Annotated in this window: 47 protein-coding genes; 29 read left to right on the top strand and 18 right to left on the bottom strand. The window is 71.7% G+C overall.

What is annotated here, in order from left to right; translation table 11 throughout:
* From HTV45_RS30155 to glgB, 3 genes are all read left to right on the top strand, one after another.
* On the top strand, window positions 1-296 hold a 296-nt coding region (locus HTV45_RS30155), incomplete at its 5' end, for an alpha-glucosidase C-terminal domain-containing protein (protein WP_215209080.1).
* Between the two features lie 112 nt (window positions 297-408).
* A complete protein-coding gene (locus tag HTV45_RS30150) occupies window positions 409-1,827 on the top strand; it encodes a maltokinase (RefSeq protein WP_215209079.1) in 1,419 nt (472 codons plus the stop codon).
* 52 nt (window positions 1,828-1,879) lie between these two features.
* Complete coding sequence (gene glgB / locus HTV45_RS30145) at window positions 1,880-4,453, top strand: 1,4-alpha-glucan branching enzyme (protein WP_215209078.1); 2,574 nt, start codon at window positions 1,880-1,882, stop codon at window positions 4,451-4,453.
* A 121-nt stretch (window positions 4,454-4,574) separates the two neighbouring features.
* Here glgB and HTV45_RS30140 read toward each other — a convergent pair whose 3' ends face one another.
* The 4 genes from HTV45_RS30140 to HTV45_RS30125 form a co-directional block, all read right to left on the bottom strand.
* Entirely contained in the window at window positions 4,575-6,806 is a 2,232-nt protein-coding gene (locus HTV45_RS30140) for an AAA family ATPase (protein ID WP_215209077.1), read from the bottom strand.
* Window positions 6,807-6,976: 170 nt separating this feature from the next.
* A complete protein-coding gene (locus HTV45_RS30135; protein WP_308309785.1) occupies window positions 6,977-7,300 on the bottom strand; it encodes a thioredoxin domain-containing protein in 324 nt (107 codons plus the stop codon).
* Entirely contained in the window at window positions 7,297-7,725 is a 429-nt protein-coding gene (locus HTV45_RS30130) for a MerR family transcriptional regulator (RefSeq protein WP_215209076.1), read from the bottom strand. The genes HTV45_RS30135 and HTV45_RS30130 overlap by 4 nt, the downstream gene beginning before the upstream one ends.
* Before the next feature lie 193 nt (window positions 7,726-7,918).
* Window positions 7,919-9,298: a cation:dicarboxylase symporter family transporter gene (locus tag HTV45_RS30125; RefSeq protein WP_215209075.1), complete on the bottom strand. Its 1,380-nt coding sequence runs from the start codon at window positions 9,296-9,298 to the stop codon at window positions 7,919-7,921.
* Window positions 9,299-9,470: 172 nt separating this feature from the next.
* Between HTV45_RS30125 and HTV45_RS30120 the strand changes: the two genes are divergently transcribed.
* From HTV45_RS30120 to HTV45_RS30100, 5 genes are all read left to right on the top strand, one after another.
* Entirely contained in the window at window positions 9,471-11,135 is a 1,665-nt protein-coding gene (locus HTV45_RS30120; RefSeq protein WP_215209074.1) for a sensor histidine kinase, read from the top strand.
* Entirely contained in the window at window positions 11,132-11,818 is a 687-nt protein-coding gene (locus tag HTV45_RS30115; protein ID WP_215209073.1) for a response regulator, read from the top strand. Before HTV45_RS30120 ends, HTV45_RS30115 begins: the two co-directional genes overlap by 4 nt.
* Before the next feature lie 305 nt (window positions 11,819-12,123).
* Window positions 12,124-12,840 carry a helix-turn-helix transcriptional regulator gene (locus tag HTV45_RS30110; RefSeq protein ID WP_215209072.1) on the top strand — a complete coding sequence of 239 codons (717 nt, stop codon included), beginning with the start codon at window positions 12,124-12,126 and terminating at the stop codon, window positions 12,838-12,840.
* A 180-nt stretch (window positions 12,841-13,020) separates the two neighbouring features.
* Window positions 13,021-13,518 (top strand): ABC transporter ATP-binding protein, encoded by a 498-nt coding sequence (locus HTV45_RS30105; RefSeq protein ID WP_215209071.1) that lies wholly within the window; start codon window positions 13,021-13,023, stop codon window positions 13,516-13,518.
* Between the two features lie 55 nt (window positions 13,519-13,573).
* Window positions 13,574-14,431, top strand: a complete 858-nt coding sequence (locus HTV45_RS30100; RefSeq protein ID WP_215209082.1) for a M23 family metallopeptidase — start codon at window positions 13,574-13,576, stop codon at window positions 14,429-14,431.
* 55 nt (window positions 14,432-14,486) lie between these two features.
* Here HTV45_RS30100 and HTV45_RS30095 read toward each other — a convergent pair whose 3' ends face one another.
* Complete coding sequence (locus HTV45_RS30095) at window positions 14,487-15,512, bottom strand: ATP-dependent 6-phosphofructokinase (protein ID WP_215209070.1); 1,026 nt, start codon at window positions 15,510-15,512, stop codon at window positions 14,487-14,489.
* Between the two features lie 222 nt (window positions 15,513-15,734).
* On the opposite strand from HTV45_RS30095, the gene pta reads away from it, so the two are divergent.
* From pta to pyk, 3 genes are all read left to right on the top strand, one after another.
* On the top strand, window positions 15,735-17,855 hold the full coding sequence (gene pta, locus HTV45_RS30090) for a phosphate acetyltransferase (RefSeq protein WP_215209069.1): 2,121 nt from the start codon (window positions 15,735-15,737) through the stop codon (window positions 17,853-17,855).
* A complete protein-coding gene (locus tag HTV45_RS30085) occupies window positions 17,852-19,066 on the top strand; it encodes an acetate kinase (protein ID WP_215209068.1) in 1,215 nt (404 codons plus the stop codon). Before pta ends, HTV45_RS30085 begins: the two co-directional genes overlap by 4 nt.
* Window positions 19,067-19,139: 73 nt before the next feature.
* Window positions 19,140-20,567: a pyruvate kinase gene (pyk, locus tag HTV45_RS30080; protein ID WP_215209067.1), complete on the top strand. Its 1,428-nt coding sequence runs from the start codon at window positions 19,140-19,142 to the stop codon at window positions 20,565-20,567.
* A gap of 86 nt (window positions 20,568-20,653) precedes the next feature.
* Here the strand turns inward: pyk and HTV45_RS30075 are convergent, their stop codons facing one another.
* The 4 genes from HTV45_RS30075 to HTV45_RS30060 all read right to left on the bottom strand — a co-directional run bounded on the left by HTV45_RS30075 (window position 20,654) and on the right by HTV45_RS30060 (window position 25,027).
* On the bottom strand, window positions 20,654-22,000 hold the full coding sequence (locus tag HTV45_RS30075; RefSeq protein WP_215209066.1) for a hypothetical protein: 1,347 nt from the start codon (window positions 21,998-22,000) through the stop codon (window positions 20,654-20,656).
* Window positions 21,990-22,592, bottom strand: a complete 603-nt coding sequence (locus HTV45_RS30070) for a DUF6114 domain-containing protein (protein WP_215209065.1) — start codon at window positions 22,590-22,592, stop codon at window positions 21,990-21,992. The genes HTV45_RS30075 and HTV45_RS30070 overlap by 11 nt, the downstream gene beginning before the upstream one ends.
* 117 nt (window positions 22,593-22,709) lie before the next feature.
* Window positions 22,710-23,342: a DUF6230 family protein gene (locus tag HTV45_RS30065; RefSeq protein ID WP_215209064.1), complete on the bottom strand. Its 633-nt coding sequence runs from the start codon at window positions 23,340-23,342 to the stop codon at window positions 22,710-22,712.
* 707 nt (window positions 23,343-24,049) lie between these two features.
* On the bottom strand, window positions 24,050-25,027 hold the full coding sequence (locus tag HTV45_RS30060) for a tetratricopeptide repeat protein (RefSeq protein WP_215209063.1): 978 nt from the start codon (window positions 25,025-25,027) through the stop codon (window positions 24,050-24,052).
* A gap of 251 nt (window positions 25,028-25,278) precedes the next feature.
* Between HTV45_RS30060 and HTV45_RS30055 the strand changes: the two genes are divergently transcribed.
* From HTV45_RS30055 to HTV45_RS30035, 4 genes are all read left to right on the top strand, one after another.
* Window positions 25,279-25,923, top strand: a complete 645-nt coding sequence (locus tag HTV45_RS30055; protein ID WP_215209062.1) for a TetR/AcrR family transcriptional regulator — start codon at window positions 25,279-25,281, stop codon at window positions 25,921-25,923.
* 279 nt (window positions 25,924-26,202) lie between these two features.
* Window positions 26,203-27,108, top strand: a complete 906-nt coding sequence (locus HTV45_RS30045) for a LysR family transcriptional regulator (RefSeq protein ID WP_215209060.1) — start codon at window positions 26,203-26,205, stop codon at window positions 27,106-27,108.
* Between the two features lie 94 nt (window positions 27,109-27,202).
* Window positions 27,203-27,790: a cysteine dioxygenase family protein gene (locus HTV45_RS30040; RefSeq protein WP_215209059.1), complete on the top strand. Its 588-nt coding sequence runs from the start codon at window positions 27,203-27,205 to the stop codon at window positions 27,788-27,790.
* Window positions 27,790-28,833: a YeiH family protein gene (locus tag HTV45_RS30035; RefSeq protein ID WP_215209058.1), complete on the top strand. Its 1,044-nt coding sequence runs from the start codon at window positions 27,790-27,792 to the stop codon at window positions 28,831-28,833. Before HTV45_RS30040 ends, HTV45_RS30035 begins: the two co-directional genes overlap by 1 nt.
* Window positions 28,834-29,056: 223 nt before the next feature.
* Here HTV45_RS30035 and HTV45_RS30030 read toward each other — a convergent pair whose 3' ends face one another.
* From HTV45_RS30030 to HTV45_RS30020, 3 genes are all read right to left on the bottom strand, one after another.
* Window positions 29,057-30,757, bottom strand: coding sequence for a methylmalonyl-CoA mutase (locus HTV45_RS30030; RefSeq protein ID WP_215209057.1), 1,701 nt, complete (start codon window positions 30,755-30,757; stop codon window positions 29,057-29,059).
* A 79-nt stretch (window positions 30,758-30,836) separates the two neighbouring features.
* Window positions 30,837-31,169, bottom strand: coding sequence for a DUF3817 domain-containing protein (locus HTV45_RS30025; RefSeq protein WP_215209056.1), 333 nt, complete (start codon window positions 31,167-31,169; stop codon window positions 30,837-30,839).
* A 43-nt stretch (window positions 31,170-31,212) separates the two neighbouring features.
* Window positions 31,213-31,722 (bottom strand): MarR family winged helix-turn-helix transcriptional regulator, encoded by a 510-nt coding sequence (locus HTV45_RS30020; protein WP_215209055.1) that lies wholly within the window; start codon window positions 31,720-31,722, stop codon window positions 31,213-31,215.
* 25 nt (window positions 31,723-31,747) lie between these two features.
* Here HTV45_RS30020 and HTV45_RS30015 point away from each other — a divergent pair, with 25 nt between their 5' ends.
* On the top strand, window positions 31,748-31,900 hold the full coding sequence (locus HTV45_RS30015) for a hypothetical protein (protein ID WP_215209054.1): 153 nt from the start codon (window positions 31,748-31,750) through the stop codon (window positions 31,898-31,900).
* A gap of 91 nt (window positions 31,901-31,991) precedes the next feature.
* Here HTV45_RS30015 and HTV45_RS30010 read toward each other — a convergent pair whose 3' ends face one another.
* Together HTV45_RS30010 and HTV45_RS30005 are read right to left on the bottom strand one after the other, a co-directional pair.
* Window positions 31,992-32,285, bottom strand: a complete 294-nt coding sequence (locus tag HTV45_RS30010; RefSeq protein ID WP_215209053.1) for an MTH1187 family thiamine-binding protein — start codon at window positions 32,283-32,285, stop codon at window positions 31,992-31,994.
* Window positions 32,282-32,632: a DUF3817 domain-containing protein gene (locus tag HTV45_RS30005; RefSeq protein ID WP_215209052.1), complete on the bottom strand. Its 351-nt coding sequence runs from the start codon at window positions 32,630-32,632 to the stop codon at window positions 32,282-32,284. Before HTV45_RS30005 ends, HTV45_RS30010 begins: the two co-directional genes overlap by 4 nt.
* A 195-nt stretch (window positions 32,633-32,827) precedes the next feature.
* Here HTV45_RS30005 and HTV45_RS30000 point away from each other — a divergent pair, with 195 nt between their 5' ends.
* The 4 genes from HTV45_RS30000 to HTV45_RS29985 all read left to right on the top strand — a co-directional run bounded on the left by HTV45_RS30000 (window position 32,828) and on the right by HTV45_RS29985 (window position 35,483).
* Entirely contained in the window at window positions 32,828-33,460 is a 633-nt protein-coding gene (locus HTV45_RS30000; protein ID WP_215209081.1) for an AIM24 family protein, read from the top strand.
* A gap of 1 nt (window position 33,461) precedes the next feature.
* Window positions 33,462-34,112 (top strand): AIM24 family protein, encoded by a 651-nt coding sequence (locus HTV45_RS29995; protein ID WP_215209051.1) that lies wholly within the window; start codon window positions 33,462-33,464, stop codon window positions 34,110-34,112.
* Window positions 34,109-34,909, top strand: a complete 801-nt coding sequence (locus HTV45_RS29990; RefSeq protein WP_215209050.1) for an AIM24 family protein — start codon at window positions 34,109-34,111, stop codon at window positions 34,907-34,909. Before HTV45_RS29995 ends, HTV45_RS29990 begins: the two co-directional genes overlap by 4 nt.
* A gap of 97 nt (window positions 34,910-35,006) precedes the next feature.
* Window positions 35,007-35,483: a MarR family winged helix-turn-helix transcriptional regulator gene (locus HTV45_RS29985; protein WP_215209049.1), complete on the top strand. Its 477-nt coding sequence runs from the start codon at window positions 35,007-35,009 to the stop codon at window positions 35,481-35,483.
* A 30-nt stretch (window positions 35,484-35,513) separates the two neighbouring features.
* Here HTV45_RS29985 and HTV45_RS29980 read toward each other — a convergent pair whose 3' ends face one another.
* Both HTV45_RS29980 and HTV45_RS29975 read right to left on the bottom strand, forming a co-directional pair.
* Window positions 35,514-36,953, bottom strand: coding sequence for an ATP-binding protein (locus HTV45_RS29980; RefSeq protein ID WP_215209048.1), 1,440 nt, complete (start codon window positions 36,951-36,953; stop codon window positions 35,514-35,516).
* On the bottom strand, window positions 36,950-37,615 hold the full coding sequence (locus HTV45_RS29975) for a response regulator transcription factor (RefSeq protein ID WP_215209047.1): 666 nt from the start codon (window positions 37,613-37,615) through the stop codon (window positions 36,950-36,952). The genes HTV45_RS29980 and HTV45_RS29975 overlap by 4 nt, the downstream gene beginning before the upstream one ends.
* 120 nt (window positions 37,616-37,735) lie before the next feature.
* On the opposite strand from HTV45_RS29975, the gene HTV45_RS29970 reads away from it, so the two are divergent.
* The 3 genes from HTV45_RS29970 (at window position 37,736) to HTV45_RS29960 (ending at window position 39,274) form a co-directional block, all read left to right on the top strand.
* Window positions 37,736-38,428: a PepSY domain-containing protein gene (locus HTV45_RS29970; RefSeq protein ID WP_215209046.1), complete on the top strand. Its 693-nt coding sequence runs from the start codon at window positions 37,736-37,738 to the stop codon at window positions 38,426-38,428.
* Between the two features lie 110 nt (window positions 38,429-38,538).
* A complete protein-coding gene (locus HTV45_RS29965) occupies window positions 38,539-38,829 on the top strand; it encodes a type II toxin-antitoxin system Phd/YefM family antitoxin (protein ID WP_215209045.1) in 291 nt (96 codons plus the stop codon).
* On the top strand, window positions 38,822-39,274 hold the full coding sequence (locus HTV45_RS29960; RefSeq protein ID WP_215209044.1) for a PIN domain-containing protein: 453 nt from the start codon (window positions 38,822-38,824) through the stop codon (window positions 39,272-39,274). Before HTV45_RS29965 ends, HTV45_RS29960 begins: the two co-directional genes overlap by 8 nt.
* A gap of 111 nt (window positions 39,275-39,385) precedes the next feature.
* Here HTV45_RS29960 and meaB read toward each other — a convergent pair whose 3' ends face one another.
* Both meaB and HTV45_RS29950 read right to left on the bottom strand, forming a co-directional pair.
* Window positions 39,386-40,342 (bottom strand): methylmalonyl Co-A mutase-associated GTPase MeaB, encoded by a 957-nt coding sequence (gene meaB / locus HTV45_RS29955; RefSeq protein ID WP_215209043.1) that lies wholly within the window; start codon window positions 40,340-40,342, stop codon window positions 39,386-39,388.
* 51 nt (window positions 40,343-40,393) lie between these two features.
* Entirely contained in the window at window positions 40,394-41,617 is a 1,224-nt protein-coding gene (locus HTV45_RS29950) for an acetyl-CoA C-acetyltransferase (RefSeq protein ID WP_215209042.1), read from the bottom strand.
* A gap of 148 nt (window positions 41,618-41,765) precedes the next feature.
* Here HTV45_RS29950 and mce point away from each other — a divergent pair, with 148 nt between their 5' ends.
* From mce to HTV45_RS29920, 6 genes are all read left to right on the top strand, one after another.
* Window positions 41,766-42,206, top strand: a complete 441-nt coding sequence (gene mce, locus HTV45_RS29945; protein ID WP_215209041.1) for a methylmalonyl-CoA epimerase — start codon at window positions 41,766-41,768, stop codon at window positions 42,204-42,206.
* Between the two features lie 228 nt (window positions 42,207-42,434).
* Window positions 42,435-46,316: a polarized growth protein Scy gene (gene scy / locus HTV45_RS29940; protein WP_215209040.1), complete on the top strand. Its 3,882-nt coding sequence runs from the start codon at window positions 42,435-42,437 to the stop codon at window positions 46,314-46,316.
* Window positions 46,317-46,499: 183 nt separating this feature from the next.
* Entirely contained in the window at window positions 46,500-47,438 is a 939-nt protein-coding gene (locus HTV45_RS29935; protein WP_215209039.1) for a DivIVA domain-containing protein, read from the top strand.
* A gap of 74 nt (window positions 47,439-47,512) precedes the next feature.
* Window positions 47,513-48,466 (top strand): ABC transporter ATP-binding protein, encoded by a 954-nt coding sequence (locus HTV45_RS29930; protein WP_215209038.1) that lies wholly within the window; start codon window positions 47,513-47,515, stop codon window positions 48,464-48,466.
* Between the two features lie 2 nt (window positions 48,467-48,468).
* Entirely contained in the window at window positions 48,469-49,242 is a 774-nt protein-coding gene (locus tag HTV45_RS29925; RefSeq protein WP_215209037.1) for an ABC transporter permease, read from the top strand.
* A gap of 118 nt (window positions 49,243-49,360) precedes the next feature.
* A partial coding sequence (locus HTV45_RS29920) for an ABC transporter ATP-binding protein (RefSeq protein WP_215209036.1) occupies window positions 49,361-50,554 on the top strand: 1,194 nt, incomplete at its 3' end.

Below are 50,554 nucleotides of genomic sequence, written 5' to 3'. Positions count from 1 at the left end.
ACCCCGCCTTCGGCCTCGGCTCCTACACCGAGCTCCCCTCCTCCAACCCCGCCGTCCTCGCCTTCCTGCGTGAGGCCCCCCCGAATGGGGAAGAGGGGGACGACCTGGTGCTCTGCGTCAACAACTTCTCCCGCTTCGCACAGCCGACCGAGCTGGATCTCAGCGCCTTCGAGGGGCGGCACCCGGTGGAGCTGTTCGGCGGGGTGCGGTTCCCGGCCATCGGCGAACTGCCGTATCTGATGACCCTCGGGGGCCACGGCTTCTACTGGTTCCGGCTCCGCAAGGACGCCGCCTAGAACCCGGGGCGGGACGGTTTTCACCGGCCCGCCCTGGGCACGCATCAGTAACACCCCGCCCACCGGTGGCGCCCGCTGAGGCGTGCCGAAAGAGGGGAAAGGACGCGACGCCATGTCGGAAGCCGTCACACGCACTGTCACGACCCCGCCCGGCCTCCTTGCGTCACTGGATCCGCTGCTGCGGGAGTGGCTGCCGCGGCAGCGCTGGTTCGCCGGCAAGGGCCGCCCGGTCACCGGGTTCGCCCTGGTCGCGGCCACCGAGCTGCTGCCGCCGACGGCCAAACTGGGTCTGTACCACCTGCTGGTCCGCGCCCATCAGCCGCTCCAGCCGGGGCACACCGGACAGGAGCAGCCCGGTGACTGCTACCAGCTGCTCATAGGCGTGCGCGAGGCGCTGCCGCCCCGGCTCGCGCCCGCGCTGATCGGTCATGTGTCGCGGGGCCCGCTGGCCGGACGGACGGTCTACGAGGCCCTGCACGACACCCGGCCCGCCGAGCTGCTCCTGGAGGCCCTGCGCACCCAGGCCCGGATCGGCGGGCTCCGTTTCGAGCGGGACCCCGGCCAGGAGATCCGCTCCGGTCTGGTGCCACGTCTGGTGACGGCCGAGCAGTCGAATTCGTCGGTCGTCTACGGAGATACGTTCATTCTGAAGCTGTTGCGCCGGATCGTGCCCGGGATCAACCCCGACCTGGAGCTGCCGCTGGCGCTGGCCCGCGAGGGCTGCCCCCGGGTGCCCCCGCCGACGGCCTGGCTGGTCACGGACCCCGGCGAGGTGCCCGGCCCGGTGCCCGAGGCCGAACCGTATGTCCTGGGGGTGCTCCAGCCGTTCGTGCAGGGGGCGGCGGACGGGTGGGAGCTGGCGCTGCGGGAGCTGGCCAAGGGCGAGGACTTCGTCGCCGAGGCGCGGGCGCTCGGGCGGGCCACCGCCGAGGTGCACACCGCGCTGGCCCGCGCGCTGCCGACCGTCACGCTGGGACACGTCCAGCTGCGTTCCATGGTCGCCGGGATGACCGAGCGGCTGGAGGCGGCCGTCCACGCGGTGCCGGCGCTGCGCCCGTACGCGGACGGCCTGCGCTCCGCGTACACGGCGCTGGACGATCTGGCCGCCGAGGGCCGCACCTGGACCGCCCAGCGGGTGCACGGCGATCTGCACCTCGGGCAGTGCCTGCGGGCCCCGGCGGGAGAGTGGTCGCTGATCGACTTCGAGGGGGAGCCGTCCCGTCCACTGGCGGAACGGCGGATGCCGCAGCCGGCGGTGCGGGATGTCGCCGGCATGCTGCGGTCCTTCGACTACGCGGCCCGTTCCGTGGACCCGCCGCAGCACGACTGGGCGGACCACTGCCGGGCGGCGTACTGCTCCGGGTACGCGGAGGCCTCGGGCCGCGATCCGCGTACCGAACCGGTGCTGCTGCGCGCGTACGAGACCGACAAGGCGGTCTACGAAGCGGTCTACGAAGCCCGGCACCGCCCCGACTGGCTCGCCGTACCGCTGGCGGCCGCGCACCGGCTCGCCACCACCGACCGGATCTGACCCGGCCCCCGAGCCCCGCCCGCCCCCGACCGTCGCCCTGGAGGCCTCGCCCGTGACCCCCCGCCCCACGTCCAGCGGTTCGCATCCGGAGCAGCCGGCCGAGCAGCGGCGCACCGGGCCACCGGCGCCCGCACGGAAGGAGGCAGCCGTGAAGAAGGCCAGTGCGAAGAAGACCCCCGTGAAGAAGACCCCCGCGGCGGCGAAGGTGACGGCCGCGAAGGCGGCGACCGAGAAGACGACGGTGAAGAAGGCCGCGCAGAAGACCGCGGGGAAGAGCGCGGGGAAGACCGCGGAGAGGAAGGTGCCGGCGGCCGGGAAGGGCGCCGCGAAAAAGAAGGCCGGGAAGGCGGCCGTCGCCCCCTCGTCCGCCTCGCGGGCCGCCACATCCCCACCGTCAGGTCCCTCACCCGTCCCGCCCGCGATGGAGATGGAGATCGCCGTCTCCCCCGCCGTGGACGCCGGCGACCGGGAGCGGCTGCTGAGCGGCGCGCACCACGCCCCGCACTCCGTGCTCGGCGCGCATCCGGTGCCCGGCGGTGTCGTCTTCCGGGCGTTCCGGCCGTACGCCCTGGCGGTGACCGTCGTCTCCGGGGGGATGACCGTCGACCTGCACGACGACGGGGACGGCTTCTTCTCGGGACTGCTGCCGCTGCGCGAGGTGCCGGCGTACCGGCTGCTGGTGACGTACGAGGGGGCGGTGCAGGAGACCGAGGACGCGTACGGCTTCCTGCCCGCGCTCGGCGAACTCGATCTGCATCTGCTCGGCGAGGGCCGGCACGAGGAACTGTGGACGGTGCTGGGCGCGCACCCGATGACCCACCAGGGCGTCGCCGGCACCCGCTTCTCGGTGTGGGCGCCCAACGCGCGCGGGGTGCGGGTGACCGGCACCTTCAACTTCTGGGACGGCACCGGCTTCCCCATGCGGTCGCTGGGCGGCACCGGGGTGTGGGAACTGTTCGTGCCGGGGATCGGCGAGGGCGAGCTGTACAAGTTCGAGATCACCCGCCCCGACGGCTCGAAGACCCTGCGCGCCGACCCGATGGCCCGCCGCACGGAGGTGCCGCCGGCCACGTCGTCGGTCATCACGTCCTCGGCGTACGTGTGGGACGACGCCGAGTGGCTGGAGCGCCGGTCCGCCGTGCCCGCGCACCGTGCGCCGTTCTCCGTCTACGAGGTGCACCTGCCGTCCTGGCGACCCGGGCTGACCTACCGTCAGCTCGCCGACCAGCTCCCGGCGTACGTCAAGGACCTCGGTTTCACCCACGTCGAGCTGATGCCGGTCGCCGAGCATCCCTTCGGCGGCTCCTGGGGCTACCAGGTCACCGGTTTCTACGCGCCGACGGCCCGCCTCGGCAGCCCCGACGACTTCAGGTACCTGGTCGACGCCCTGCACCGGGCGGGCATCGGCGTACTGATGGACTGGGTGCCGGCGCACTTCCCCCGCGACGAGTGGGCGCTGGCGGAGTTCGACGGACGGCCGCTGTACGAGCACGAGGACCCGCTGCGTGCGGCCCATCCCGACTGGGGAACCCTGGAGTTCGACTTCGGGCGGCGCGAGGTGCGCAACTTCCTGGTCGCCAACGCCCTGTACTGGTGCGAGGAGTTCCACATCGACGGGCTGCGGGTGGACGCGGTCGCCTCGATGCTCTACCTCGACTACTCGCGCGAGCCGGGCCAGTGGACGCCGAACGAGCACGGCGGCCGGGAGAACCTGGACGCGGTGGCGTTCCTGCAGGAGATGAACGCGACCCTGTACCGCAGGGTGCCGGGGGTCGTGACGATCGCGGAGGAGTCCACCGCCTGGGACGGTGTCACCCGGGCCACCCACCACAAGGGGCCGAGCGGCTTCGGCGGGCTGGGCTTCGGGCTGAAGTGGAACATGGGCTGGATGCACGACTCGCTCACGTACATGAGCCATGAACCGGTCCACCGCCGGTACCACCACGGCGAGATGACGTTCTCGATGGTGTACGCGTACAGCGAGAACTACGTGCTGCCGATCTCCCACGACGAGGTGGTGCACGGCAAGGGATCGCTGGTGTCGAAGATGCCCGGCGACTGGTGGCAGCAGCGCGCCCATCTCCGTTCCTACCTGGGCTTCATGTGGGCCCACCCGGGCAAGCAGCTTCTCTTCATGGGGCAGGAGTTCGCGCAGGGGGCCGAGTGGTCGGAGGCGCACGGCCCGGACTGGTGGCTGCTGGACCCGCACTACGGCGCGGAGGCCGACCACCGGGGTGTGCGCGATCTGGTGCGCGACCTGAACACCGTGTACGGGGACACCCCGGCGCTGTGGCGGGGCGACACCGAACCGTCCGGTTTCCGGTGGGTCACCGGGGACGCGGCCGAGGACAACGTGTTCGCCTTCCTGCGGTACGACACCGACGGCACCCCGCTGCTCGCGGTGTCGCACTTCGCGCCGGTGGTCCGCCACGAGTACCGGATCGGGGTCCCCGACGACGTGCCCGCCTGGCGCGAGGTCCTGAACACCGACACCGGACGCTACGGCGGCGGTGACATCACCACCCCCGGCCCGGTCAAGCCGGAGCCCCAGGGATGGCACGGCTACCCGGCGAGCATCCGGCTGACCCTGCCGCCCCTGGCCACGGTGTGGCTGCGCCCGGCCTGACCACGGCGGCGCCCTTGGACGACGACCGGCGGGTCCGCCGCCTCGTGGTGAAGCGTGCGGAGCCGCCGGACGCGGAGCGCCCCGGCCCCCGCTCCCGCCTCGCGGCGGCCCGCGCCGGTGCTCAGTTCAGGGCGTCGGCCAGCGGCTGGGGCAGCGGGCCGGTGTGCAGGACGCCGAGGCGCTGGGTGGCTCGGGTGAGGGCCACGTACAGATCGCTGGTGCCGTAGCGGCCCGGTTCGACCACGAGGACCGAGTCGAACTCCAGCCCCTTGGCCTGGCGCGGGTCGAGCAGCACGACGTCGTGCGTCAGATCCGGTTCGGCGCCGGCCGTCACCCCGTCCAGCCGGGCGGCCAGCGCGCGGTGCAGTTCGCGCGGGGCGATGACGGCGAGGCGGCCCTGCGCGGGGGTGAGTTCGGCGACGGCCTTGGCGGTCGCGCCGGGCAGGTCGTCGGTGGCGCGGGCCCAGGGCCGTACGCCCGTGGATCGCACCGAGCCGGGCGGCTCGAAGCCGGGGTGCCCGGCCCGGACGACCGCGGCGGCCACGTCCATGATCTCGGCCGGGGTGCGGTAGTTGACGCCCAGCCGGGTGTGCTCCCAGCGGTCCCCGACATAGGGGGTGAGGATGTCCTCCCAGGCGCCGACGCCGCCCGCCTCCGAGGTCTGCGCGGGGTCACCGACCAGGGTCATCGAACGGGTGGGGCTGCGCCGCATCAGCAGCCGCCACGCCATCGGGGACAGCTCCTGCGCCTCGTCGACGATGATGTGCCCGAACGCCCAGGTGCGGTCGGCGGCCGCGCGTTCGGCGGCGCTGCGGTGGTCGTCCTCCTCGTGCCGTTCGGCGAAGCGTTCGGCGTCGATGATGTCGTGCGCGGACAGCACCTCGGAGGAGTCCGGGTCGTCGTCCTCCTTGTCCTCGAACTCGAAGGTGCGCGAGGCGTACGAGACGTCCAGCACCCCTTGCGCGAACGCGATCTGTGTCCGCCGCTCCCGCTCGGCGCGTTCGCGGACGAGCCGGTCGTCCTCGCCGAGGAGCTCCGCCGCCTCGTCGAGCAGCGGCACGTCCGAGACGGTCCAGTGCCGGGTGACCGGGCGGCGGACCGCGGCGGCGTCCCCGTCGGAGAGGTACGCCCCGGGTTCGGCGAGGAAGTCGGCGATCAGGCGCTGCGGGGTGACGCGGGGCCAGAGGCGGTCGATGGCGGACCAGACCTCGGGGTTGTCGGCGAGCTCGTCGCGGATCTGGGTGATGTCGCTGGGGTCGAGCAGATTGCCGCCGTCGTAGGGGTCGGTGCCGATGCGTTCGGCGACCATGTCGGTGAGCGCGTTGAGGATGTGGCCCTCGAAGTGCTCACGGGCCACGTTGTGCGGCAGCTTCGCGGCTCGGGTGCGTTCGCGGGCGACGTTGACCAGGCCGTCGTCGAGCATCAGGATCTCGCGGTCGTGCTCGATCGTGATCACCGGATCGGGCAGCGTCTGCCGGTCGCGTACGACGTCGGCGAGGACGTCGGCCATCTCCGCCCGTCCCTTGACGGCGGCGGCCCCGGGAGTGTCCGTGCGGGTGGTCCGCACGCCGGGGAACAGCTCACCGACGGTCGCCAGCAGCACGCCGGTCTCGCCGAGGCTGGGCAGCACCTCGCCGATGTAGCCGAGGAACGCCGGGTTGGGGCCGACGATCAGGACCGCGCGGCGGGCCAGCAGTTCGCGGTGCTCGTAGAGGAGGTAGGCGGCGCGGTGCAGGGCGACGGCGGTCTTGCCGGTGCCGGGGCCGCCCTCGACCACCATGACCCCGCGGTGCGGGGCGCGGATGACGCGGTCCTGGTCGGCCTGGATGGTGCGGACGATGTCGCCCATGCGGCCGGTGCGCGCGGAGTCGAGCGCGGCGAGCAGGACGGCGTCGCCGGTGGGATCCTCGTGGCCGGTACGGGTCTCGTCGCCGAGGTCGAGGATCTCGTCGTGCAGGGCGGTGACCCGGCGGCCCTCGGTGGCGATGTGCCGGCGGCGCCCGAGGCCCATCGTGGTGTGGCCGGTGGCCAGGTAGAACGGGCGGGCGACGTCGGCGCGCCAGTCGATGAGGACGGGTGTGCGCTCGGGGTCGTCGGCGCGCAGGCCGATGCGGCCGATGTGGTGGGTCTCGCCGGAGGTGAGGTCGATCCGGCCGAAGCAGAGGGAGCCGTCCACCGCGTTCAGCGCGGCGAGCAGCCCGGAGCGCTCGGCGACGAGGATGTCCCGCTCCAGCCTGGCCTGCCTGGGGGTGTGGCCCCGGGCAAGGGCGTCCGAGACGGAGTCCTCGGCGTCACCGCGGAGGACGTCCACACGTGCGTAGAGTCCGTCGATGAATTCCTGTTCCTGTCGCAATTCATCGTCCGGAAATTCGGTGTTTGACAATTCCGCTCCCGCCCGGATATACTCTGCTCACTGGACTTCACCGCGACTTTCGATTCTTCCGAAGTCGCGAATCAATGAATATACGCAGAAGAAACCCCCGGGCGCAATTGCCCGGGGGTTCTTCTGTGTCGCCTACCAGGTCAGAGCACGTCCCGTAGCTCCTCCAGCAGCCGCCGCCGGGGCCTGGCCCCCACCATCGACCGCAGCGGCTCCCCGTCCCGGAACACGATGAAGGTCGGCATCGACAGCACCTTGTACGCGTGGGTCGTGTCCGGATTGGCGTCCACATTCAGCTGGACCACCTTCAGCCTGCCTTCCTCCTGCGCGGCCAGCGCGCTCAGCACCGGGGCCATCTGCCGGCACGGCGGGCACCAGTCGGCGGTGAACTCCACCAGCACCGGCAGCTCCGCCCCGATCACCTCCGCCGCGAAGTTCTCATCGCTCACCTCGGGCACACCTCTCACCGTGGCTCCCCTCCCAGTTCACACACCGGCTCCGGACCACCCGGGGCCGCGGCGTCGGCGGCCAGCCGGTCCCGCACCGCCTCGGCGCGTGTCAGCTGCCGCCCGACCTTCTCCCGCACCGTCCGCAGCTCACCGATGAGGGCGTCGAGCTCGTCCAGCTTGCGCCGGTAGACCTCGAGCGAGGCGGGACAGGTGTCGCCCTCGGGGTGTCCGGCCCGCAGGCACTCCACGAAGGGGCGGGTCTCCTCCAGACCGAAGCCGAAGTCCTGGAGCGTGCGGATCTGCCGCAGCAACTGCAGATCGCTCTCGTCGTAGGTCCGGTAACCGTTGGCGGACCGCCGCACGGGCAGCAGCCCGCGGGATTCGTAGTACCGCAGGGTCCGCGGGGTCGTCCCGGCACGTGCGGCCAGCTCGCCGATTCGCATACCGCCGAACGTAATCCTTGACGTCGGCGTCAGGGCAAGCGCGGGGACCGACGCGAAAGGCCGGGCGACAGGGCTCACGGGGGTGGAGCCCCGCCGCCCGGCGGGGGAGGCGCCGACGGGGCGCCTCCGTGGCGGGGCGGCCGGAGCGGGGGAGCGTCCGGCCGCCCGGGACAAGGGGTGAGCGGCGACCTCGTCAGGCCCTCGCCGGCTCCTTCTCGCCGCTCTGCCCGGCGACCGGCTCCGGCTCGGCGCCGTGGTCGTCCAGCAGCGTCTTCTCGTCGAACGGGGCACGTCCGGAGAGGACCTCGTTCACCCGCTTCCTGTCGATCTCCTTGGTCCAGGTGCCGACCAGCACCGTGGCGACCGCGTTGCCCGCGAAGTTCGTCAGGGCGCGGGCCTCGCTCATGAAGCGGTCGATGCCGACGATGAGGCCGATGCCGTCCACCAGGGCGGGCTTGTGCGACTGCAGACCGCCGGCCAGCGTCGCCAGGCCGGCGCCGGTCACACCGGCGGCGCCCTTCGAGGCGACCAGCAGGAACAGCAGCAGCGGGATCTGCTCGCCGATCGACATCGGCGTACCCATGGCGTCGGCGATGAACAGCGAGGCCATGGTCATGTAGATCATGGTGCCGTCGAGGTTGAAGGAGTAGCCGGTCGGGACGGTGATGCCGACCACCGGCTTGCTGACTCCCAGGTGCTCCATCTTCGCGATGAGGCGGGGCAGCGCCGACTCGGAGGAGGAGGTCGACAGGATCAGCAGGAACTCACGGCCCAGGTAGCGGAAGAGGGTCCAGATGTTGAGGCCCGCGATGATCCGCAGCATCGTGCCGAGCACCACGAAGATGAACAGCACACAGGTGACGTAGAAGCCGAGCATCAGCACCGCGAGGCTCTTCAGGGCGTCCAGCCCGGCGGAGCCGGTGACCGCGGCCATGGCGCCGAAGGCACCGACCGGGGCGGCCCACATGATCATGGCGAGGACGCGGAAGACCAGCCGCTGGATGTGCTCGATGCCGCGCAGGACCGGCCGGCCCGCGTCGCCCATGGCCTGCAGGGCGAAGCCGCAGAGCAGGGCGATCAGCAGGGTCTGCAGGACCTCGCCCGCGGTGAAGGCGGACACGATCGTGGTCGGGATCATGCCGAGCAGGAACTCGGCGGTGTCCTTGGCCTCCGCGTCGACCTGCGCGTGGCCGGTCTCCTTGACCGCGTCGGTGACCGCGAGGCCGGTGCCCGGGTCCAGGATGTTGCCCACGATCAGGCCGATGCCGAGCGCGACGACCGACATCACCATGAAGTAGCCGAGCGCGATGCCGCCGACCGCGCCGACCTTGGCGGCCTTCCGCACGGAGCCGATGCCCAGCACGATGGTGCAGAAGATGATCGGCGAGATCATCATCTTGATCAGGTTCACGAACCCGGTGCCGATCGGCTTCAGCTCGACCGCGAAATCGGGCGCGATCAGACCGACGGCGATGCCGAGGGCGACCGCGATGATCACCCCGATGTAGAGATAGTGCGTGCGGTCGCGCTTGGCTCGGGGTGCGGCTGGTGGCGTAGCGGCTGTGTCGGTCACGGCGGCCCTCCTTGACGTCGTCGTCGGCATCACCGGCGTGCGGCTCACGTCCGGGGGATGGGTCAGGGCCCGTCCGGCCCTGGGGGAACGCCGTGACTATGTCGCGCCCTGTGAGCGTGGTCACCCTTCCGTTCATTTAGTTCACCGCGGAACGGGCGGGCAGACTGGCCGGATGCGTTTCCCCGTCCCCGGGCCCCGCAGTCTCGCGGGCCAGCTCTTCGCCATGCAGGCCGTGCTCATCGCGGTCGTCGTGGCCGGGTACGCGCTGTTCACCTACGTGAGTGACCGCGGCCAGGCCGAGGAGGCGGCCGAGCGCCAGGCCACCGCGGTGACCCGTTCGGTCGCCGACTCGCCCTCCGTGCGGGAGGCGATCCGTACGGCCGACCCGTCGGCCGGGCTCCAGCCGTACGCGCTGGCGGTGGTGCGCGACACCGACGTCGACTTCGTCACGGTCATGGATCCGCGGGGCATCCGCTGGACCCACCCCGACCCGGACCAGATCGGCCTGACCTTCCAGGGCAACACGGCACCGGCGCTTCAGGGCCGCACCTTCACGGAGACCTACACCGGTACCCTCGGCCCGTCGGTGCGGGCGGTCACCCCGATCCTGGACGGCGACCGGATCGTCGGCCTGGTCAGCGCGGGCATACGGGTCGACGTGATCAGCCGGCGCGCCCAGGGACAGCTGACCGCGCTGCTCGCGGTCGCGGCCGGAGCGCTCGGGCTGGGCGCGATCGGCACGTACGTCATCAACGCCCGGCTGCGCCGTCACACCCACGGGATGAACGCGGCCGAGCTCAGCCATATGCACGACTACCATCAGGCCGCGCTGCACGCCGTGCGCGAGGGGCTGCTGATGCTGGACGGGCAGTACCGGGTGGCGCTGATCAACGACGGCGGCCGGGAGCTGCTGGGAGTGAACCGTGACGAGGACGGGGAGGACGTGGTGGGCAGATCGGTCGCCTCGCTGGATCTTCCGGCGCCGCTGACGGGTGCGCTGCTCGCCTCGGAGCCCCGGGTGGACGAGGTGCACCTGACGGCGGACCGGGTGCTGGTGGTGAACACCTCGCCGGTCACCGGCGGCCAGCGGCGCGGTTCGGTGGTGACGCTGCGCGACGTGACGGAGCTCCAGTCGCTGACGGGCGAGCTGGACTCGGAGCGCGGCTTCACCCAGGCGCTGCGGTCGCAGGCGCACGAGGCGGCCAACCGGCTGCACACCGTGGTCTCGCTGATCGAGCTGGGCCGGGCGGAGGAGGCGGTGGACTTCGCGACGGCCGAGCTGGAGCTGGCGCAGGCGCTGACCGACCAGGTGGTCGCGGCGGTGAGCGAGCCGGTGCTGGCGGCGCTGCTGCTGGGCAAGACGGCGCAGGCCAACGAGCGGGGCGTGGAGCTGCTGGTGTCGCCCGACAGCCGCCTGGACGACGGTCTGCTCCCGGACTCGCTGCCCGCCCGGGACCTGGTGACCATCCTCGGCAACCTGATAGACAACGCCGTGGACGCGGCGCAGGGCGGGGTGCGGCCCCGGGTGACGGTGACGGCGCTGACCGGCGACGGCGGCTCGGTACTGGTCCTGCGGGTCTCGGACACCGGGCCCGGGGTGGACCCGGACCACGCGGAGGCGGTCTTCCGGCGTGGCTTCAGCACCAAACCCTCCGGGCCGGACGGGCGTGGCCTGGGCCTCGCCCTCGTCCGGCAGGCGGTGGCCCGGCACGGCGGAACCCTGTCGGTCACCTCCGGGGACTCCGGGGACGGTGGCGGCGCGGTGTTCGAGGCGCGGCTGCCGCTCGGGGAAGCCTCGGACACGCGGGTCACACGGGTCGCGGGAGGCGCCGGGTGAGCGCCGGGCAGCCGATCAGGGTGCTGGTGGTCGAGGACGATCCGGTCGCCGCCGACGCCCATGTGATGTACGTCGGCCGGGTGCCCGGATTCGTCGCGGTCGGCAAGGCGCACACCGGTGCGCAGGCCCGCCGGATGCTGGAGCGCACGCCCGTCGACCTGCTCCTCCTCGACCTGCACCTGCCCGATGTGCACGGCCTCCAGCTGGCCCGCTCGCTGCGGACGGCCGGCCACCACGCCGATGTGATCGCGGTGACCTCCGCCCGGGACCTCACGGTCGTACGCGAGGGGGTGTCGCTCGGGGTGGTGCAGTACGTGCTGAAGCCGTTCACGTTCGCGACGCTGCGGGACCGGCTGCTGCGCTACACCGAGTTCCACGCGGCCGTCGGTGAGGCCAGCGGCCAGGACGAGGTGGACCGGGCGCTGGCCGCCCTGCGCGCACCCGGACCGGCCGCCCTGCCGAAGGGGCTGAGCGCCCCCACGCTGGAGCGGGTGACCGTGGCCCTGCGGGACGCCGGGGAAGGGCTCACCGCGGCCGGTGTCGCGGAGGCGGTCGGCATCTCCCGCATCACCGCCCGCCGCTACCTGGAGCACCTGGTGGACGCGGGCCGCGCGGCACGCCGCCCGCAGTACGGGACGGTGGGGCGACCGGAGCTGCGGTACCGGTGGGTGCCCGGGTGCTGAGGTCCGGCGGGAGCGGAACGACCGGTTTGCGCCGCGCGTGCGGTCCTGGTGCGGGGGTCCGCGCGGGCCACGTCGCCGTACGGGCATGCGAGCCCCGTGCGTCCGCGCCCCGAACCGGGAAGCGCGGGTTCCGGCGCCGACGTACGCATATGCCCCCTGAGCTTGCGTTTCCCGGTCGGGAGGACCGGGGGTGGAAGAAGGGTGACCGCCCGTCCCCGGCGGCCGACCGGCCGGTAGCCGTACCTTCCTACAATCAGTGATCCTGGCCGAACAGTCCGTAGTCATCCCTCGCGGGCGGCCCTAGCTTGTGGACCGTGGACCGACCCGCCGCTCGCACCGACCGCCGTCCGCCGCCGCTCAACGCCCCCGTCGCCTTTCGGCTGCGGGCCGCTCTGGGTTTGGGCCCGGAGCAGGTGGCCCACACCCTGCGCGTCTCCTACGGGCTGCCGTACGTCACCCCGGCGCTCGTCGCCGCCTGGGAACGCGGGTCCGCCGCCCCCTCGCATCCCGAACTGGTCGCGCTGGCCGGTGTGCTGTGGTGCTCCCCCGGTGAACTCATCGGGCGCCCGCGCACCTTGCGCGAGCACCGCGTCGCGCGCGGTCTGGCGCCCGAGGACGTCGCCCGCACGGTCGGCCACGAACTCCAGGCGTATCTGCGGATGGAGGAGACGGACCGGTGGCGCGGCAGCGAGCGGCAGTCCGCCGCCCTGGCCCGGCTGCTCGGCCTGTCCCTGGCCGACGTCATCACCGTCACCGGACGGGAGGACCGGCTCGCGGAGATGCTGCGCGGTGCGGTGACGACGCGCTGGCAGGCGTATGTGCGGCCGGTCTCGGGGATCGTGCCGCTGGAGCGGCGACGGCTGGAGGAGGCGCTCCACCGGCTGCACCGGGACTACCGGGGCCAGATGGCCGCCACGCTCAGCCGGGGCGGCGGCCACGGCGACGCGGGCGACAGCGGCCGGGAGTTCCTCGAGCGGATCGTCGAACACTTCTGGACGACGGTCGGGGAACAGGGCCGGTGAACCGCCGCGCGGCGCGCACCGGTGCGCGGGCGGTCCGCGTCCGGCGGCCGGCCCTCCCCTCGTGACCACCGCGCCTCCCGGCGGCACCGCCGGGGCCGGCCGGCCGCGCACTGCTTCGCCGCCGCGGGGTCAGCATCGGTGGTGTCCGCGCATCGGCCTGGTCGAGCAGGACTCCCCCTCATGCGGGGCACGGTCCGCGAGAACCTCGTCCACGCCAGGCCCGGTGCCACGGCGGAACAGATCACCCGGGCGCTGGAGGCAGCCCACCTCACCGACCTCGTCGCCGCCCTTCCGGACGGCCTCGAGACCGATCTCGGCGAGGGCGGCATCGGACTCTCCGGCGGCCGGCGGCAGCGTCTGGCCATCGCCAGGGCCCTGCTGACCCGCCCCGCGGTACTTCTGCCGGACGAGGTCACCTCGAACCCCGACTCCCACTCCGAGAAGGCGCCGCGTTCCGCCCTCACCACCATCGGCGCCGGCTGCCAGGTGCTCACGATCGCCCGTCGCGTCTCCACCACCGCGAGCGCCGACGAGATCCTCGTCATCGAGGACGGCAGGCTGAGGGCCCGCGATGGTCATCTGGAGCTGACGGAGCGCGACGCCACCTGCCGGCGCCCGGCAGTTGCCCCCTGTCGGCACCTCCTGACAACCGCCCCGGAGGCCGTTGTTCCGGCGTGACAGGATGCCGACACCACCCTGAAACCGACACACCTGCGAAGAGGTGCACATGCACATGCTCACGATGCTGTGGAAGCGCTACGGTCTGGTGTTCGCCGCCGGCGCCCTGTGCATTGTGGTGAACGCGCAGGGGATCGGCCCCCTGTGGTACACCGGCGTGGCGCTGCTGATCGTCGGCCAGATCATGCGGATGACCCTGATCCGCACCCAGCGTCCGCCCCTGGACCGTGAGCCGGTACTGCTCGGCGTTCCGGTCACCGGGCGCTGGCTGGCGCTCAACGGACCGGCCACGAAGGTCCCCAGCCACACGCACAGCCATGCGCAGACGTACGCCATCGACCTGAAGCACGTGCCCGGGGAAGGCGGGGACGGGGAGGGGGCCGTGCCGGCGGCCCCGCCCTTCCGCTGGCTCTGGCCGGTCGCCAGGAACCCCCGCCGCTACCCCACCTACGGCATGCCGCTGCTCACACCCGCCGACGCGGTGGTGGTCGCGACGGCGGAACGGCAGCGGGACCATCTGTCGCGCATGTCCCTGCCCGCCTTCCTCTTCCTCTGCCTGGAGGGCTTCGTCCGCGGGCTCGGCTGGCCCAGGCACCTGATGGGCAACCACGTCATCCTGGACCTCGGCGACGGCGTGTACGCGGCTTTCGCGCATCTGCGGCGCGGCTCGCTGGAGGTGGCCGTGGGCGACCGGGTGCCGGCCGGCCGGAAGATCGCCGAGTGCGGCAACTCCGGCAACTCCTCCGAGCCGCACCTGCACTTCCAGCTGATGGACGGCCCCGACGTGATGACGGCACGCGGAGTGCCGTTCGCATGGCGCTACCGCGAGGACAACGGTGCGGAACACACCGGTGTCCCCGCGGACACCACGCACTTCACCGCCGCCGCGCCCCTGCCGGAACGCGCCGCATGACGTGCGGCGGCCCGCCCGGGGCGGCGGGGCCGGGAGCGCCGGCCCCGCGTGCGGCCTAGAAGACCGACTCCGCCTCGTCCATCCGGTCCTTGGGGACCGTCTTCAGTTCGGTGACCGCCTCGGCCAGGGGCACCATCACGATGTCGGTGCCGCGCAGCGAGGTCATCCTGCCGAACCGGCCCTGGTGCGCCGCCTCCACCGCGTGCCAGCCGAAGCGGGTGGCGAGGACGCGGTCGTAGGCCGTGGGGACGCCGCCGCGCTGGACGTGGCCGAGGATGACGGGCTTGGCCTCCTTGCCGAGACGGCGCTCCAGCTCGTACGCCAGGGCCGTACCGATGCCCTGGAAGCGCTCGTGGCCGAACTTGTCGATCTCACCCTTGCCGTAGTCCATGGTGCCGTCGGCCGGGTGGGCGCCCTCGGCGACGCAGATGACCGCGAACTTCTTGCCGCGGGCGAAACGTTCCTCGACCATCTTCACCAACTGGGCGGGGTCGAAGGGGCGCTCGGGCAGACAGATGCCGTGGGCGCCGGCGGCCATGCCGGACTCCAGGGCGATCCAGCCCGCGTGCCGGCCCATGACCTCGACGACCATCACCCGCTGGTGGGACTCGGCGGTGGTCTTGAGGCGGTCCATGGCCTCGGTGGCCACGCCGACCGCGGTGTCGAAGCCGAAGGTGCGGTCGGTGGAGGAGATGTCGTTGTCGATCGTCTTCGGCACGCCGACCACCGGCAGGCCCGCCTCGGACAGCATGTGCGCCGCCGTGAGCGTGCCCTCGCCGCCGATCGGGATCAGCGCGTCGATCCCGAAGTCGCGGATCATGTCCGAGGCGTTCTCGCAGGCCTCGCGCAGCCGGTCGCGTTCCAGCCGGGAGGAGCCCAGTATGGTGCCGCCCCGCGCCAGGATGCCGCTGACCGCGTCCAGGTCGAGGCTGCGGTAGCGGCCGTCGAGCAGGCCCGAGTAGCCGTCCTCGAAACCGATGACCTCGTCGCCGTAGTTGTCGATCGCGCGGTGCACGACCGACCGGATCACTGCGTTCAGGCCGGGGCAGTCGCCGCCTGCGGTGAGAACTCCGATTCGCATCGTGCTGTGTCTCCTGGTCCCTGTCGATACCGGTGAGCCAGTCACGATTGTTTCATGCCGTCCGGTGCGCCGCCGACGCCGGACGGGCAGGCGCCCTAACTAGCGGCGGAGGTATTGTCAAGAGGGATCCGCTCACCTCGGTGGGCGATTTTTCTGGCCGCGAGTTGACTCCCGCGACCCGCCGACGACTCTTGCGGCCCCCCGACGAAACGGAGAGCGCGCGTGACCCGCAGCGTGTACGTGACCGGTATCGACCGCGGCGACGGCAGGCAGGTCGTCGAGCTCGGGGTCATGGAGCTCCTGACCCGGCAGGTCGACCGGGTGGGTGTGTTCCGTCCCCTGGTGCACGACGGCCCGGACCGGCTCTTCGAACTGCTGCGGGCCCGCTACCGGCTCACCCAGGACCCGGCGACCGTCTACGGCCTCGACTACCACGAGGCGTCCGCGCTCCAGGCCGAGCAGGGCACGGACGAGCTGGTGTCCACCCTCGTCGACCGGTTCCACCTGGTCGCCCGCGACTACGACGTCGTGCTCGTCCTCGGCACCGACTACGCCGACACCCAGTTTCCCGACGAACTGGCCCTGAACGCCCGGCTCGCCAACGAGTTCGGCGCCTCGGTGATCCCGGTCGTGGGCGGGCGCAGGCAGACCGCCGAGTCGGTGCGCGCCGAGACCCGCAACGCCTACCGCGCCTACGCCACCCTCGGCTGCGACGTGCTCGCCATGGCGGTCAACCGCGTCGCCCGCGAGGACCGGGACGAGATCGCCGAGCGGCTCGCCGACCGGCTGCCGGTGCCCTGCTACGTGCTTCCCGACGAGCCGGCGCTCTCCGCCCCCACCGTCTCCCAGATCGCGCACACCCTCGGCGCCAAGGTGGTGCTCGGCGACGACTCCGGACTCGCCCGCGACGCCCTGGACTTCGTCTTCGGCGGCGCCATGCTGCCGAACCTCCTCGCCGCGCTGACCCCGGGCTGTCTGGTGATGACCCCGGGCGACCGCGCGGACCTGGTCGTCGGCGCCCTGGCCGCGCACAGCGCCGGCACCCCGCCGATCGCCGGGGTCCTGCTCACCCTGGACGAGGTCCCGGCCCGGCACATCCTCACCCTCGCCGACCGGCTCGCCCCCGGCACACCGGTGCTCTCGGTGCCCGGCACCAGCTTCCCCACCGCCGAGCAGCTCTTCTCCCTGGAGGGGAAGCTGAACGCGGCCACCCCGCGCAAGGCGGAGCGGGCGCTCGGCCTCTTCGAGCGGCACACCGACACCGCGGAGCTCACCCGGCGCGTCTCCGCGCCGAGCAGCGACCGGGTCACCCCGATGATGTTCGAGCACAAGCTGCTCGAGCAGGCCCGTTCCGACCTGCGCCGGGTGGTGCTCCCCGAGGGCACCGAGGAGCGGGTGCTGCACGCGGCGGAGGTACTGCTGCGCCGGGGCGTGTGCGAGCTGACCCTGCTCGGCGACGTCGACCAGATCCGCAAGAAGGCCGCCGACCTCGGCGTCGACCTGGGCGGAACCCGGCTGATCGACCCGGCCACCTCCGAGCTGCGGGACTCCTTCGCCGAGCGGTACGCGGCCCTGCGTGCCCACCGGGGCGTGACCGTCGAGCTGGCCTACGACGTCGTCTCCGACGTGAACTACTTCGGCACGCTGATGGTGCAGGAGGGCCTCGCCGACGGCATGGTGTCCGGCTCGGTGCACTCCACGGCCGCGACCATCCGGCCGGCCTTCGAGATCATCAAGACCCGCGAGGACGCGCGGATCGTCTCCTCGGTCTTCTTCATGTGCCTGGCCGACAAGGTGCTCGTCTACGGCGACTGCGCGGTCAACCCCGACCCGGACGCCGAGCAGCTCGCCGACATCGCCGTGCAGTCGGCGGTGACGGCCGCGCGGTTCGGTGTCGAGCCGCGGATCGCGATGCTCTCGTACTCGACGGGCACCTCCGGTTCCGGCGCCGACGTGGACAAGGTGCGCACCGCCACCGAACTGCTGCGCTCCCGCCGGCCGGATCTGCGGATCGAGGGGCCCATCCAGTACGACGCGGCCGTGGAGCCGTCGGTCGCGGCGACGAAGCTGCCGGGCTCGGAGGTGGCCGGTCAGGCGACCGTGCTGATCTTCCCCGACCTGAACACCGGTAACAACACCTACAAGGCCGTGCAGCGCTCGGCCGGCGCGATCGCCGTCGGGCCGGTGCTCCAGGGGCTGCGCAAGCCGGTCAACGACCTGTCCCGGGGCGCCCTGGTCCAGGACATCGTCAACACCGTCGCCATCACGGCGATCCAGGCCCAGTCCCCGGTCCCGTCGCCGTCCCCGGCCGCGGCCCCGAGCGAGAAGGCAGCCGCCCAGTGAGCACCCCCACCCGTGTCCTCGTCCTCAACTCCGGATCCTCGTCGGTGAAGTACCAGCTCCTGGACATGGACACCAGCAGCCGGCTGGCCACCGGCCTGATCGAGCGGATCGGCGAGCGGACGTCCCTGGTCCGCCACACCCCTCTCGCACCGGGCGGGGAGGTCCGGGAGCGGACCGGACAGGTCGCCGACCACGACGCCGCGCTGAAGGCGATGGCCGGGGAGCTGGCCGCCGACGGTCTCGGCCTGGACTCCCCCGAGCTGGCCGCGATCGGCCACCGCGTGGTGCACGGGGGGAAGCACTTCACCGAGCCGACGGTGATCGACGACCCGGTACTCGCGGAGATCGAGCGGCTGATCCCGGTGGCCCCGCTGCACAACCCGGCCAACCTCACCGGCATCCGCACGGCCATGGCGCTGCGCCCGGACCTGCCGCAGGTCGCCGTCTTCGACACCTCCTTCCACACCACGATGCCGGAGTCGGCCGCCCGCTACGCGATCGACGTGAAGACCGCCGACGAGCACCGCATCCGCCGCTACGGCTTCCACGGCACCTCGCACGCGTATGTCTCCCGGGAGACCGCGAAGCTGCTGGGGAAGGCGCCCGAGGAGGTCAACGTCATCGTGCTGCACCTGGGCAACGGGGCGTCCGCCTCGGCCGTGCGGGGCGGACGCTGCGTGGACACCTCCATGGGACTGACGCCCTTGGAGGGGCTGGTGATGGGTACGCGGTCCGGAGACATGGACCCGGCCGTCATCTTCCATCTGATGCGCGTCGGCGACATGTCGGCCGACGAGATCGACACGCTTCTGAACAGGAGGAGCGGTCTGGTCGGACTGTGCGGGGACAACGACATGAGGGAGATCCGGCGCCGGATCGACGAGGGCGACGAACAGGCGGAACTGGCGTTCGACATCTACATTCACCGTCTGAAGAAGTACATCGGCGCTTATTACGCCGTTCTCGGACGGGTCGACGCGGTGGCCTTCACTGCCGGGGTCGGGGAGAACGCCGCCGAGGTGCGGGAGGCGGCCGTGTCGGGCCTGGAAGGGATGGGCCTGGCGGTCGACGGCGGGCGCAACGCCGTACGCGGCGGCGGGGCGCGGCTGATCTCGCCCGAGGGCGCGCGGGTCGCGGTGGCGGTGGTGCCGACGGACGAGGAAATGGAGATCGCACAGCAGACCTACGCACTGGTCGGAAAGAACAACTGAGCAGGGACTTTCTCATGTGTATCTTCCGCCAGACGGAATATTCCGTAGCGAAACAAACCGATAGGATCGCCCCATGCGCCGTTCGAAAATCGTCTGTACTCTCGGCCCCGCGGTCGACTCCCACGAGCAGCTTGTCGCCCTGATCGAAGCCGGCATGAACGTGGCCCGCTTCAACTTCAGCCACGGCACGCACGCCGAGCACCAGGGCCGGTACGACCGGGTCCGTGCCGCCGCCAAGGAGACGGGCCGGGCCATCGGTGTCCTCGCCGACCTCCAGGGCCCGAAGATCCGCCTGGAGACCTTCGCCGAGGGCCCCGTCGAGCTGGTGCGCGGTGACGAGTTCACCATCACCACCGAGGACGTCCCGGGCGACAAGACGGTCTGCGGGACGACCTACAAGGGCCTCCCCGGCGACGTCAACCGCGGCGACCAGATCCTGATCAACGACGGCAACGTCGAGCTGAAGGTGCTGGACGTCGAGGGCTCCCGGGTGAAGTCGATCGTCATCGAGGGCGGTGTCATCTCCGACCACAAGGGCATCAACCTGCCCGGCGCGGCCGTGAACGTGCCCGCGCTGAGCGAGAAGGACATCGAGGACCTGCGCTTCGCCCTCCGGATGGGCTGCGACCTGGTCGCGCTGTCCTTCGTCCGGGACGCGGGCGACGTCGCCGACGTCCACCGCATCATGGACGAGGAGGGCCGCCGGGTCCCCGTCATCGCCAAGGTGGAGAAGCCGCAGGCGGTGGAGAACATGGAGGCCGTCGTGGCGGCCTTCGACGCCGTCATGGTCGCGCGCGGCGACCTGGCCGTGGAGTATCCGCTCGAGAAGGTCCCCATGGTGCAGAAGCGCCTGATCGAGCTCTGCCGGCGCAACGCCAAGCCGGTGATCGTGGCGACCCAGATGATGGAGTCGATGATCACCAACTCCCGGCCGACCCGCGCCGAGGCCTCCGACGTGGCCAACGCGATCCTGGACGGCGCCGACGCGGTCATGCTGTCGGCCGAGTCCAGCGTGGGCGCGTACCCGATCGAGACCGTGCGGACGATGTCGAAGATCGTCCGGGCGGCCGAGCAGGAGCTGCTCTCCAAGGGCCTGCAGCCCCTGGTGCCGGGCAAGAAGCCGCGTACCCAGGGCGGTTCGGTGGCCCGCGCCGCCGCGGAGATCGCCGACTTCCTCGGCGGCAAGGGCCTGGTGGCCTTCACCCAGTCCGGCGACACGGCCCGCCGGCTGTCCCGCTACCGCGCGAGCCAGCCGATCCTGGCGTTCACCACGGACGAGTCGACCCGCAACCAGCTGGCGCTCAGCTGGGGCGTCGAGTCGCACGTGGTGCCGTTCGTGAACAGCACCGACGAGATGGTCGACCTGGTGCAGCAGGAGCTGGTCAGGCTGAACCGCTTCAGCGACGGCGACATCGTGGTGATCACCGCCGGCTCGCCCCCCGGCGTCCCCGGCACCACCAACATGGTCCGCGTCCACCACATGGGCGACCCGACCGCCTGACGGCGCACATGACCGAGGGCGCCCCCTGCGGACAGAGGGGCGCCCTCGGCGCGGTTCCGCAGCGCCCGGAAGGGTCCGCGGGACGCTCAGGTCACGTACTGGTGCAGGCCGGGTATGTGCAGGGTTCCGCCGAACTGGCCGGCCTGCTGCACCGTCACGTCGGTGAAGTAGATCAGCGGGATGTTCAGCGGCGGAGGGTGCTCCGGGTCGAAGGTGATCGGGATCAGCCCGAGCAGCTTGCCGGAGATGCTCTCCGTGTACATCACGGTGTCGCCGTCGCGGATGGTGGACGTCGAGCCCTTCGCGGCCTGCACGTGGTAGGTCTTGCCGGACTGTTCGTCCTTGACCGTCTGGTGCAGGTCACCGATGTCGGTGCCGTTGGAGACGACGTACTTCAGGACCTTCTTGGTGGTCCCGCCGGCGGTCCGCACCTCGACGATGCCCTTGTAGTCGGCGCCCTTGAGCGTCAGCGAGCTGGCGTTCAGGAACCAGGGTGTGTCGGGCAGCGGGACCTTGTTGTCGACGCCGCCCTCGGCGTCGGTGGCGACCGGGCAGTCCGCGAGGTCGGCGCCGGAGGTCTCGGAGGGGCTCGGCGAGGCGGTGGCCTCGGGGGTCGCGGACGCGTCGTCCTCCGCCTTCTCCTCCGCCTTCTCCTCGGGCTGGTCGGCGGGCTTGTCCTCCGCCTTGCCGGCGGCACCGTCGGACGCCTGGTCGCCGGTGTCCTTCGCGGTGTCCTTCGCGGTGTCCTTCGCCGGTTCGGACGACTTCTCCTGTGCCGCGTCCCCGGCGGCCGGGGCGGAGGCGGACGGGGTGGCGCTCGGGCCCGCCTCTTCCTCCTCCTTCTTGTCCTTCGGAGTGAAGACGTCCTTGATGGCGTCCCCGATCTCCTCCAGAAGGTTGCGGTCGGTCTCCGAGGGGGCCGGCGCCGGTTCGGCCGGCTGCTCGACGGCCTGCCCGGCCGCGGACGTGGAGGGCGTCGGCTCGGGCTCGGGCTTGTCGTCGGAACCTGAATCCGGCGAAGAATCCGATCCCTTGTCGCTGTCCTTGCCCGGGTCCTGCTGCGCGGGTGCCGAGGGGGTCGGCTCCGCCGAGGGCTCCTCGTCCGGGGACGCGCTGTCGTCGGCCGTCGCGGACGGGGTGGGTGACGCGGTGGCGTCCTTCCCCTTCTCCGCCTCCTCGATGGCCTCCAGGCACTCCTTGAACTCCTCGGCCGTCAGGTTCTTCGACGACGGCTGGTCGTCGGCCTGGGCGAGAGTCGGGGTGAAACCCATCCCCATGAGCACCGCGGTCGGCATCGCCGCGATGGCTATCGCCTTCCCGGCAGGCATGTGGAACCTGGTGAACAACGGCTTCTTGGGTGCCGCGTGGCGCGGCCCGGTTCTCACACGGGACGTCTCCACATCAGTCCCGTGGGTCACCTCGTCAGCCGGCACTGTGCCTCCCGTTCGCCCCGTTCGCCGGGCTCGTTCCTGACAGGTCTTTCTCTCCCAGCGTCTTGGGCGCGTGGGAGTGGTCCTCGTCGCCCGCCGGCGCGGTGCCGTCGAGGGGTTCGAGAACCGTGGTGTCAGCGTCCGCGCTCTCCGGAGTCCCGCCGTGGCCGTCGCCGCCGGCCGGCGGCTCCTCGACGGGAGGTGCGCCCGGCGCCCAGGACACGGCCATCGCTCCGCCGATCAGGGCGAGGAGGAAGCCGATCAGGAAGCCGCCGATGTTGGACACCGGGATGGACACCAGCGCCAGCAGGATCGCCGCGACACCGGCGAAGACCCGGATGTGCTTCTGGAACCAGATGCTGCCGCCGAGGACGACGAGCAGCACACCGATGATCAGGGACCCGGCGCCCGCCGTGGTCGCCATGGCCAGCGTCAGGTGTCCGATCTGGAGGTTCGCGTACGGGAAGTAGGCGATGGGGAGTCCGCCGAGCATGACGAACAGCCCGGCCCAGAACGGCCGTTCGCCCCGCCAGGCGCGGAACTGCAGCCTGCGGCGGGTGAACTGGCCGGCAGCGGCAGGAGTCTCGGCGCTCATGGAAAACAGCTCCCTGGTACGGCTTTGCTGTGGTGGTGATGTGCGCCGCGCGTGAAGGCACGGCGGGAAGGTGGACGGGCGGGGGCGCCACCGGCCCCCCCGCCCGTCAGCGAGTGCTTAGTAGCACTCCTTGACACCCGTGGAGAGCGACATCTTCAGACCGCTGAGCTTGAAGGTGCCGGCGGTGGTCGCCCACGCCGTCTGCTTCACGTCCTTCAGGACGGCCTTCTCGGCCTGCTGGGCGAAGCCGTACGGGTTCGCCTGCTCGCCGCCGCCCTTCATACCCGGACCCTTGCTGGCGTCCTTGGCGGCCACACCGATGTCGATGTTCGTGAACGTCGCGTCGGCGTTCAGGTCGGCGACATCGATGTAGAGGTTCTTGGCCTCGACCGGCTCGCCCTGTCCGGCACGCAGCATCAGGCTGACGTTCCCGAGCACCGGAATGTTCGGGGTGACGACCGACTGGCACATGTTCTTGATGGTCGCCGACTTGAACGCCGAGACCGCGACGGGGTGAACCGTCTTCTTGCCGGTGAGGGTGTACCCCTCGTCCAGGGCACCGTACTGGGAGAAGCCCGTCCCGACGAGCTCGTCCGTGGTGACCTTGAACGACTGGCCCGACACGCTGAACGACGCCGCAAGGGCACCCTGCGCGAGGGCGACACCTATACACGCCGTGGCGGCGACGCTGGGCACCATGACCACAGCGAACCGCTTCCATCTCGTCCCGCCACGCACCTGGGACTCCATATTTCCTCCTTCTCGGACGTACATCTCCTGTCCTGACTCGCCGCCATGAACGGTGACTCAGCCGGGCAGGGATGGGAGAAGTGCTACGTCCTCGGGAAGGAGAGCGCCCGAACTCGACGACACGTACAACGCGCCCGAATCACCGGCGATCACCCCCGAGCGACAACCACTGGTCGCGCCTGACACGCATCACGCACAACCCTGCTGGACAGGCTTCACCCGAAGGACGAAGACCCCCCTGTCCAAGAGCCGGCACCACTGCCGCCGGCTCTGCCCGGTGGGGACCCCTGGGTTCCCGCGGCCCGACCGGCTGTCGGGGGTGCGGGTATGGGACCGAGCGTCGCCGATCGTGGTGCATTCTCGCCGCCCGCACAAGGGGGTTCGTTACTCGCTAGTAACGGCCGGATAACCGCGTCACGACCCGCAGGCTCCGCCCGGCGACGCTCGGTGCACCGCGAGGGGCGTACAAAACCATGGTTCGGTGGACAGAATCCGACAGATCAACGCCCGCAACTTACTCGGAGTAACAGCGGCCGCGATTACCAAGCTTTGGTAAAGCGCGGCCGCATCGAGCCCTCGTGAGCCCATCCGTAACTCGGGCACCACGGACCGAACGACCGGCAGAACGGGCACTATCGGCACCCGTACCGGCGCGGCCCGGACACCGGGCCGCTCAGGGCCCGGTGCTGTCCGCCCGCCTCACCCCTCTAGAACAGAGCCCGCGCCAGCGCCCGGCGTGCGGCCATCACCCGCGGATCCTCGGCGCCGACGACCTCGAACAGCTCCAGCAGCCGCACCCGTGCGGCGTCACGCTCGTCGCCCGCCGTACGCGCCACCGTCTCGATGAGCCGGCCGAAGGCGTCCTCGACATGTCCGCCGACCAGGTCCAGGTCGGCGGCCGCGATCTGCGCGGCGGCGTCCCCCGGCTTCTCCGCGGCGTCCTTGCGGACCTGCTGCGGGTCCAGGCCCTGCACCCGCTGGAGCAGTTCGGCCTGGGCGAGACCGAGCGCGGCCTCCGGGTTGCCCGGGTCGTCGGCCAGCACGTTCTTGTACGCCTGGACGGCGCCGGCCAGGTCGCCGCTGTCCAGCGCCTGGACGGCGGCCTCCAGCAGGGCGTCGTAGGGCCCGGCGGTCTCGGCCGGGGCGGCCTCCGGGGCCGCGCCCGGCGCGGCGTCGGGGTCGACGGTGAGACCGGTCAGACCGAAGCGCTGCTCGCCGACCTGCACCAGCTGGTCGAAGGTCTGGCGGATCTGCTCCTCGCCCGCGGCCCCCTGGAAGAGCGGCAGCGCCTGCCCGGCCACCACCGCGAAGACCGCCGGGATTCCCTGGATCCCGAACTGCTGCATCAGCATCTGGTTGGCGTCGACATCGATCTTGGCGAGCATGACGCGCCCGTTGTACTCGACGGTGAGCCGCTCCAGCAGAGGGCTCAGCTGTTTGCACGGCTCGCACCACTCGGCCCAGAAGTCGATGACGACCGGGACCTCGGTGGACCGCTGCAGGACGTCGCGCTCGAATCCGGCCTCGTCGACGTCGATGACGAGATCGGCCGGGGAGATCGCACCTCCGCCGCCCTGCCGTGCCGTCTCGGCGCGCGCCTGCTCCGCCTTCGCCTTGGCCTCCTGGGCCGCCTTCACCGCGGCGAGGTCGACGACCCCGCTCATGGACATGTTCCGTGGCTGCATGCGTCTATCCTCCCCCGTACACCGCGTGTGTGTGAAAAACGACCGGGAAACCCGGACGTACGTGTGGTGTTGGCGCCGGGTCCCCACCCCGCGCCGGTGGTCGTCGCTCGGGCACGCCGGTCGAGCGGGCCTTTCGCTACGGGTCGTAGCGTAATACCGATCAGGGTCCGCGCGGCACCCCTTCCCCCGTGCCCTCTCCCGTGATCTCTCTCACGACCGGCCGCGCGGTACACGCCGGTTAGGGTCGTGCCATGCAGAGCCCCACCCCCGCCGGCCGCACCGGGCGCCCGCGCAACGCCGCCGCGGACGCCGCCATCCTGGCCGCGACCCGCGAGGCCCTGGTGGAACTCGGCTGGTCCAAGCTCACCCTGGGCGACGTGGCGGTCCGCGCGGGGGTCGCCAAGACCACCCTCTACCGGCGCTGGCCGGGCAAGAACGAACTGGTCGTGGACGCGGTCGCGGAGCTCTTCGACGAGCTGACCCTGCCCGACCGCGGCTCGCTGGCCGCCGACATCGAGGGCGTGGTGCTCCAGTTCGCCGCCATACTGGCCCGCCCGGAGGCCAGGAGCGGACTGATGGCGGTGGTCGCCGAGGCCACCCGGGACGAGGCCCTGCGCGAGCGCATCCGCGCCTCCATCGTCGAACGGCAGAAACGTCTCGTCCTCGCGGGCCGCGCCCGCGCCCAGGAACGCGGTGAACTGCCGGCCGAGCAGGACACCGAGGAGGCGGCCCGCACGGTCGACCTGATCTTCGACATGGTGGCCGGCGCGGTGGTGCACCGCACCCTGGTGAGCGCGGAACCGGCCGACGAGGAGTGGGTGCACGGCTTCACCCGCGTCCTGCTGTCCGGCCTCGCCTCCGGCTCCCTTCCCGGCACCGCTCCCGCTCCCGGCTGATCCGAACCGGCCGCGATCGGCCGGTAGTCGCCTGTCGCCGTCCCCGGCGCCGAGGACGGTCCCTGCGCCGGTGCCCGGAATCCGCCCGGTTCGTCGAAGGGTCGGACCTCGTCGGCCCGGGGCTGGACCAGCTGACCGCCTGGCATCCCGAAGTCGCCGACGGGGAGAGCACCGACGACAGCGCCGTGATCCCGCTGTACGGGGCGGTGGCCCGCAAGCCGCAGGAGGACGGGAGGACACCGCCCCGGCGGCACCCCAAATCCCGCTTATGATGCCCCGGTGTTCGATTCCCGGCACATCAAGACGTTCCACGAGGTGGTCAGGACCGGCTCCTACTCGGCCGCCGCCCGTGCCCTCGGCTACACCCAGCCCGCGATCACCCAGCAGATGAAGGCCCTGGAGCGGGACACCGGCTCCGCCCTGTTCGTCCGGGTGGGCCGCGGGCTGCGGCTCACCGAGGCCGGTGAGGCGCTGGCCCGGCACACCTCGGCCATCCTCGGCGCCATGACCGCCGCACAGGAGCAGATGAACGCGCTCACGCGGCTGCGGGCCGGACGGGTCCGCCTGTGCGCCTTCCCCAGCGCCAACTCCACGCTCGTCCCCGAGGCCCTGGCCCGGCTGACGGCCGACCACCCCGCCCTGCGCGTCGACCTGCTGGAGAACGAGCCGCCCGAGTCGCTGCGGCGGCTGACCCGCGGCGAGTGCGACATCTCGCTGGCGTTCACCTACCCCGGGCTGCACGAACAGGTGCCGGAGGGGCTGGTGGAGATCCCGCTCCTGGAGGACCAGCTGACCGTACTGCTGCCGGCCGGGCATCCGCTGGCCCGGCGGCGGGCGGTCCGGCTCACCGAGCTCTCCGGGGAACGCTGGATCGCCGGCTGCCCCCGCTGCCGGGCGAACCTGCTGCACGAGTGCGCGGAGGAGGGCTTCGTCCCCGACGTCGCCTTCATGACCGACGACAACCTCGCCGTGCAGAGCCTGGTCGCGGAAGGGCTGGGAGTGGCCATGCTCCCCTCGCTGGTCCTCAACTTCATGCGCCACCCGAAGGTCGCCGGCCGTCCGCTCCGGCCCGTCTCCCGGCGCAAGATCTCGGCGTACGTCCTGCCCGAGCACCTGCGCATACCGGCCACGGCGCGGGTCCTGGACCGGCTGAAGGCGGTCGCCGCCGCGAAGGACGGCTGCTGAGCCGTCCACGAACGGCCGGTCCATAAGCGGAGCTTGGGCAAGGCGAAGAAACTCGCGTTGGACGTGATGCGTCGGTCGGTCCGACGCTGCCCGTATGCCTGCCGCCGGTGCCACCAGTGTCCCGAACGCCTTCACCGCCCCGCGCCCCACCGCACGCCTCACCGCCCTGATCGCGGACATTGCGGGCACCGTCGGCCGCGGACTGCCGCCCGACCCGACGGCCCACCTCGTCGGCGAGTGCCTCGTGCCGCACCTGGGCGCCGCCGACCTGCTCACCCCGGAACAGTGCGAGAGCGACCCGGCGCGCTACCGGCAGCACCTGCTGCACGCCGAGCACGACGGGAGTTTCTCCCTCGTCGCCCTGGTCTGGCTGCCCGGCCAGGGCACCTCCGTGCACGACCACATCGCCTGGTGCACCACCGGCGTCCACCGGGGCCGGGAGCACGAGCGGCGATACCGGCTGCTGCCGGCCGAAGGGCCGGACACCGGCCCACGGCTGGTCGCCACCGCCGACGTGGCGAGCGGACCCGGCGAGGTCTGCGGCTTCGCCCCGCCCGGGGACATCCACCGGGTCTGGAACGGCGGACCGGGCACGGCGATATCCCTGCACGTCTACGGCGCCGACATATCCCGCTCCGGCACCAGCGTCCGCCGCGTCTACCCGCAGCCGGCCGACCGCTGATGGCGCTGCTGAGGGAGCGGCCCGCCGCGGCGACGGCCCCGGACGGTCCGGCCGTACCCGCCCGCCGTCCCGGACTCGCCCTCGCCGTGCTCGGGGTGGCCGCCGCCTGGGGCGTGCACCGGCTCCTGCCCGCCGTGCCGATGCTCACCGCCGCGGTGGTGCTCGGCATCGTGGCCGCGCATCTGCCGCGGCTGCGGACCGTCGTACGGACCACCGCGCGGCCGGGGCTGTCGTATGCGGGCAGGCGCCTGATGCGGGCCGGGATCGTGCTCCTGGGGCTGCGGCTCGCCTTCGACGACATCCGCGCCCTGGGCTGGGCCACCGTCCTGATGGTGTTCGGCGTGGTCACGGTCACCCTGCTGGGCACCTGGTGGCTCGGCAGACGGCTGGGACTGCCCGGCGACCAGCCGCTGCTGATCGCCGCCGGGTACGCGGTGTGCGGGGCGTCGGCGATCGGCGCGGTGGGCGAGGCGCGGGGCAGCGACGAACGGGACGCGGCCACCTCGGTCGCCCTGGTAACCCTCTGCGGGACGCTCGCCATCGCCGTACTGCCGCTGCTGCAGGGTGTACTCGGGCTGGGCGACGTGGAGTTCGGCCGCTGGGTCGGTGCGAGCGTGCACGACGTCGGGCAGGTGGTCGCCACCGCCCAGACGGCGGGCGCTCCGGCGCTCGGCGAGGCGGTCCTGGTGAAGCTGATGCGGGTGGCCCTGCTGGCCCCGATCGTCGCCGCGGTCGCGCTGGGGGTGCGGCGGTCCGCGGGGCGCGCGGCGGGGGCACCCCGGGTGCCGCTGGTCCCGTTGTTCGTCCTCGGCTTCCTGGCCGCCGTGGCCCTGCGCAGTACGGGCCTGCTCCCCGCGTCCGCTCTGGACGCGGCCCACGTCGCCCAGGAACTCCTGCTCGCCGCCGCCCTGTTCGGCCTGGGCAGCGCGGTCGACCTGCCCGCCCTGACCCGCACGGGAGCCCGCGTCGCGGTGCTCGGCCTGTGCGCGTGGGTGGTCGTGGCGGGGCTGTCGTACGCCGGGGTGCTGCTGATCTCCCGCTGAGCGTTCCCGGGCGGCGGGGGATCCCGCCCGGGAACTCCGGGGGCCGCACGTGCCCGCGCCGGAGCGGTGCCGCACGACCGCACGGGGCGGGAGGCGGGAGGTGTCCTCACGGCCGGGGACCTCCGCGAGGACGGGGTGGGCCGGCACCCGGCGGCACGGACGGCAGGCGCCGTGTCCTTCGACACGGCGCCTGCCGTCGCAGCCCCGTCCGTCCGGCCCCGGCTCAGAAGCCGGCCGGCTCCGTGTACACGCCCCACTCGTCGCGCAGGACGCCGCAGATCTCGCCGAGGGTCGCCTCCGCGCGTACGGCGTCGAGCATGGGCTCGATCATGTTGGCGCCGGAGCGGGCCGCGTCGAGCATGGCGTCCAGCGCGCCGCGCACCTTCGCGTCGTCGCGTCCGGCCTTGCGGTCGCCCAGCAGCCGCACCTGGTCGCGCTCCACCTCGTGGCTGACCCGCAGGATCTCCAGGTCGCCGGTGACCGACCCGGTGTGGACGTTGACGCCGACGACCCGCTTGTCGCCCTTCTCCAGCGACTGCTGGTAGCGGAACGCCGACTCGGCGATCTCGCCGGTGAACCAGCCGTCCTCGATGCCGCGCAGGATGCCGGAGGTGATCGGCCCGATCGGGTGCTTCCCGTCCGGGTGCGCCCGCAGGCCCCGCTCCTTGATCTGCTCGAAGATCTTCTCGGCGTCCGCCTCGATGCGGTCCGTGAGCTGTTCGACGTACCAGGAACCGCCCAGCGGGTCCGCGACGTTGCCGACGCCCGTCTCCTCCATCAGCACCTGCTGGGTGCGCAGGGCGATCTCGGCGGCCTGCTCGCTGGGCAGCGCGAGGGTCTCGTCGAGGGCGTTGGTGTGCAGGGAGTTGGTCCCGCCGAGCACGGCGGCCAGCGCCTCGACGGCGGTCCGTACGACGTTGTTGTACGGCTGCTGCGCGGTGAGCGAGACCCCGGCGGTCTGGGTGTGGAACCGCAGCCACTGCGCCTTGTCGCTCCGCGCGCCGTAGACGTCCCGCATCCAGCGCGCCCAGATCCGCCGGGCCGCGCGGAACTTGGCGATCTCCTCGAAGAAGTCGAGGTGCGCGTCGAAGAAGAAGGAGAGGCCGGGGGCGAAGACGTCGACGTCCAGCCCGCGGCTGAGCCCCAGCTCCACGTACCCGAAGCCGTCGGCGAGCGTGTACGCCAGTTCCTGCGCGGCCGTCGAACCGGCCTCGCGGATGTGGTACCCGGAGACCGACAGCGGCTTGTACGCGGGGATGCCGGCCGCGCAGTGCTCCATCAGGTCGCCGATGAGCCGCAGATGGGGCTCCGGCTGGAAGAGCCACTCCTTCTGCGCGATGTACTCCTTGAAGATGTCCGTCTGCAGCGTGCCGTTGAGCACGCCCGGGTCGACGCCCTGCCGCTCGGCGGCGACCAGGTACATGCAGAAGACGGGCACGGCGGGCCCGCTGATCGTCATGGAGGTCGTCACGTCACCGAGCGGGATGCCCTGGAACAGGGCCTCCATGTCGGCCGCCGAGTCGATGGCCACCCCGCAGTGCCCGACCTCGCCCAGCGAGCGGGGGTCGTCGGAGTCGCGGCCCATGAGCGTCGGCATGTCGAAGGCGACGGAGAGCCCGCCCCCGCCGTTGCCGAGGATCATCTTGTAGCGCTCGTTGGTCTGCTCGGCGTTCCCGAATCCGGCGAACTGCCGGATGGTCCAGGTCCGCCCCCGGTAGCCGGTCGGATACAGCCCGCGGGTGAAGGGGTACTCCCCCGGCCAGCCGATCCGCTCGAAGCCCTCATAGGTGTCCCCTGGCCGGGGACCGTACACCGGCTCCACGGGATCGCCGGAGAGCGTGGTGAAATCCGCGTCGCGTTTGCGAGCGGCGTCGTAGCGGGCCTGCCAGCGTCGGCGGCCTTCCTCGATGGCGTGAGCGTCCATACCCACGAATTTACTAGGACGTCCAAGTAAATGTCGATGGGAGACCGCCGCACGCTGCTCCGTACGGCGGTGAGACGCGTTACGCGACCGCGGGTTCCCCGTCCGCGATCCTGCCCTCGAGCTCACGGCTGATCCGCCGCTCCACGAAGAAGGCGGCCGTGGGAACGGTACCGGCCAGCAGCACCCAGAGCTGCTTCTTGACCGGCCACTTCAGCTTGGACCCGAGGTCGAAGGCGAAGATCAGGTAGACCACGTAGAGCCAGCCGTGGGCGATGCTGACCACCTGCGTGAACTCGGCCGCGCCACCCACGTCGAGCACGTACTTACCGATCATGCCGAAGGTCAGCGCGACGAGGAGAACACCGGTGACGTAGGCCATGACCCGGTAACGGGTGAACACGCTCTTCTTCATGCCGTCGAGCGTAACCGCCCGGCCCGGGAGATCTTGGCGGGGGTCAGTCCCCCTCGAAGTCCCCCGCCGCCAGCCGCAGCGGGCGGAGCATCGCGAAGAGCTCGCCGCACTCCTCGGCGTCGTAGGCGGACAGGCCGAAGTCCATCGCCATCAGGTCGCGGGTGGCCGACTCGACCACCTCACGGCCCTTGTCGGTGATCGTCGCGAGGGTGCCGCGGCCGTCGTTGGGGTTGGGGCGCCTGGACACCAGACCGGAGCGCACCAGGCGGTCCACGGTGTTCGTCACCGACGTGGGATGCACCATCAGCCGTTCGCCGATCTTGGACATCGGCAGCTCACCGGATTTGGAGAAGGTCAGCAGCACCAGCGCCTCGTACCGCGCGAACGTGAGCCCGTACGGCTTGACCACCGCGTCGACCTCGGCCAGCAGAATCTGGTGCGCGCGCATGACCGAGGTGATCGCGGCCATCGACGGCACACTTCCCCAGCGCTGCTTCCAGAGCTCGTCGGCGCGGGCGATGGGATCGAACGAGAGACTGAGCGGCTTCGGCACGGACCAGACCCTACCGGCCGGTCATATGGCGGTCAGCCCTGTCTCACACATCGGTCCCGTCGCAACGGACCGCTCACTCCAGGGCGCGGTCATGGTCGCCGTGCTGCGCGGTGAGCGGCTGGGGCCGGACATGCCTGACGTACCGGACGACGGGCAGGCGGGCGGGCCCGGCCGGTAGCAGCGGCCACGGACACACGAAGAGACCCAGTGGGCCCGACCGGTCCGGCGCGGCACCACTGGGTCCCGGGGGACGCCGCCCCCGCATCCGGCTACTCGGCCAGGTGCCGCTCGACGGTCTCCACCTTCGAGGTGAGGCCGTCCGTCACACCCGGGCGGATGTCCGCCTTGAGGACGACGGAGACGCGCGGTGCGCGGGCCTCCACCGCGGCCACGGCGCGCTTGACGACGTCCATGACCTCGTCCCAGTCGCCCTCCACGGAGGTGAACATCGCGTCGGTGCGGTTCGGCAGCCCCGACTCGCGGACCACGCGCACGGCGTCGGCGACGTACTCCCCCACGTCCTCGCCGACGCCGAGCGGCGTCACGGAGAAGGCGACGATCATGCGCCGACGACCCCCTCGGTCTCGGTGCGGGCGCGGGAGGCGATCACCGCGTCCTCGGCCTCGCGCTTGAGGCGGCGCTCGGCGAAGAAGCCGCCGGCCGGCAGGACCGACATCGCGAAGTAGAAGGCGGCGGTCTTCAGCGGCCACTTGGCGCGGTTCCAGGCGTCGGCCCAGAGGAGCACGTAGAGGACGAAGAGGAAGCCGTGGACCGCGCCCATGACCGGGACGGCGTTGAAGTCCGTGGTCCGCTTCAGGACCGAGCAGACGAGGAGCAGCAGGAACGAGATCGCTTCGGGGCCCGAGACCAGGCGGAGTCGGCGGAGGGCGGAGGCGGTCTTGATGTCCACGGGTCACCTTCGGTGGGAGAGACGTCGGTGTCGACGGTGCGGATGGCTTGTGAACATACGCACAAGCGCGTCCATTGTGGCAAACCCCGTACGCGATCACCGGAGGGGGTCACGTACGGGTTCGATCGGGGTACGACTCCCCCTTCCGGATCTGTCGGCGGAGGCAAAGGTGCAGCTACCGTCGCAAGCGTGGCGATGTTCCGACTTCAGAGCAGCAAGGTGCTCGCCGTCGACATGACCGGGGATGCCGTGAAGGCGAAGAACGGCTCCATGGTCGCGTACGACGGAGAGATGGCCTTCAAGAAGCTCAGCGGTGGTGGTGAAGGGCTCCGGGGGATGGTGACCCGGCGGCTCACGGGCGAGCAGATGACGCTGATGGAGGTGAAGGGGCACGGGACCTGCTTTTTCGCGGACCGGGCCTCCGAGATCAACCTGGTGGGGCTGCGGGGCGAGACGCTGTACGTCGAATCCAGCAATCTGCTGGCGACCGACGGCGGGCTGCGCACCGGGACCACGTTCACCGGGATGCGCGGGGCCACGCAGGGCAACGGGCTGTTCACGACCACGATCGAGGGGCACGGGCAGGCGGCGATCATGTCGGACGGGCCGGCCCTGCTGCTCCGGGTCAGCGCGCAGTATCCGCTGACGGTCGACCCGGGCGCCTATGTGGCCCATCAGGGGAACCTGCGGCAGTCGTTCCAGTCGGGCGTGACCTTCCGCACCTTCATGGGAGAGGGCGGCGGCGAGGCCTTCCAGATCCGGTTCGAGGGCGACGGGGTGGTCTACGTCCAGCCCAGCGAGCGCAACACGATCGCGGGGGATGTGTGACATGGCCTTCCGGGAGATCAACTCGAAGATGATCGAGGCGACGGTGGCGCCGGGGCAGCGGCTGTTCAGTCAGCGCGGCGCGATGCTCGCGTACCGGGGCGAGGTGAGCTTCACCCCGAATCTGCGCGGCGGGCAGGGCGGGCTGACGTCGATGATCGGGCGGCGGGTCGCCAACGAGGACACGCCCCTGATGACCGTCGAGGGGAGCGGCACCGTCCTGTTCGGGCACGGCGGCCACCACATCCAGGTGATCAGCCTCTCCGGGGACACCCTGTACGTCGAGGCCGACCGGCTGCTCGCCTTCGAGGGCACGCTGGAGCAGGGCACGGTGTTCCTCGGCTCCCAGGGCGGGGTGATGGGCATGGTGCGGGGGCAGGTCTCGGGGCAGGGGCTGTTCACCACCACGCTGAAGGGGCACGGATCGGTCGGCGTGATGGCGCACGGCGGGGTGATCGAGATCCCGATCACCCCGCAGCGGCCGGTGCGCGTCGACCCGCAGGCCTACGTCGCCCATCACGGTGACGTCCGCAACAAGCTGTCGACCGCCCTCGGCTGGCGGGACATGGTGGGCCGGGGCTCCGGTGAGGCCTTCCAGTTGGAGCTGAGCGGCAGCGGTGCCGTGTACGTCCAGGCGTCCGAGGAGAAGCTGTGAGCACGTTCCAGAACCCCGGCGCCGGGCCCGCCGTCCACGACCCGATGACGCTGCCGGCCGATGACAACGTCGATCACTACACCTTCTGCGTGGAGCTCAAGGGCACCCAGTGGTTCATGCAGAAGGGGAAGATGATCGCCTACTACGGTTCGATCGAGTTCAACGGGATCGGGCACGGGCGACTCGACCGACTTGTCCGTACGTCGTTCCATTCGCCTCTGCACGCGAGCGACTGGGTCGTGGCGGAGGGCTCGGGCAAGATGCTCCTCGCCGACCGGGCCTTCGATGTGAATTCGTACGACCTCGAGGACGGCAACCTGACCATTCGCTCGGGCAACTTGCTAGCTTTTCAGCCAAGTCTTTCGCTGAAGCAGTCGATCGTGCCGGGTTTTCTGACGCTGATCGGAACCGGGAAGTTCGTGGCGGCGTCCAACGGCCCGGTGGTGTTCATGGAGCCCCCGATCCGGGTGGATCCGCAGGCGCTGGTCGGCTGGGCGGACTGCCCGTCGCCGTGCCACCACTACGACCACGGGTACATGACCGGCGTGATGGGCGGTCTACGTGCGATGACGGGCCTGGGCGGGGCCTCCGGCGAGGAGCACCAGTTCGAGTTCGTGGGGGCGGGCACGGTGCTGCTCCAGTCGTCCGAGGCGCTGATGACGGAGCAGGCGACGGGGGTGCCTCCGCACGAGCCGGGGGTGCCCGGCGGAGGGGTTCCGGGTGGCCACGGGCAGGGGGCGGGGGCACCGCGTCTTCCCGGACAGCTCGGAGACCTCCAGCGTCGCTTCGGGCTGTGAACGGTAATGTGCGGGGTGTGACATCGAACGCGTGATCGCGATGTCACACGGAAGCCTCATTAGTTCGCCTTTCAACTTTCTTAGGTAGACTTCATTCATGGAGACCGAGACGGCCACCCGCTGGCTGACCAATGCGGAGCAGTGCGCCTGGCGCACCCACCTGGAGGTCAACAAGCTGCTGACCTACCAGCTCGAGAAGGATCTGCAGCCGTTCGGCCTGACAATGAACGACTACGAGATCCTGGTGAACCTGTCCGAGTCGGACGACCGGCGGATGCGGATGAGCGACCTCGCCTCCGCCACCATGCAGTCCAAGAGCCGCCTCTCGCACCAGATCACCCGTATGGAGAACGCGAACCTGGTCCGGCGGGAGCACTGCGAGTCGGACCGCCGCGGACTGTACGCCGTCCTCACCGACCACGGCATGGAGACCATGCAGAAGGTCGCGCCGCACCACGTGGCGTCCGTGCGCAGACACTTCATCGACCTGCTCGCACCCGAGACGCTCACCGAGCTCGACAAGGCGCTCAAGCCCATCGCCGAGCACCTGCGGGGGCAGCGCGGGCGCTCCTGACGCCCCCGGCGCCGACGCCGCCCGCCGGTCTCAGCCGGTGAGCGGCAGGCGGAGCTCGAACAGGGCTCCGCCGGCCGGCGCCGCACCCGCGGTGAGCGTTCCGCCGTGCCGTACGGCGACGTCCCGCGCGATCGCCAGGCCGAGACCGGCGCCGCCGTCGTCCCGGCTCCGGGCGGCGTCCAGCCGTACGAACCGCTCGAAGATCCGCTCCCGGTCGGCCTCGGCCACCCCCTCACCGTCGTCGGCCACGCCGAGCACCGCCCAGGAACCCTCGCGGCGCACGGTCACGGTGACCCGCTCGCGGGCATGCCGCCCGGCGTTGTCCAGCAGGTTGGCGAGCACCCGGCCGAGCTGCCCCCGCGATCCGGTCACCTCCGCCGGCTCCGCGTCCACCGTCACGCCGGTCCGTCCCGTGGCCTCCTCACGGGCCATCGCAGCCAGCTCCACCCGGGCGTCGGCGGGCCGCTCCCCCGCGTCCAGCCGGGCGAGCAGCAGCAGATCGGCGGCGAGGCGCTGGAGCCGCACGGTGTCCTCCACGGCTCCGTCCAGGTCGAGGAGTTCGGGGTGGGCGGCGGCCACCTCGAGCTGGGTGCGCAGGGAGGCGATGGGGCTGCGCAGCTCGTGGGAGGCGTCGGCGACGAACCTCCGCTGCCGCTCCACGGACGCCTCCAGCGCGGCGAGGGTCTCGTTGGTGGTGCTGGCGAGGCGGGCGATCTCGTCGTGCGTCGCCGGTTCGGGGACGCGGCGGGTGAGGTCCTCGGAGGCGGTGATCGCGGCCATCTCCCGGCGGATGCCCTCCACCGGGCGCAGCGCCCGGCCGGTGACCAGCCAGGTCACTCCGGCGACGACCCCGAGCAGCAGCGGCAGGCCGATGAGCATGCCGGTCAGCGTGGTGCTCACGGCGCTGTGCTCGGCGGCGAGCGGAGCGCCCGCGGTGACGGTCAGGCGGCCCCGGTCGGCGGTTCCCACGTCCACGGCGGCGAACCGGTAGTCCTCGGCGTCGCCGTCGATGGTGGCCGAGCCGTTGCTGAAGGTCGTGCCCCCGCCGATCTCGCCGGGGGGCAGGGACGCGCCGGAGTCGTTGGCGTCGTCATCACCGTCGTCGCCGTCGCCGTCGTCGCCGTCGTCATCGTCGCCCGGTGCCGACGGACGTGGTGTCACCTCGGTCGTCGCCGTGCCGTCGATCCGCTGGAGGTCCTCGGAGGCCGCGACCAGCGTCCCGTCCTCGTCGACGATCTGCACCGGCCGGTCGTCGCCGTCCAGTCCGGAGAGCCGGTCGTACGGCGTCCGGGTGGCGAGTTCGGAGGCGATCGCCCGCGCGGACTGCTCCGCCCGGGTGCCGGCCTCGCCGATCAGGTTCGAGCGCAGGGACAGCAGGACGGCGGTGCCGGCCGCGACGAGGGCCACCGCGACGACGAGGGTGGCGCCGAGCGTCGCCCGCGCGCGGACCGAGCCGAACAGGCGGCTCACGGCGCCGTCTCCAGCCGGTAGCCGGCACCGCGCACGGTGCGGATGAGCCCGGCGCGGAGTTTGCGGCGCAGGGCACTGATGTACACCTCGACGATGTTCGGGTCGCCCTCGTAGGCGAAGTCCCAGACGTGCTCCAGGATGTCGGCCTTGGACACCACCTGGCCGGCCCGCAGGACGAGCTGCTCCAGCACCGAGAACTCCTTGGCGGTCAGCGCCACCTCGTCCTCGCCCAGGAACACCCTGCGGGCGGCCGTGTCGACCTTGAGATCGCCGTGCACATGGACCGGGGAGGCGCCGGAGGTCGCCCGGCGGCGCAGCAGCGCCTTGATCCTGGCGACGAGGACGACGTACGAGAACGGCTTGGTGAGGTAGTCGTCGGCGCCGGTGTCCAGACCCTCGGCCTCGTCGTACTCCCCGTCCTTGGCGGTGAGCATCAGGATCGGCACGTCGTGCCCGGCGGCGCGCAGGGCGGCGCAGACCCGGTAGCCGTTCAGGCCGGGCAGCATGATGTCGAGGATCAGGAGGTCGTACGTGCCCTCCGTCGCCCGGTGCAGTCCCTCCCGGCCGTCGTGGACGACGTCCACGGCGTAACCCTCGGCGGTCAGGCCCTTGGCGAGGGAGAGGGCGAGACGTCTTTCGTCCTCCACGATGAGCAGGCGCATGGGCCAAGGGTCGCAAAGCGAACCTGAAGATCACTTCAGGCGGCTTCAGGTTCCTCTCAGCGTCGGTCGGCGAGATTGATGGTGCACAGCGCGAAACACTGCGACTCGGGAGGAACCCACATGAAGCGCAACATCGTGATCGCCGTCGTCACGGCCGCGGCTCTGGTCGGCGGGGGGACGGCGACGGCCATCGCGGTCTCGGGGGACGACGACGGCTCCACTCCGGTGACGCGGGCGGAGAACCGGGCCGCGGACGACGACGACCGGGACGACGACCGGGACGACCGTGGCAACGACGACCGCCGGGACGACGACGGTCAGGACGACGACCGCCGGGACGACGACCGCCGGGACGGCACGCGTGACGACGACCGTGCCGTCTCCGGTGACGTGACCGCCGCCGACGCCATCGCCGCCGCGCTGAGGCACACACCCGGTACGGCCGTCTCCGCCGAGCTGGACGACGGCGCCTGGGAGGTCGACGTCCTCGGGAAGGGCGACACCTGGCGCAGCGTGTGGATCGACCCGGCCACCGGCAAGGTCCTCGGCGCGGAAAAGGACGACGAGGACGACGCCGCCGAGGTGCGGGCCGCGCTGAAGGACGCGAAGGTGACCGCCGAGCAGGCCGCGAAGGCGGCTGCCGCCAAGGGGACGGTCGTCTCCGTCGACCTCGATGACGACGACGACCGGCGCTGGGAGGCCGAGACGCGTGTCTCCGGCGGGGGCGACGACGACCGTGACTGGCGGGTCGATCTGAACAGCGGGAAGGTCACCGCCGACCGGGACGACGACGGGGACTCCGACGACGACTGACCATGGTGGGCCGGGTGGGCGGTGAGGGGTTCCGCCCCCACCGCCCCTTCCCTCTCCCGTTCCCGGAGCGCGGACCATCCGCGATGTAGAACGCGTAGTACAGTGAACGGATGAGTGACGGTGCCGAGGTTCCGCTCAGGGAGCTCAATCAGCAGACATCACGCGTCCTGGCCCGTGTGGCGGCCGGGGAGACGGTAACCATCACCCGGGACGGCGTGCCCATAGGGGACATCGTTCCCCGGGGGACACCGACGGGCGGCCGCCCTGCGTACCCGTTCCGCACCGACCCCATGGGCCACCTGGACATTCCTGACCTCGACGGTCCGGTACTCGACGACGACGAGATCGAGGCGACGCTCCGCGGCATGGGTGAGGTCACGGCCGAGGAGATCGATGACTGACGTCCCGGTCGTCATCGCCGATACCAACGCCCTGTACCGGCTGTTCACCCCGAAAGACCCCCGCCACACCACTCATCGGGAAGCCCTGGCCCGCGTGGGGCACCTGGTGGTCTCCCCCATGGTGCTCACCGAACTGGACTACTTGCTGACGTCACGGATCGGATCCGGGGCCGCTGTGAACGCGCTGGACTTCATCGCAGGGCAGACCGAGGCCCGCAGGTTCGAGATCCCCGAGACCGGGCCACATCTGAGGGCGGCCATGGCAGTGATGCGCGGGTACTCCGAGACCGACGGTGGGGCAGGAGTGGGGTTGGCGGACGCGATGAACGTGGCACTGGCGGCGGCCTTCCGGACGACGTCCCTCTTCACCAGGAACCGCCACTTCCGCATGATGCGGCCGCTCACCGGAGAACCCGCCTTCCGGCTGCTGCCTGACGATCTCTGACGCCGCTCGATGCCGCCCCCCGGCTGCGGATGCACGGCCGCAGCCGGGGACGGTGTCGAGCGCGAGCAAGGGGCTTCAGCCGGGTTGGTCCCACGTGCCGGCGCAGGCCACTCAGCCCCGTGTCAGGCCCTCCACCAGTTCGTCCGCCGCACGGTACGGGTCCAGTTCGCCGGTGATGATGCGCTCCGCGAGTGCGCCCAGGCGGCGGTCGCCGTGCAGGTCGCCGATGCGTTCGCGCAGGGCGGTGACGGCGATGGTCTCCACCTCGCGGGAGGCCCGGGCCAGGCGGCGTTCCGTGAGAACGCCTCGCTCCTCCATCCACGCGCGGTGCTTCTCCAGCGCCTCGACCACCTCGTCGACGCCCTCCTGGCGGGAGGCGACCGTCTTGACGATCGGGGGGCGCCAGTCGCCCGGGGCCCGGGACTCGCCGAGGCCGAGCATGTGGTTGAGGTCGCGGGCGGTGGCGTCGGCGCCGTCGCGGTCGGCCTTGTTGACGACGTAGACGTCGCCGATCTCCAGGATTCCGGCCTTGGCGGCCTGGATGCCGTCGCCCATGCCGGGGGCCAGCAGGACCACGGAGGTGTCGGCCTGGGAGGCGATCTCCACCTCCGACTGGCCGACGCCGACCGTCTCGACCAGGACCACGTCGCAGCCGGCCGCGTCCAGGACGCGGATCGCCTGCGGCGCCGACCAGGCGAGGCCACCCAGGTGGCCGCGGGTGGCCATCGAGCGGATGTAGACGCCGGGGTCGGAGGCGTGCTCCGACATCCGGACGCGGTCACCGAGCAGGGCTCCGCCGGAGAACGGGGAGGACGGGTCGACGGCCAGGACGCCGACCCTCTTGCCCTGTTTGCGGTACGCGGTCACCAGGGCCGAGGTGGAGGTCGACTTGCCCACCCCCGGTGAGCCGGTGAGGCCGACCACGTAGGCGTTCCCGGTCAGCGGCGCCAGGGCCGCCATGACCTCCCTGAGCTGCGGTGACGCCCCCTCCACCAGGGAGATCAGCCGGGCCACGGCCCGCGGCCTGCCTTCCCTGGCCTGGGCGACCAGCGAGGAGACGTCCTGCATCACAGCTCCGTTCACAAGAGGGAAATCAGCGAACCCGCGGGCAGGCCCCGGTCAGGCCTTGGGTACCCGCACGATCAGCGCGTCACCCTGGCCGCCGCCACCGCACAGCGCCGCCGCGCCGACACCGCCGCCGCGCCGCTTCAGCTCCAGCGCGAGGTGCAGCACCAGCCGGGCGCCGGACATGCCGATCGGGTGACCGAGGGCGATGGCACCCCCGTTGACGTTCACCTTTTCGATGGAAACGCCCAAGTCCTTCATTGACTGGACGGCGACCGCCGCGAAGGCCTCGTTGATCTCGATGAGGTCGAGGTCGGAGACCTCCAGGCCCTCCTTCTTCAGCGCGTGCCGGATGGCGTTGGACGGCTGCGACTGGAGGGAGTTGTCGGGGCCCGCGACGTTGCCGTGGGCGCCGATCTCGGCGATCCACTCCAGGCCCAGCTCCTGCGCCTTGGCCTTGCTCATCACGACCACGGCCGCCGCACCGTCCGAGATCTGCGAGGAGGTGCCGGCGGTGATGGTGCCGTCCTTGGCGAAGGCGGGGCGGAGCCTGCCGAGGGACTCGGCGGTGGTGTCGCCGCGGATGCCCTCGTCCTTGCTGAACAGGACCGGGTCGCCCTTGCGCTGCGGGATCTCGACCGGGGTGATCTCGGCCTCGTAGACGCCGTTCTTCTGCGCGGCGGCGGCCCGCTGGTGGGACAGTGCGGCGATCTCGTCCTGCTGGGGGCGGGCGATACCGAGGCGGGTGTTGTGCTTCTCGGTGGACTCGCCCATGGCGATGTTCTCGAAGGAGTCGGTCAGACCGTCGTGCGCCATGGCGTCGATCATCTGCACCGCGCCGTACTTGAAGCCCTCGCGGGACTTCGGCAGCAGGTGCGGGGCGTTGGTCATGGACTCCTGGCCGCCGGCGACGATCACGTCGAACTCACCGGCGCGGATGAGCTGGTCCGCGAGCGCGATGGCGTCCAGGCCGGACAGGCAGACCTTGTTGACGGTGAGCGCCGGGACGTTCATCGGGATGCCGGCCTTGACGGCGGCCTGGCGGGCCGGGATCTGCCCCGCCCCGGCCTGGAGCACCTGGCCCATGATCACGTACTGGACCTGGTCGCCGCCGATCCCCGCACGGTCGAGGGCGGCCTTGATCGCGAAGCCGCCGAGGTCGGCCCCGGAGAAGGACTTCAGCGAGCCGAGCAGCCGACCCATGGGGGTGCGGGCGCCCGCGACGATGACGGAGGTCGTGCCGTTCGTTGCGGATGATGCGGAAGTTGCGGAAGACATGAGTCTGTTATCCCCTTCCGGCTGCACAGCCGAAGAGTGAACGAGGGTTTACTTCGAATGTACTGACCTGCGGTCGACCCCGTCATCGGCCTTTCGGTGTGATCGCGCGCACGTTGCGTAACCGTCCCGGGAGCGCTGCACTGAGTCCATGCTGACGCGAATCGACCACATCGGGATCGCCTGCTTCGACCTGGACAGGACGGTGGAGTTCTACCGGGCCACGTACGGCTTCGAGGTCTTCCACTCCGAGGTCAACGAGGAGCAGGGCGTGCGCGAGGCCATGCTGAAGATCAACGACACCTCGGACGGCGGCGCCTCCTACCTGCAGCTGCTCGAGCCGACCCGGGAGGACTCCGCCGTCGCCAAGTGGCTCGCGAAGAACGGCGAGGGCGTCCACCACATCGCTTTCGGTACGGCGGATGTGGACACCGAGGCGGCCGGGATCAAGGAGAAGGGCGTACGCGTTCTGTACGAAGAGCCCCGGCGCGGCTCCATGGGGTCACGGATCACCTTCCTGCACCCCAAGGACTGCCATGGCGTACTGACAGAACTGGTCACTTCGGCGCCCGTTGAGTCGTCCGAGCACTGACCCACGTACATATGGGCCGGTAGGGTTGGGTCCGGTCGCCGCTCGATCCGTGGTGACCGTCCCGTCGTCTTTGGCGACGGGAGCGCCGGGGTCCGGGTTTCGGGGGGCGAGCGCGGGGCAGCAGCCCATGCTCCGCCGATGATCTGACACCATTCCCCCGGGGGCCCCGTTCGGCGGATGGACGGTGCTCGGCCAGACTTGCGACCAGGGGACGGATGGGACCGCGCAGTGCGGGGCTACGAGAGCCAGGAGCGAGAGCCGGCGGCTGACGTCGACCACCTCTCTCGGTTCGAAGCCGAGATGAAGCGGCTGAAGACCGAGCGGGAAAAGGCGATCCAGCACGCCGAGGACCTCGGCTACCAGGTCGAGGTGCTGCGCGCCAAGCTGCACGAGGCGCGGCGCACCATCATGTCCCGGCCCGCCTACGACGGCGGTGACATCGGCTACCAGGCCGAGCAGATGCTGCGCAACGCGCAGACGCAGGCCGATCAGCTCCGCGCGGACGCCGAGCGGGAGCTGAGCCAGGCCCGGTCACAGACCCAGCGGATCCTCCAGGAGCACGCGGAGCAGGCGGCCCGGCTCCAGGCGGAGCTGCACCAGGAGGCGGTGACCCGGCGCCAGCAGCTCGACCAGGAGCTGGCGGAGCGCCGGCAGACCGTCGAGTCGCACGTCAACGAGAACGTGGCGTGGGCGGAGCAGCTGCGGGCCCGCACCGAGGAGCAGGCCCGCCGGCTGCTGGAGGAGACCCGCGCGGAGCGGGAACAGGCCCTGGCCGCCGCCCGTGCCGAGGCCGAGCGGGTGACCGCCGAGGCCCGCCAGCGGCTGCAGAGCGACGCCGAGTCGGCCCGTGCGGAGGCCGAGCAGTTGCTGCGCCGCGCCCGCGCGGACGCCGAGCGGCTGCTGAACGCCGCGTCGTCGCAGGCCCAGGAGGCCACCGACCACGCCGAGCAGCTGCGGACGTCCACGGTCACCGAGTCGGAGTCGGCGCGCCGTGAGGCGCAGGAGCTCGCCAGGACCGCCGAGCAGCGGATGTCGGAGGCCGAGACCGCGCTGCGCGAGGCGCGCGCCGAGGCGGAGAAGGTCCTCAGCCAGGCGAAGGAGGCCGCCGGCAAGGCGATCGCCTCCGCCGAGTCCGCCAACGAGACCCGTACGCGGACCGCCAAGGAGCAGGTGGCGCGGCTGGTCAGCGAGGCCACCAAGGAGGCCGAGACCACCAGGGCGGACGCCGAGCAGCTGGTCGCCGACGCCCGCGCGCAGGCCGAGAAGATCGTCACGGAGGCCGCGGAGAAGGCCCGCACGCTCACCGCCGAGGAGTCCGCCACCCAGCTCTCGAAGGCGGCCAGGACCGCCGAGGACGTACTGAACAAGGCGGCCGAGGAGGCCAAGCAGACCACGAAGGCGGCGGCCGAGGAGGCCGAGCGGATCCGCCGGGAGGCCGAGACCGAGGCGGACCGGCTGCGCGCCGAGGCGCACGACATCGCCCAGGAGCTCAAGGGCGCGGCGAAGGACGACACCAAGGAGTACCGCGCCAAGACGGTCGAGCTGCAGGAGGAGGCCCGCCGGCTGCGCGGCGAGGCCGAGCAGCTGCGCGCGGACGCGGTCGGCGAGGGCGAGAAGATCCGCGCGGAGGCCCGCAAGGAGGCCGTGGCGCAGATCGAGGAGGCGGCGAAGTCCGCCGAGGAGCTGCTCGCCAAGGCCAAGGCGGACGCCGACGAGCTGCGGTCCACCGCGCAGACGGACAGCGAGAAGGTCCGCACCGAGGCCATCGAGCGCGCCACGACGCTGCGCCGGCAGGCCGAGGAGACGCTGGAGCGCACCCGCAAGGAGGCCGAGCGGCACCGTGCGGAGGCCGTCGAGCAGGCGGACGCGCTCAGGGAGGACGCCGAGCGGGGCGCGCGTGAGCTGCGCGAGGAGACCGAGCGGGCCGTGGAGGCCCGTCGCGCGGAGGCGGCCGACGATCTGACGCGGCTGCACACCGAGGCCGAGGAGCGGCTCGCCGCCGCCGAGCAGGCGCTGGGCGAGGCGCGCGAGGAGGCCGGGCGGATCCGCCGGGAGGCGTCCGAGGAGGGCGAGCGGCTGCGTTCGGAGGCCGCCGAGCGGGTCCGTACGCTCCAGCAGCAGGCGGAGGCGGAGGCCGAGCGGCTGCGCACGGAGGCCGCCGCGGACGCGTCGGCGTCCCGCGCGGAGGGCGAGTCCGTCGCCGTGCGGCTGCGGTCGGAGGCCGCGGCGGAGGCGGAGCGGCTGAAGTCCGAGGCGCAGGACAGCGCCGACCGGATGCGCGCGGAGGCACAGGCCGCCGCCGAGCGGATCGGTACGGAGGCCTCCGAGACGCTGGCCGCCGCGCAGGAGGAGGCCGCCCGGCGCCGCCGCGAGGCAGAGGAGCTCCTCGGCGCGGCCCGTGAGGAAGCGGGCCAGGAGCGCGAGCGGGCCCGCGAGCAGAGCGAGGAGCTGCTGGCCGCCGCGCGCACCCGCGTGGAGGAGGCACAGGCCGAGGCCGTACGCCTGGTCGAGGAGGCGGACCGGCGCGCCACGGAGATGGTGTCGGCGGCCGAGCTCCATGCCCAGCAGGTGCGGGATTCCGTCGCGGGGCTGCACGAGCAGGCGCAGGAGGAGATCACCGGGCTGCGCAGCGCCGCCGAGCACACGGCGGACCGTACGCGGCGCGAGGCGGAGGAGGAGGCGGACCGGGTCCGCGCCGACGCCTACGCGGAGCGGGAGCGGGCGAGCGAGGACGCGGGCCGGCTGCGGCGCGAGGCGCACGAGGAGACGGAGGCCGCCAAGTCGCTGGCCGAGCGCACCGTGTCCGAGGCGATCACGGAGGCCGAGCGGATCCGCTCGGATGTGTCCGAGCAGGCCCAGCGGATGCGCACGGAGGCGTCGGACGCCGTCGCCGAGGCCGAGCAGACCGCCTCGCGCACCCGGGCCGAGGCCCGTGAGGACGCCAACCGGATCCGTTCGGACGCGGCGACGCAGGCGGACACGCTCATCACCGAGGCGCGCGCCGAGGCCGAGCGGCTCACCGAGGACACCATCACCGAGACCGACCGGCTGCGTACCGAGACGGTCGCCGAGGCCGAGCGGGTGCGGTCGGAGTCGGTCGCCAAGGCGGAGAAGCTGATCGCGGACGCCACCGGCGACGCGGAGCGGCTGCGGGCCGAGGCGGCGGAGACGGTCGGATCGGCGCAGGCGCAGGCGGAACGGATCCGCCGGGACTCCGAGCGGGTCAGGTCCGACGCGGAGTCGGAGGCCGAGCGGATGGTGTCCGGCGCGCGTGAGCAGGCCGAGCGGACGCTGGACGAGGCCCGCGGGGAGGCCAACAGGCGGCGCTCCGAGGCGGCCGAGCAGGTCGACACCCTCATCACGGAGACCGCCGCCGAGGCGGACAAGCTGCTCACCGAGGCACAGCAGCAGGCGCAGAAGACGACGGCGGAGGCCGAGTCGCAGGCCGACACGATGGTCGGCGCGGCTCGCAGCGAGGCCGAGCGGCTGGTGGCGGAGGCGACGGTCGAGGGCAACTCGCGGGTGGAGAAGGCCCGTAGCGACGCGGACGAGTTGCTGGTCGGCGCGCGCCGGGACGCGACGCAGATCAGGGAGCGCGCCGAGGAGCTGCGCGACCGCCTCACCGGTGAGATCGAGGAGCTGCACGCGCGGGCCCGCCGTGAGGCGGCGGAGACGATGAAGTCCACGGGTGACCGCTGTGACGCGCTGATCAAGGCGGCGGAGGAGCAGCTGGCCAAGGCGGAGGCGAAGGCCAAGGAGATCGTCTCCGAGGCCAACTCCGAGGCCGGCAAGGTGCGGATCGCCGCGGTGAAGAAGGCCGAGGGTCTGCTGAAGGAGGCGGAGCAGAAGAAGGCCTCGCTCGTGAAGGAGGCCGAGGAGCTGAAGGCCGAGGCGGTCCGCGAGGCGCGGCGCACGGTCGAGGAGGGCAAGCGCGAGCTGGAGGTGCTGGTGCGGCGCCGCGAGGACATCAACGCGGAGATCTCCCGCGTGCAGGACGTCCTGGAGGCGCTGGGGTCCCTGGAGGCGCCGGCCGGCGGCAAGGACAGCGGGGTCAAGGCGGGGGCCGCGGCGGGTGCTACCCGTACGGGTGGCAAGTCATCGGATAGCTAGCAAAGCGGGCGAAATCCCCTGTACGGTGAGGGCTTTGATCGTGGCCTTGGCAAGCTTTCCGGCGGCGCGCCACTCAAAAGGGGTGTCATTCTCCGTATCAAACGTGCATCCGCTCGATGACACACCGCTTCGGCCCCTAGGATTCCCCCTATCACCTCACCGGTCTCATTCGACAGGAACCCCATGAGCGACACTTCCCCCTACGGCTTCGAGCACGTGCGGCGTGGGTACGACCGCGCTCAGGTGGACGAGTACATCTCCAAGGTCACCTCTGATCGCGACAGCGCCTTCGCCCGCATCACCGCTCTGGAAAAGCGCATCGAAGAGCTCCACCTCGAGACACAGAACGCCCAGGCCCAGGTCACCGACGCCGAGCCGTCGTACGCGGGTCTCGGCGCGCGTGTGGAGAAGATCCTCCGCCTCGCCGAGGAGGAGGCGAAGGACCTGCGCGAGGAGGCCCGGCGCGCGGCGGAGCAGCACCGCGAGCTCGCCGAGTCGGCCTCGCAGCAGGTGCGCAACGACGCCGAGTCGTACGCCGCCGAGCGCAAGTCCAAGGCGGAGGACGAGGGCGTCCGGATCGTCGAGAAGGCCAAGGGCGAGGCGTCCCAGCTCCGTTCCGAGGCGCAGAAGGACGCGCAGTCCAAGCGGGAGGAGGCGGACGCCCTCTTCGAGGAGACCCGCGCCAAGGCCGCGCAGGCCGCCGCCGACTTCGAGACGAACCTCGCCAAGCGGCGCGAGCAGTCCGAGCGTGACCTGGCCTCGCGCCAGGCCAAGGCGGAGAAGCGTCTGGCGGAGATCGAGCACCGCGCGGAGCAGCTGCGCCTGGAGGCCGAGAAGCTGCGCACCGACGCCGAGCGCCGCGCCCGCCAGACGGTGGAGACCGCGCAGCGCCAGGCCGAGGACATCGTGGCGGACGCCAACGCCAAGGCCGACCGGATCCGTTCGGAATCCGAGCGTGAGCTCGCGGCGCTGACCAACCGCCGCGACTCGATCAACGCCCAGCTGACGAACGTCCGCGAGATGCTGGCGACGCTCACGGGCGCCGCGGTGGCCGCGACCGGCGCTCCGGCCGCGGAGGAGGAGCCGGTCTCCCGCGGGGTTCCGGCCCAGCAGTCCCGGTAACGGCGCGGCGCACACCGGCGAAGCCCTCTGCCACTGAGGTGGCAGAGGGCTTTGTCCCGTTCTAGCGTGGCCGCATGATCGAGCTCGAGGGGCTGACCAAGCGGTACGGCGAGAAGCTGGCGGTCAGGGATCTGACCTTCACCGTCAGACCCGGCATGGTCACCGGCTTCCTCGGTCCGAACGGCTCCGGGAAGTCGACCACCATGCGGATGATCCTGGGTCTGGATCACCCGACCGCCGGTGACGTGCGGATCGACGGCACGCACTACGAGCGGCTCAAGGACCCGCTGACCCGCATCGGTGCCCTGCTCGAGGCCAGGGCGATGCACCCGGGCCGCAGCGCCCACAACCATCTGCTCTGCCTCGCGCAGAGCAACGGCATCCCCGAGCGCCGGGTGCGCGAGGTGCTGGACGCGGTCGGGCTGACGGCGGTGGCGCGGAAGAAGGCCAAGGGGTTCTCGCTCGGCATGGGCCAGCGGCTCGGCATCGCGGCCGCGCTCCTGGGTGATCCGCGGATCCTGATGTTCGACGAGCCGGTCAACGGGCTCGACCCCGAGGGCATCCACTGGATCCGCACGCTGATGCAGTCGCTCGCCGCCCAGGGCCGTACGGTCTTCGTGTCGTCCCATCTGATGAGCGAGATGGCGCTGACCGCCGACCATCTGGTGGTCATCGGCCAGGGCCGGCTGCTCGCCGACACCTCGATGGCCGAGTTCATCGAGCGCAACTCCCGCTCCTACGTCCGGGTGCGCAGCCCTCAGCGCGAGCTGCTGCTGGACGCGCTGCACGGGGCGGGGATCACCGCCGTGGAGAGCGGCGACGGAGCGCTGGAGGTGGACGGCTCCCGGGCCGAGGAGATCGGGGAGCTGGCGGCGCGCGGCGGGCTGGTGCTGCACGAGCTGAGCCCGCAGAAGGCCTCCCTGGAGGAGGCGTTCATGCAGTTGACCGCGGAGTCGGTGGAGTACCACGCCCACTCCGGCACGCCCGCGCCCCCGCAGCCGTGGGGCGAGAGCTGGAAGAAGGGCTGAGCATGGCGGCGACGCAGGTCGTACGGTCGGAGTGGACCAAGATCCGGTCGGTGGCGTCCACGGTGTGGACGCTCTCGCTGGCGGTGGTCGTCACCATCGCGCTCGGCATGCTGATCTCGGCCCTGTCGAGAAGCGAGTTCGATTCCCTGAGCACCCGGGACCGGCTCTCCTTCGACCCGACCTTCATCAGCTTCGCCGGGACGAGTCTCGGTCAGCTCGCGATGATCGTGTTCGGGGTGCTGGTGGTGTCGAACGAGTACAGCACCGGCATGATCCGGGCCTCGCTGGCGGCCGTGCCGCAGCGCGGCACCTTCCTGTTCAGCAAGCTCGTGGTGGCCACCGCGCTCGCCCTCGTCATCTCCATGGCGACCAGTTTCGCCGCCTTCTTCCTGGGCCAGTGGATGCTCGGAGAGTACAAGGCGTCCATCGGTGACGCCGGGGTGCTGCGGGCAGTGATCGGCGGCGGCCTGTACATGACGCTGATCGCGCTGTTCTCGATGGGCGTCGCCACGATGCTGCGCTCCCCCATGCTGTCGCTCGGCATCCTGATGCCGTTCTTCTTCCTGATCTCCAACATCCTCGGCAACGTCGACGCCACGGAGAAGGTCGGCCGGTTCCTGCCCGACCAGGCCGGCAGCAGAATCATGCGGGTGGTCACGCCGGTCGACGACGACACCCCCTACGGACCCTGGGGCGGCCTGGGCATCATGGCGCTGTGGGTGGCCGCCGCACTGATCGGCGGTTACGTGCTGCTGAAGAGGCGCGACGCGCAGTGAGCGGTCGCCGGGCCGGTTTTTACCAGGCCTTGGGCGGAACCGTCAGCGCCCCTATATCCTCCTAACCCTTACGGGGGCGTGTGCCCCGCTGTCCTGAACCTTTCGATGGGTGCGGAGCATGATCGAGGCAGTCGGCCTGACCAAGCGGTACGGCGACAAGACCGCTGTGTACAACCTTTCCTTCCAGGTGCGACCGGGTGCCGTCACCGGTTTCCTGGGTCCGAACGGCTCGGGCAAGTCGACGACGATGCGGATGATCCTCGGCCTGGACAACCCCAGCGCGGGCCACGTCACGATCGGCGGCTACCCGTACCGCAGGCTGCCCAACGCGCCCCGTCAGGTCGGCGCGCTGCTGGACGCCAAGGCGGTGCACGGCGGCCGGAGCGCCCGCAGCCACCTGCTGAGCCTGGCCCAGCTGTCGGGCATCCCGGCCCGCCGGGTGGACGAGGTGCTGGGCGTGGTGGGTCTGCACGACGTGGCGGGCAGACGGTCGAAGGGCTTCTCCCTCGGCATGGGCCAGCGGCTCGGCATCGCCGCCGCGCTGCTCGGCGACCCGCAGGTGCTGCTCTTCGACGAGCCGGTCAACGGTCTCGACCCCGAGGGCATCCTCTGGGTGCGCAACCTGATGCGGTCGCTCGCCTCGGAGGGCCGCACGGTCTTCGTCTCCTCGCACCTGATGAGCGAGATGGCGCTGACCGCCGACCATCTCATCGTGATCGGCCGCGGACAGCTGATGGCCGACATGAGCGTGAAGGACTTCATCTCGGCCAACTCCGCCGACTTCGCGCGGGTGCGCACGCCGGACTCCGAGCCGCAGGCGCGCGAGAAGCTGTCCTCGGCCATCACCGAGGCCGGCGGGCATGTGCTGCCCGAGCAGGACGGCGGTCTGCGGGTGACGGGACTGCCGCTGCCGCGCATCAGCGACATCGCCCACGACAACGACGTACGGCTGTGGGAGCTGTCGCCGCACCAGGCCTCGCTGGAGGAGGCGTACATGCGGATGACGCAGGGCGCCGTCGACTACCGCTCGACCACCGACCAGAGGGAAGGGCTCCAGCAGCCGCTGCCGCCCGGCACGCAGCCGCCGATGCCGGTCCCGGGTCAGGGACAGCCCGGCTGGTACGCGCCGCCGCCGCCTCAGCAGGGCGGGCAGCAGCCCTTCGCGCCTGGGCCGGCGCCCCAGGGTGCGCCGGCCCAGGCGCCCACGGGCCCCTACAGCGCTCCCGGGGCCCCCGCGGCGGCCCCTGGCGCCCCGGCCGCCAATCCGTACGCGCAGCCCGCCCCCCAGGCGCCCCAGGGCCCGGCGCCGGCC

The organism is Streptomyces sp. CHD11 (assembly GCF_018638295.1).
In the GTDB taxonomy this organism is placed as follows: domain Bacteria; phylum Actinomycetota; class Actinomycetes; order Streptomycetales; family Streptomycetaceae; genus Streptomyces.
This window is presented reverse-complemented; position numbering and strand designations above follow the sequence as displayed.

Coding starts and splice junctions, on each gene's coding strand:
- HTV45_RS30150 (WP_215209079.1), top strand. CDS start 409: ATGTCGGAAGCCGTCACACGCACTGTCACGACCCCGCCCGGCCTCCTT.
- HTV45_RS30130 (WP_215209076.1), bottom strand. CDS start 7,725: ATGCGAATCGGCGAGCTGGCCGCACGTGCCGGGACGACCCCGCGGACC.
- HTV45_RS30120 (WP_215209074.1), top strand. CDS start 9,471: ATGCGTTTCCCCGTCCCCGGGCCCCGCAGTCTCGCGGGCCAGCTCTTC.
- HTV45_RS30105 (WP_215209071.1), top strand. CDS start 13,021: ATGCGGGGCACGGTCCGCGAGAACCTCGTCCACGCCAGGCCCGGTGCC.
- HTV45_RS30100 (WP_215209082.1), top strand. CDS start 13,574: ATGCTCACGATGCTGTGGAAGCGCTACGGTCTGGTGTTCGCCGCCGGC.
- HTV45_RS30095 (WP_215209070.1), bottom strand. CDS start 15,512: ATGCGAATCGGAGTTCTCACCGCAGGCGGCGACTGCCCCGGCCTGAAC.
- pyk (WP_215209067.1), top strand. CDS start 19,140: ATGCGCCGTTCGAAAATCGTCTGTACTCTCGGCCCCGCGGTCGACTCC.
- HTV45_RS30070 (WP_215209065.1), bottom strand. CDS start 22,592: ATGAGCGCCGAGACTCCTGCCGCTGCCGGCCAGTTCACCCGCCGCAGG.
- HTV45_RS30065 (WP_215209064.1), bottom strand. CDS start 23,342: ATGGAGTCCCAGGTGCGTGGCGGGACGAGATGGAAGCGGTTCGCTGTG.
- HTV45_RS30060 (WP_215209063.1), bottom strand. CDS start 25,027: ATGCAGCCACGGAACATGTCCATGAGCGGGGTCGTCGACCTCGCCGCG.
- HTV45_RS30055 (WP_215209062.1), top strand. CDS start 25,279: ATGCAGAGCCCCACCCCCGCCGGCCGCACCGGGCGCCCGCGCAACGCC.
- HTV45_RS30040 (WP_215209059.1), top strand. CDS start 27,203: ATGCCTGCCGCCGGTGCCACCAGTGTCCCGAACGCCTTCACCGCCCCG.
- HTV45_RS30035 (WP_215209058.1), top strand. CDS start 27,790: ATGGCGCTGCTGAGGGAGCGGCCCGCCGCGGCGACGGCCCCGGACGGT.
- HTV45_RS30030 (WP_215209057.1), bottom strand. CDS start 30,757: ATGGACGCTCACGCCATCGAGGAAGGCCGCCGACGCTGGCAGGCCCGC.
- HTV45_RS30025 (WP_215209056.1), bottom strand. CDS start 31,169: ATGAAGAAGAGCGTGTTCACCCGTTACCGGGTCATGGCCTACGTCACC.
- HTV45_RS30015 (WP_215209054.1), top strand. CDS start 31,748: ATGGCGGTCAGCCCTGTCTCACACATCGGTCCCGTCGCAACGGACCGC.
- HTV45_RS30010 (WP_215209053.1), bottom strand. CDS start 32,285: ATGATCGTCGCCTTCTCCGTGACGCCGCTCGGCGTCGGCGAGGACGTG.
- HTV45_RS30000 (WP_215209081.1), top strand. CDS start 32,828: ATGTTCCGACTTCAGAGCAGCAAGGTGCTCGCCGTCGACATGACCGGG.
- HTV45_RS29995 (WP_215209051.1), top strand. CDS start 33,462: ATGGCCTTCCGGGAGATCAACTCGAAGATGATCGAGGCGACGGTGGCG.
- HTV45_RS29985 (WP_215209049.1), top strand. CDS start 35,007: ATGGAGACCGAGACGGCCACCCGCTGGCTGACCAATGCGGAGCAGTGC.
- HTV45_RS29975 (WP_215209047.1), bottom strand. CDS start 37,615: ATGCGCCTGCTCATCGTGGAGGACGAAAGACGTCTCGCCCTCTCCCTC.
- HTV45_RS29970 (WP_215209046.1), top strand. CDS start 37,736: ATGAAGCGCAACATCGTGATCGCCGTCGTCACGGCCGCGGCTCTGGTC.
- HTV45_RS29965 (WP_215209045.1), top strand. CDS start 38,539: ATGAGTGACGGTGCCGAGGTTCCGCTCAGGGAGCTCAATCAGCAGACA.
- HTV45_RS29960 (WP_215209044.1), top strand. CDS start 38,822: ATGACTGACGTCCCGGTCGTCATCGCCGATACCAACGCCCTGTACCGG.
- meaB (WP_215209043.1), bottom strand. CDS start 40,342: ATGCAGGACGTCTCCTCGCTGGTCGCCCAGGCCAGGGAAGGCAGGCCG.
- HTV45_RS29950 (WP_215209042.1), bottom strand. CDS start 41,617: ATGTCTTCCGCAACTTCCGCATCATCCGCAACGAACGGCACGACCTCC.
- mce (WP_215209041.1), top strand. CDS start 41,766: ATGCTGACGCGAATCGACCACATCGGGATCGCCTGCTTCGACCTGGAC.
- HTV45_RS29935 (WP_215209039.1), top strand. CDS start 46,500: ATGAGCGACACTTCCCCCTACGGCTTCGAGCACGTGCGGCGTGGGTAC.
- HTV45_RS29930 (WP_215209038.1), top strand. CDS start 47,513: ATGATCGAGCTCGAGGGGCTGACCAAGCGGTACGGCGAGAAGCTGGCG.
- HTV45_RS29925 (WP_215209037.1), top strand. CDS start 48,469: ATGGCGGCGACGCAGGTCGTACGGTCGGAGTGGACCAAGATCCGGTCG.